The following is a 56,767-nucleotide window of genomic DNA, read 5'->3' as shown; positions in this document are numbered from 1 at the left end:
GACGGTCGGACAGCGGCGGTGAAGTCCAGTGGCCGCCCGAGGGGTCGGGGTTCAGGTTGATGCCGACGAAGCCGTATTCCTTCACGCACTTTTCCAACTCCGCCACTGAAGTGCGCGGATCGACGCCGGGCGATTGCGGCAGCATTGCGGCGCCCGCATAGTGATCAGGAAACAGCTCCTTGATGCGGAAGCAAAGCTCGTTGCAGATCGCCGACCAGGTCGCCGAGACATTGAAGTCGCCGATATGGTGGGCCATGAAACTGGCGCGCGGAGAGAAAATCACCATGTCGATGCCGCGCTGCTTCATCAAGCTCAACTGGTTGCTTTCGATGGTCTCGCGCAGTTCGTCGTCGCTGATTTTCAGCTCGGAAACGGACGGCATGGATGCGGGATCCTTGATGCCGGCGATCTGCCGTTGACGCCATTGCTCCAGGGCCTTGGGGGCCGTGGTGTAGTGGCCGTGACAATCGATGATCATGAAACTCTCCTGTGTGCAAACACCGGACCCGCATTTTTCTGCGCAGCCCGGACAATACTAGAAACGATGGTTGATGCCGACCGTGAATGCGGTCTGGTGCGGCGCGCCGGCGGCGTTGAGCGTCGACACCACGGTCTTGCGGTACTTGTTGTAGTCGATTTCGGTGTACAGCTTGGTGCGCTTGGACAGGTAGTAATCCAGACCGATGATGGTCATGTCCTTGCGCATTGCCTTGTCGGTCGACACGGCGGTGCGATAGAAGCCGCCGGTCAGCTTGAGGTTGTTGCTGAGGGAATACGCGATGCCGCCGAAGGTGTTGCGCGTGACGGTGTCGAGCGCGGTAGTTTGCATGTTCAGCGTGTCCTTCATGTAACCGCCGGAAATCTTCCAATCGCCGGATTTCCAGGCCGCGCCGATCAGATAATAATCCTCGTCGCGATAGGTGGTGCCGACCAGCACGTTGCGGCGATTGAAGGAACCGCCGAGCACCAGGTCGCCGACGTAATACTGCAGGCCGAAGCCATGCGCCGAGCCGTTGGCGAAACTGCCGGCGTTTTCACCGAAGGAGTTTTCCAACTCCAGTTTGAAGGGGCCGAACATGCCGGTGTACTTGACGTCGTTGCTGAAGCGCGTGCCGCTGGAAGCCTGGGTCAGCGGTATCAGCGAAGTGTAGTTGAAGCCGTACGGATCGTATTCCAGGATGAAGTCATGCGAAATGGTGTATTGGCGACCGAGGTCGATGGCCCCGAGCGCACCTTTCAAGCCGACGAAGGATTGCCGGTTGAACAGCGTGTTGGTGGTGTTGTCGAAGCTGCCGGTGGCCAGGTTGAAACCGTTCTCGAGCAGGAAGTGCGCTTCCATGCCGCTACCGAGATCTTCGGTGCCGGCGATGTCAATTTTGTTGGAGCTGTTCCAACCGTTCGAGCCCATGAACAACTTGCTGCCGCCGGTGGCATTGGCGTTGGTCTGGTAGCGCACGCCGCCGTCGACGGTGCCGAAAATGGTGACATTGGTCTGAGCTTGCGCTTCAGCCATCGTGCCCAATAATGGAGCGAAAATGGCGACTGCAGCGACGGTGCCGGCAAATTTTTTCATGAGATCTCCCTCCCGAATGGATATGACATTCGGTGTATTGTTGATGGTGTAGTTTCGTGCAGCGAAGGACGGCGTTTTCTTGCAGCGCCCGGCATCGTTGCCTGCCGGGCGCCGGGTGGTCATCTGCTTGCGGTGACTGTTTTGTGGATGGCGATATCCGGTTCGACATAACCAGCGTCCAGTTCCGCCGTCATTCGACTGCGATCCAGTGCGTTTTCCCAACCTGCCACGACTACCGTGGCGACAGCGTTGCCGGTGATGTTGACGAACACGAAGGCCGACGACAGCAGACGATGCACGCCGAGGATCAGGGCAATCGACGCCACCGGGATGGCATTGGTCGCCGCCAGCGTCGCCGCCAGCACGGCAATCGCCGATCCGGCCACGCCCGCCCCGCCCTTTGAGGTCACCAGCAGCACCGCCAGCAACGCGACCTGCTGCTCCCAGCCCAGTGCGGTGTTGGTGGCTTGCGCCAGGAACACCGCAACCGCGGCGAAATACAGACAGGTGCCGTCATGGTTGAAGGAATAGCCTCCCGGCAGCACCAGGCCGACCACCGACTTTTCGCAGCCCAGTTGCTCGAGCTTCTTGAGCAATTGCGGGAACACGCTTTCCGATGAGCTGGTGCCCAGCACCAGCAACAGTTCAGCGCGGATGTAGCGCATCAGCTTGAACAGGTTGAAGCCGCTGAAGTACGTCACCGGGAACAGCACCAGCATGAAGAACAGGCCGCAGGTCAGGTAAAACTCCAGCACCAGCTTGCCCAGCGACACCAGCGAGCCGACGCCGAACTTGCTGACGGTGAAGGCAATCGCGCCGAACGCCGCAATCGGTGAAATCTTCATGGCCAGGCCGATGATCCAGAACATGCCCGACGCAAAGCTGTCGATCACATTCATCATCGGCTTGGCGCGCTCGCCCGCCGCCGCCATGCCAAAGCCGAACAGCACCGAGAAGAACAGAATCTGCAGCACGTCGCCGTTGGCGAAACCGGAAACCATGGTTTTCGGGATCAGGTTCAGCAGGAAGGTGCTGGTCGAGACGAACTGGTGTGCCTGCGTGATGTAGGAATTGGCCGCATTGGTGTCAAGCGACTGCACGTCGATGTTCATGCCCACGCCAGGCTGCAGGACGTTGATCGTAACCAGGCCGATCACCAGCGCCACCGATGTGACCACTTCGAAATAGATCAGCGCCTTGATCGCGACGCGGCCCACCTTCTTCATGTCGCCGGCGTTGGCGATGCCGCTCACGACGGAACAGAAAATGATCGGGCCGACCACCATCTGGATCAGGCGGATGAAGGCGTCGCCCAGCGGCTGCATGGTCTTGCCGATGTCGGGCCAGTAGTGACCGACGACGACGCCGATGATGATGCCGAAAAACACCTGGAAGGATACGTCCTCGTAAAACCGGCGCTTTCGTTTTGGTCCCTGGACGGGTATGTCTTTCATGTCCACGGTTGTCCTCTCCTCAATGGGTAAATCAGTTTTTCACTGTGTCGCTCTTGGGCGGCGACTTCAGATTGCATTCTTAAAAAACGCTCAGTGCGCTTCGTCGCCGAGAAACTCGAGACAGTCGGCGAAGATCTCGTCAACGCCCAGCTTGCGCGGCAGCAATTGCTGCTCTTCGCAACAGGCAAGGATCATTTCCAGCGGCCCGCGCAAGGCGTCGATGCCATCCGGCAAGCGCTTCAGCAAGGCACCCGGATCTGCCGGATTGATCGCTGCAGCCTTGCCTTGCCTGAACAGTTTATACACCGACTTGACGCTGTCCGGATGTGCTTCGGCGACGGCGCGATGCATCACCGCGACATGATTGACCGGCACGAAACCGTGCTTGTCGTACCAGATTTTATCGGCTGCGACGGGGTCCGGGATCAAGGGCACGATGCCCTCGATGCTGGGCAGGTCGTTGCCGAAAATGGCGGCATCGATTTCGCCGTCAAGCAGCATTTGCAACATTTCCTTGCCTGCCTGCGCACGCGTGGCGAAGGACGGATCCTGGTATTCCTGCAGATGGCCGCCTTCGAAGGTGATCCACTCGATCTTCGTGGTCGGCACGCCGTAGGTGCCCTCAAGAATCGCGCGCACCCACATGCCGGTAGTCTGCGTATAGGCACGCACGCCGACCTTGGCGCCGGCCAGATCGCCGACCGTCATCGGACGCCGATGCGCGTTGTAGACGATGCAACCCTGCTGCAGCCGTGCCGCCAGCACGGTTGGCAAGATCACCAGCGGCTTGCCGTAGGCCTTGGCCTGCAAATATGTGGCGATGGCCATTTCGCTGACGTCATAGGCCTGGCTGCGCGCCATCGGTGCGAATGCGCGATGGATGGGCTCGATATCGAGACAGTCCAGGCGCACGTCCGGCGCCGTGATCTCGCCGCTCATCAACTTGGCGGTGTGCGGATATTTCTTGATGGCGGTGTTCAGGTGCAATACGCCGTTGTCGATCTTCATGCTGCCGATCCCATCCTGGTCAGTTCCGGATAAATGGAGCGCGCGGTGTCGCCGAAGATCCAGGCCAGGTCTTGCGCCGACAGCATGGACAAACCGGCTTTGGCCTCGGCCAGCAGCGACTCCAGCGAACCTTCCGCCGACGGGAAATTGGAACCCCAGGCGATGCGCTTGGCGCCGAACGCCTGCACCACGCGCGGGAAGAAATCCTGCGGCGTCGAGGCACCTCGCCCCGCTTCGGCGATGGTGCGGTTGGTGAGTTTCAGATAGACGCCGGGATGGGCCGCCAGTGCGAACAGCGAGTCCGCCGACGCATACGGCGCACCGCCGGCCAGATCGGGACGCGCCAGGTGATCGAGCAGCACGCGGATCTTCGGGAACAGGCCGAGCATGCGTTGCAACGCGGGAATACCGGCCGCCGTCATCTGCAGGCAGATGGAAATATTGCTGGCCTGAGCATATTCCCACACCGGATAAGAACGTTCGTCGTCGAGCCAGGAAGCTTGTCCTGGCATGGTAGTGCCGGTCAAAAACAGACGCAGGCCGCTCATGCCCTGCGCGATCCAGTACTTGAATTTGTCGAGCGCGTCAGGCGCCAGCACGTCAATCGAAAACACGCCGCAAAAACGATCCGGATGCGCCTTGACGGCGTCGACCACGTAGCTGTTGTCATTGCCGTAGGCAGTCGACGCCTGCACCACCATCGCGTGGGCGATGCCGGCAGCATCCATTGCCGTGAGCAGGCTTTCGTAGTCGGCAGGACGATGCGCCGACCAGTCCGACTGGCGGCCGCCGACTGGCGCCAGCGGGTAGCGGTCATGGTCTGGCGAGATGGCGTGGGTATGTGTATCGACGATGTCGTACATTGTTAAGCTCCGATATGCGTTTCACGTTGGTAGATCGAGAAAGTGAACGAAGTGTATTGAAATCGAGCGGATTTATCTAATTTTAAACAGGCAACAAGACATAAATTTAAATTAAGCTTTATCATTTAAATTTAGCTCTTTGCGGAAGGAGAAGGTGACATGTCCGACGATACCGTGCGCTTGCGGCGATTGCTTTTTTTTGATGCGGTGTGCCGTGAAGGCGGCATCGGCCACGCCGCCGAGGCGGTCGGCCTGACCCAGCCTGCGGTCAGTCTGGCCATCAAGAAGCTGGAAGAAAGTTTCGGTGCGGTATTGTTCGAGCGCGGCTACGGCGGCAGCGACCTGACGCTGGAAGGCACGCTGCTGCATCGGCGCGTGCGCCGGATGCTGGACCAGATCGAAGCCGCTGTGGCCACCGTGCTGAACGGCGCCAAGACGCGCAGCCACGACGCCGCCGCCGTCTGCCGTCACCTGACCGATGCGCAGATCCGCTGCCATATCGCCATCGCCCAACTCGGCTCCGCCGTCGACGCCGCCCGCAAGCTCGGCATTTCGCAACCGGCCGTGCATCGCGCCGCGCGCGAGCTGGAAGAAACCGTGGGCGTGACCTTGTACCGACGGCGCGTACACAGCGTCTCGGCCAACGCCACCGGCACCGAGTTCGCGCGTCGCCTTAGCCTCGCACTCCATGAAATCAGCCAGGCCGCGGTCGATCTGGCGTCGGCGCGCGGCGTCGCCGGCGGTCAGGTGTCGGTAGGTGTACTGCCCCTGCTGCCGCAGCGCTTGCTGGCGCGCACTATCGGCCGGCTGCAGGAAGAATACCCGGACGTCGCGGTGACTATTCGCGAAGGTGCACATTCACGCCTGATGAACGATCTGCGCTTCGGCGAGCTCGACATCATCGTCGGCGCGCTGCGCGAACCGCGGCTCGAAGGCAGCGTGGTCGAATCCGAATTGTTCACCGATCCCTACGCGGTAGTGGTGCGGCGCGGACACGCCCTGGCCGGCAAGAAGACCATCACGCGCAAGGACCTGACCGCCTACGGCTGGGTGGTGCCGCAAAAGGACATGCCGCGCCGCACGGTGGTGGAACAAATGCTGGAGACGCTGCCGCAACGGCCGCGCGTGGTGGTGGAAACCAGTTCGCTGGCCATGATGATCGCCATGCTGGAAGAGAACGACTGCATCTCGCTGCTGTCGCGATCGCACATCCTGTACGGCAATTACCGCAACGACGTGGTGGCGCTGAACATCGCGCCGCCGCAGGCCGAGCGCACAGTCGGCTTCACTACCCGCGCCGATTGGCTGGCAACACGCGTGCAGCAAGCTTTCATTGAACATCTGCGCGAACAGTCGCGCATCGATCATTAAGCGCGGCTGAGCATACAGACGCGACAAAGCCCGCACGGAGCGGGCTTTGTCGGGCGCCGGCAATGTTGCCGCCGGCGGTGCTTCTACAGCAGGTACTTCTACAGCTACAGGTACATTTACAGCTACAACCGTCTTCAACATCAATTGCAACTTCAACTTTCGACTGCAACTACAGCTTCAACTACAGGGACCTCTACTACAACAGCAACTACTCGGAGATTAAGCGGCGTTGCGTTCCAGGCGATGCACATTGTCGCCGTTGATTTCGATCTTGCGCGGCTTCAGCGCTTCGGGCACTTCACGCACCAGTTCGATGCTCAGCAAACCGTTTTCCAGTTGGGCGCCGACCACCTTGATATGGTTGGCGAGCTGGAAGCGCTGTTCAAAATCACGCGCCGCGATGCCGCGATGCAGGAAGTTGACGGCCTGGTCTTCCTTCTGTTTGCGACCGACCACTTTCAGTGTGTCGTTTTCGGCTTCGATGTCGATTTCAGCGCTGCTGAAACCGGCCACGGCCATGGTAATCCGGTATTTGTCTTCGGCAACCAGCTCGATGTTGTAAGGCGGGTAGCTCGGTTGCGAATCCGCGCGCTGCGCGTTGTCGAACAGTTGAGCCAGGCGATCGAAGCCGATTGCGGAACGGTAGAGTGGGGAAAAATCGTGAGTACGCATAATAATATCCTTGTAAGAAAAAGCGATAAATGAGCGCGAACCTCCATTGAGCATTCGCTGGGCCGGCGGGTGGTTTGTACTACTGATTTCCCGCTGCCTTGCTACCGATATACGTGCATACTTTTTCTTTTCAAGAGATTTTTTTGATGGCCTTGATTATTTTTTTGGCGTCCAATTTTCCTCTTGATTTTCAAGGGCGATTTTTCAAGTCCGAAGTTCAACGACCGTCGTTTTTCATCGCGGCAACAACCGTACGCAAGACGCCTTGGGCGCGCGCATCACGCACGCTGGTATGCAGCATTACCTGGGCAAGCGGCAAGGACGGCAGCTTCAAGCTCTTGCCGACGTCGATCGCGCCGGCCGGCTTGACGCGATACAACAAGGCAGTGACCGCCAGGCCCGCCGTGACCGCAGCGGAGACGGCGTGCACACCGCCGCCGACGAACACTTCGATCCACGGGATGCCGGCGTCTTCCAGACGTCGCACCGCCAGTTCGCGAATACCGCAGCTGGGAGAAAACGTCGCCAGCCGGAGCGGCTCACCGGCGCGCGGCTGCCATTGCGGCGCGGCGAACCAGCCCATGCGTTCTTCCTGAATCAGTTCGCCGTCGCTGCGCTCGCCATCGCGGCGCACGATGACGGCTTCCAGCTCACCCCGGTCATACATGGCGAGCAGATCGCGGGAGGCGCCGATGCGCACTTCGACCACCACGCCCGGATCGAAAGCATTGATCTGCGCCAGCATGGCCGGCAAACCGTCGCCGGCGACGTGATCGCTGATACCCAGGCTTAACCGCACCGTCGACGTCTCCATGCGCCCCAGCGCCCTCTCGTGCGCCGTCAGCAAATTGCGCGCGGCGTCGAGGAAACCGAGTCCGTCCGCAGACAGGCGCACCTGCCGCGGCGTGCGTTCCAGCAGGCGACGACCAAGGCGATCCTCGAGCCGCTTGAGTTTGAGACTGATAGCGGACTGCGTGGTGTACAGCGCCTCGGCCGCACGCGTAAAACTTTGCATATCGGCAACTAAAACGAAGGCCTGGACGGCGTCAAGGTCAAGCGGGCGTTGGGTCGGTTCCATTTTTTGGACTGATTGAGATTGCTTATGGATGGGCATCAATCATTTCAAATGAATATCATTGAAATATACATAGATGCATTTTAAAAATGATACACCTGATCTAAGATGCCTGCATACCCACCGTGATTCATCACTTTTGCAAGGAGAACACCATGCCTTTTGCCCGAGTCGTCATCCGCCGCGGCGAGACCCGCGAATACCGCCAGGCCATCCTCGACAATCTCTACGAGGCAATGATCGAAACCTTCAACGTGCCGGAAGACGACAAGTTCATGGTGATCGATGAATACGATCCGGAGAACTTCGTCTTCAGCAAGACCTACATGAACATCGCCCGCAGCGACAAGCTCGTGATCATCCAGCTGACCGTAAACAACACGCGCACCATCGATCAGAAGAAGGCGCTATACGTGCGCATCGTCGAGCGCCTGAATCTGCAACCCGGCATCCGCCCGGAAGACATCCTCATCAACCTGGTCGAAGTGAACAAGGAGAACTGGTCGTTCGGCCACGGGCTCGCGCAGTACGCGTTGTAAGCTGCACGTCGATCCCGATCCCGACCCCGGCCCTGGATAGCTGATAGCATGGCAAGCCTGATCAACTTGCCTTGCCATCCTTTCCCCCATGCCGACAACCAGCAGCAAGCCCACAACTTCCCGCAGCATCCTGCGTCGCATTGCCGTCGTGCTGGCGCTGGTCAGCGCCGGTTGCGCCGCGGCGAGCAAGTATTACGACCCTGAAAAACCCAATCGCACGCCGTCCGGCTTCCGCAATACGTATCCGCAGGAACCGCGCGCGTCACTGCTGAAATGGCAGTGGGAACGCCTCACGCAAGGCTTGCCGAAAGCGCCGGCCAACAACTACAACTTCCCCATGGCCACGCCCGAGATCGCGTGGCTGCAAGCCAACAAGAGCGTCACCAGCGTGACCTGGATCAGCCATGCGACGGCGCTGCTGCAGATCAACGGCATGAACGTCATCACCGATCCGATCTTCTCCGAGCGCGCCTCGCCGTTCAGCTTCATCGGTCCCAAACGCAAGGTGCCGCTCAACATTGCGCCGGAACAATTGCCGCATATCGACGTGGTGGTGATTTCACACAATCACTACGACCATCTCGACCAGGTCAGCGTGGAAAAACTCAATAGCCAGGCCGGCGGGCCGCCGTTGTTCCTGGTGCCGCTCGGTGTGAAGGAATGGATGGCCGGCGTCGGCATCACCAACGTGCGCGAAATGGACTGGTGGGACAAGACCAGCGCCGGCAAGCTCGACATCAGCTTCGTGCCGGCACAGCACTGGTCGGCGCGCAGCCTGACCGACCGCTCCGAGACGCTGTGGGGCGGCTGGGTGATCAAGACTGCTGAAGGCGCTCCACGTCCGTTCTCGCTGTTCTTTGCGGGCGATACCGGCTATTCAAAAGACTTCCAGGACATCGGCCGCAAGTTTGGCAGCTTCGACTTCGCGCTGATCCCCATCGGTGCCTACGCGCCGCGCTGGTTCATGCAGGGCCAGCACGTGGATCCGGAACAGGCCGTGCAGATCCACAAGGACGTCCATGCGAAGCGCTCGATCGGGATCCATTGGGGGACCTTCGAACTGGCCGACGAGCCGCTCGACGAACCGCCGCAGTTGCTGGCCGAGGCGGTGAAGAAAGCCGGATTGCCGGCAAAGGAATTTACCGTGCTCAAACACGGTGAGACGATAAAACTGGATTGATTTGATCTGCGCGTAAAAAAATCGCAGGGAAATTTCTTTCCCTGCGATTCTTTGGACAACTCGTTCAGCGCTGCAACTTAATCGACAATGAACAGCTTCGCGCCCGTCGACGTGGATGACCGATGCGCTTCCGCATTGTCGGCCACCTGATAGCTCATGCCGGCCTTGAGCAGGAAGGTGCGACCGTCGTCCAGCTCGGTGTGCAACTCCCCTTCCAGACACAGCAGCACATGGCCTTTCTTGCACCAGTGATCAGCCAGGTAGCCCGGCGTGTACTCGACCATGCGCACCCGGATCGGGCCGAACTGGCGCGTGCGCCAGGTGGCCATGCCCGTGTCGCCCTTGTGCTCGGTACACTCGACAGTGTTCCAGTCGGTGGTGCCGAACGGCAGGTTGCCGATTTCCATTACAGCTTGGCGGCAATCAGCTTGCCGAGGCGCTCAATGCCGGCGCGGATTTTTTCCGGTGGCACGGTGACGAAGCTCAGGCGCAGCGTGTTGTGTTGCGGCTCGTTGGCGTAGAACGGTGCGCCCGGCACGAAGGCGACGTGCTGCTCCACCGCTTCCTTGAGCAGGGCGCCGCTGTCGATGTGCTTCGGCAGCGTCACCCAGATGAACATGCCGCCTTCCGGTTTGGTCCAGCTGGTGCCGGCCGGGAAGTAAGTCTGCAGCGCGTCGAGCATGGCCTGGCATTGATCCGCGTACAGCTTGCGGATGGTCGGAATGTGCGTTTGCAGGAAGCCGTCCTTGACCGCTTCGTACACCACCATCTGGGTCAGCTGCGCGGTGTGCAGGTCGGCCGCTTGCTTGGCCTGTTCCATCTTCAGGATCAGCGGCGTCGGCGCGACCACGTAGCCGAGACGGATGCCCGGTGTCAGCACCTTCGAGAACGAACCCATGTAAATCACGCCGGCCGGATTCATGTTGAGCATCTTCGGCAGCGGATCGTTGCGATAGCTCAGGGCGCCGTACGGATCATCTTCGATCAGCGGCAAGCCCAGGCGGGCGCAGGCTTCCACCAGCGCGAAGCGGCGCTCCAGCGGCAGCGTGCGTCCGGTCGGGTTCTGGAAGTTCGGCAGCGAGTACAGCAGGCGCGCCCCCTTGCCCAGTTCTTCGACGGCCTCGGGAATCAGGCCCTGCTCGTCGCTCGGCACCGAGATGAAGTTCGGACCGTAGATCGAGAACGCCTGCAGCGCGCCCAGATAGCTCGGTGTCTCCACCATCACGTTGCTGCCTTCGTCAATCAGCACTTTGCCCAGCAGGTCCAGGCCTTGTTGCGAGCCGGACACCATCAGCACTTGTTCCGGCAGGATACGGGCGCCGTCGGTGGACAGAGAATTGGCCACCCATTCACGCAGCGGGCCGTAACCGTCGGTCGGACCGTATTGCAGCGCGATCTTGCCCTGGTTGGTCAGGACGGTGTCAAACGCCGCCTTCATGCGCTCGACCGGGAAGGTCGCCGGCGACGGCAGACCGCCTGCGAACGAGGTGATTTCCGGACGCATGGTGATCTTCAGGATTTCGCGGATCGCCGAGCTTTGCAGCTGCTGCGAACGTTTGGAGAAATTCCACTGAAGCGGATTGGGGTTTTCGATTTTCATGATGCCTGCCAAAAATAGGGTCGTGTTACGTGCCGGGACCGGTCATCCGCCGGGCCGGCAACAAAGTGGTCTGGTTGGTTGACTTAGGCGATCTCGGCGATCAGCTCGATCTCAACGCAGGCGCCCATCGGAATCTGCGCCACGCCGAAGGCCGAACGTGCATGCTTGCCCTGCTCGCCGAACAATTCGCCGATCAGTTCGGAAGCGCCGTTGGTCACCAGATGTTGTTCAGTGAAATCGCCGGTCGAGTTGACCAGGCTCATCAGCTTGACGATGCGCTTGACCCGTGTGAGGTCGCCGCCGCAAGCCGCTTGCAATGTCGCCAGCAAATCAATCGCCACCGCGCGGGCCGCCAGCTTGCCCTGTTCCGTCGTCGTGTCCTTGCCGAGCTGACCAACCCATACCTTGCCGTCCTTCTTGGCCAGGTGGCCGGACAGGAATACGGTATTGCCGGTTTGCGCGTACATGACGTAGGCGGCGGCTGGTGCGGCCACGGCTGGCAATTCGATATTCAGGGCTTTGAGTTTTTCGTAGACGGACATGCGGTGCTCCTGTTTGCTGTGGCCGGCTTGCCGTCGTCAATGTATTGACGCCCGGCAAGGCAGCACGTTTCGAAATGAAAACAAAATGTAGTCCGCCATTATCGCAAATATCGCAGAGTTGTGACGGACAACCTCACTAAAACCGTTGTCTGGATTGAATTAGCGCCGGTTCAGTTGCGGCTCGATGACGGGCGCCCGCCGGATCGCCATGCGCCGTCCAATTGCCACAACGGCAATAACCGCTGTCGCAAACAACAGATGGCTCGCATCCAGGGTTTCGCCGACGATCACCGCTGCGCCTACCAGCGTCATGAACGGCTGCAGTAATTGCACCTGGCCGACTCGCGCAATGCCACCCAGGGCCAGGCCCTTGTACCAGAAGAAAAAACCAATGAACATCGAGAAAAACGAGACGTAGGCGAACGACATCCAGGCCTGCGGCGATGCGTCCACGCCATAGTGGGCGCCAAGCCAGATCGTTGCGGGCAGCAACACCGGCATCGACAGCACCAGCGCCCAGCAGATCACCTGCTGGCCGCCCATGCTCTGCGACAGGCGACCGCCCTCGGCATAGCCCATGGCCGCAGCCACCACCGCCGCGAACAGCGCGAAGTCGGCGGTATGGAAACTGCCGCCGCCCTGGCGCAACGCAAAAGCGATCACGATGACGCTGCCGATCAGGGCCGCAATCCAGAAGCCGGTCGAAGGACGCTCGCCAAAACGCAGCGCACCGAACAAGGCAGTCGCCAGCGGCAACAAGCCCACCACCACCGCACCGTGCGAGGCTGGTACGTAGTGCATGGCGATCGAGGAGAACAAGGGAAAGCCGACCACCACGCCCAGCGACGTAATCAGCAATCCACGCAATTGTTGCCAGGTCGGAAGCGGCGCCCTCAGATGCCACAGCATGCCGACCGCGCAGACCGCCGCCACCACTGCGCGGCCGAACGCGACGAAGGCCGGATTCAGCTCGGCCACGGCGACACGGGTAAACGGCAGCGTCAGGCTGAATATCGCCACACCGACAAAACCCAGCCACATCCCTTTTGATTCGTTGTTCATCAGTTTCCTTTTATATTTTTTTATATTTATTTTTTAAATTACAGCCAGATCGCCACAGCGGAATAAATGGTCAACAGCACCATCACCGTGCTGAACACGGTGCGCCATAGCGGTTGCGTCAGGTAGCGCCGCAACATCGCGCCGGCGCCGGCCCACACGCCGACGCACGGCAGATTGATGACGCCGAACACCAGGCAATAGATGGCGATGGCCAGCCACACCGGCTGCACCAGCGGCAGGAACGCGGACGCGCCCGTGATGGCCATCACCCAGGCCTTGGGATTGGCGAACTGGAACAGCGCCGCGCCCATGAACGACATCGGCCGCACATGCGCGCTGTCTTCCTGGCTGAAGCGCATGTTGCGCAGTTTCCATGCAAGGTACAGCAGATAGCCGGAGCCGGCGATCTTCAGCAGCACGTGAATGGCCGGCACGGCGATCACCAGGCTGCCGATGCCGGCAGCGCAGATCGCCAGCAGCACGACAAAACCGAAGGTGATGCCGAGCATGTGCGGAATCGAACGCAGGAAGCCGAACCACACGCCCGACGACGTCAGCATGATGTTGTTCGGACCCGGCGTGATCGACGTCACGAAGGCGAACGAGGCCAGCGGCAACAAGGCTTCCATCAATGTCCTCCCTGGCGGATAGTCATGTGCGAAAGCCGCGCAAGCCGGGCAAATCCACGCTGCAACAAGCCGCGCGCCGCAAAGCAACGCACCTTGAACCACAAGCCTGCGCCCGGCTTGCTGCGGTTTTCCATGAAGATTTCACTGGCGATGACGGCCTCGACCACGATGGTGCGATCGGGGTGCACGATCAGCGCGTCGCCGGCGTGCAGCCAGAAATCTTCAGGGCGACCTTCCTGGGTAACCCAGACATAGCCGCGCCGCACCAGCAGCAAACGGCTGCGTTCGAACTTGCCCGACGCCAGCGCGCCGGCGCCCAGGTGCAGATGATGATGTTCGCGTGTCAGTGCAGTCATGCCACCCTCCTCTGTTGGCTGAGGTCGGAATTGATGTCAGTCAGTTGCGCATCCTGATCGGGGCGCGACAGAATCTGCGCGAACATGTCGTGGTCGACGTTGCCGCCCGACAGCGTCAGTCCGATGCGTTGTCCCTGCAAGCGATGGCGGATCTGCATCGCTGCCGCCAACGCCGCGGCGCCCGCGCCTTCGGCGACATTGTGGGTGGCGGTGAAATACAACTTCATCGCGGCGGCCACTTCATCGTCGCTGACGGCGATCACTTCATCGACTTCATTCAGGATCACTTCCAGCGATGCCTCGTCCGGCACGCGACAGGCCATGCCGTCGGCAATCACGGTGGTCACCGGCGATTCGATCTTGCTGCGGCCGTCGAAGGACAGCTTGTAAGCCAGCGCATGCGCCGACACCACACCGATGATGCGGGTGCGCACATTGAGCGCGCGCCGCGCCGCAGCCGCAGCGCATACGCCCGAGCCTTGACCGATCGGCACGAACAATACGTCGAGGTCGGGTTGTGCGCGCAGCAACTCCATCCAGTAGGTCGCCACGCCGCTGACGAGGTCGCGGTGGAAGGATGGAATCATGTGCAGTTGATGTTGCTGCGCCAGCATGGCGGCGTGCTCGCGGCTTTCCTGGAACTCCCGGCCGAACTCCACCAGCTCAACGCCCAGCGCGCGCATGGCGGCATTCTTTTCACGGCTGTTGCCTTGCGGGACCACGATGGTGGCCGGGATGCCATAGCGGCGTGCGGCGAAACCGACCGACTGGCCGTGATTGCCGCGCGTGGCGGAAATCACGCCGCGCACCTGTTGCTGGCGCGGACGCTGCGCCAGGTTCTGCAGGTAGACCAGACCGCCGCGGATCTTGAAGGCGCCGGTCGGCGTATGGTTCTCATGCTTGACCCAGGCCTCGGCGCCGAGCGCTTCGCTCAGCAGCGGCCACGCATATTGCGGCGTCGCCGGCATCGCGGCATATACGGCCTGGGCGGCTTGCTCGATCTCGGCATGCGTTGGCAACAAATGGGTCATGAAAGTCTCCTTTGGGTGATTCTGTTTCTGGTCAATTGAACAAGAGCCGGGGCCCGATCGATTTTCACGATTGACGCCGCTCTTGACATGGGTCTATCCTAATCGACATCGCCAGTACAGTACCAGTACACTTAACCAAATAACTGCTTACATTGTCACGGTAAAATGACCAATACAGCCCGTATCAAAAATCTGCCACCAGCCGCGGTGCCGACTACCCTGCCCCTGCTGTCGCGCGAGAGCGGCGATTCGCTGGTCGACCAGATCGTGCGCACGGTGCAGTCGCGCATCGACGACAAACTGTTGCGCACCGGTGCCCGGATGCCGTCCATTCGCCAGTTTGCCGACCTGCACAGCGTGTCGCGCTTCACCGTTGTTGAGGCCTACGATCGCCTGGTGGCCCAGGGCTTTCTGGAATCGCGGCGCGGTTCCGGCTTTTTCGTACGCGAGCGCTCGCCGGTTGCCAATCCGTCAATGACCGGTACAGTTGTGTCGGCTGCAGGCCACAATCCCGGCAGCGACGCTGCATCGCTGCCACAACAGCTCGATGTGGTCTGGCTGGTACGCAACATGTTCCGTCAGATGCCGGCGCAAAAAATGCCCGGTGGCGGCCTGCTGCCGCCCGATTGGCTGGATGGCGACCTGATCGCCAACGGCCTGCGCGCAGTGGGCCGGCAAAACCAGTCGCTGCTGCTCAGCTACGGCACGCCGCAAGGCTTCCTGCCGCTGCGCCAGCAATTGCAGCTGAAGCTGGCCGAGCTGGAAATCTCCGCGGCGCCCGAACAGATCCTCATGACCTCCGGCGTGACGCAGGGACTGGACATCGTGGCACGCCATTTCCTGCGTCCCGGCGACGTGATCTTCGTCGACGATCCGGCCTGGTTCCTGATGTTCGGTTCGTTTGCAGCGATGGGCGCCAAGGTGGTCGGCATCCCGCGCCTGGCTGACGGTCCCGATATCGCCAAGCTGGCGGAACTGGCGGCGCTGCACAAGCCGCGCCTGTACGTGATCAATTCGGTGCTGCACAACCCAACCTCGACCTCGCTGTCGGCGGCCAAGGCGTTTCAGATCCTGCGCATCGCCGAGGAACACGACTTCACCATCGTCGAGGACGACATCTATTGCGACATGCATGCCGGTAACACCGGTGCGGGCGCAGGCGGCCAGGCGGCCACGCGCATCGCGGCGCTGGACCAGCTGCACCGGGTGATTTATCTGGGGGGATTTTCCAAGACCTTGTCGGCCAACCTGCGCGTCGGCTTCATCGCCACTTCGCCGGACCTGGCGCGCCATCTGGCTGACCGCAAGATGCTGTCGACCCTGACCACCACTGAAATCGGCGAGCGCGTGGTCTACAAGATTCTCTCGGAAGGCCATTACCGCAAACACACCGAACGGCTGCGCAATCGCCTCAATGGCGTGCGCGACAAGGTGGTGCGGCAACTGGAAAGAGTCGGTCTCGGAACCGGCACGGCGACCTCGAACGGCATGTTCGTGTGGGCCGATGCCGGCCGCGACACCAGCGTGCTGACCGAGAAAGCCATGGCGCAGGGATTCCTGCTGGCGCCGGGCAGCCTGTTCTCGCCGAATCAGCTGCCGTCGACCAAGATGCGCATCAATGTCGCCAGTATGACGGACCCGGCGATCTGGCGTTTTCTGGATGAAGAACTGGGACGTTGAAACTTCCGCTACCTGATCAGTTCAGGTAGCGGAACAAGCCGGCAACAAACCGGCAACAAGCGTCAGGCCAAATGAATCCGCGCAACTTCCACGTTGGACGCGTTGTAAAACGCATAGTCCGTGGTGCCGGGGAAGTAGACATAGTGGTCCGATCCGTTGGCCGCAATCTGCAAGCTCTCGTTACTGCTCATTTTGACCGTCAGAATGTGCGACGTGGCGCCGCTGGCCATGCCCATCTTGATGACATCGTCAGCGGTGATCACGATATTGGTGCCGCTGCCGCTGGTCATGTCCAGGGTAGTGATGCCGGTGACCTTGTTGGAGAAATTGGCCAGAGTGATGGAACTGCCCAGGTCGGCGAAGTGCAAGGTCGTCGTGCCGGCGCCGCCGCTGATGGTGGAGATGTTTGACTGCCCCGTCGTCTGGTTGACCATGTCGCTCTGCGCACCGAGCGAGCTATGCGAACCGGCGCTGACGTTGATCGTATTGAGGCCGGTGCCGACCGTCACGCTGTTGGTCCCGCCATCCACCACATTGAAGACATCGGTGCCGCTCGCCGCCCCACCGCCGCTGAGCGTGTTGGTGGTGGCCGTTCCTTTGGCCGTCAGGATATTGGCGCCGGCGTCGCCGGTCAGCGTGCTGTTGAGGAAGGCGCTGCCGGTCAGGTTTTCAATGTTGGTGTAAGTGTCGCCGTTGGCATCTCCGCCGGTGCCCGCATGCGTGCCGAGATTAGCGATGATGGCGCCGTTGGCGTTGGAGAACTCGTAGCTGACGGTATCGCTGGTGCCGCCGGCGCCGTCGAACTTGTTGGCGACGCTGTCGGCATAGAACGTGTCGTTGAAGCTGCTGCCGACCACGTTCTGGATATTGCTGTAGGTGTCACCGGTGGAGAACGAGACACCGGCACCGGCTGCCGCATCCACGCCCGCCGAACCCGTGTGATGGAACAGATCGACCACTACGGCATTGCCCGAACGCGCATAGTTGACGGTATCGCCGTTGGTGCCGTGACTGCTGCCCTCGAAGGCATTGGCGGCGGAACTGGCGAAAAACACGTCGTCGAAATTGCTGCCGATCAGGTTACTGATGCCGGTGAATTTGTCGCCCGCGGCGAAGCCACCGGTCGTGTTCGCGCCGGTCGTGTTCGACAGGTCCACGGTAACGCCTGCGGTCGAGGCCAGGTAGCTCACGGTGTCGACGCCGCCGGCGCCGCCGTCAAAGATGTTGTTCTGGTTGTTGGCGACGAAAGTATCGTTGAAGCTGCTGCCGATGAGATTGTCGATGAGGCTGAGCTTGTCGCCTGCCGCGTCGCCGCCGCTGGTGCCGGTGCCGTCGGTGAAGTTCAGGTCGACGGTGACGCCGGAGGCCGAGCCTGCATAGCTGGCATAGGTATTGGCGTGATTGCCCGCCGTACCGGCCAGCGTGTCGCCGCCGCCGCCGCCAGTCAGGATGGTCTTGCCGGTGCCGGCGCCGGTCAGCGTATCGGCTGAGCTGCTGCCGATGACGTTCTCGATACTGGTATAAACATCGCCGTCTGCGAAAAACCCTGAACCAATCCCGGTGTTCAGATTGACCGTCACACCGCCATTCGAACTGACGTAGCTCACCGTATCGAATCCGGCGCCGCCGTTCAGATTGTTGGCCTGACCATTGACGATGAAAATATCGTCATTGTCGCTACCGATCAGATTGTCGATGAAACTGAGTTTGTCTCCCGCCGCGTCGCCGCCGCTGGTGCCGGTGCCGTCGGTGAAATTCAGATTGACGGTCACCGCCGTGGATCCGGCGTAGCTGGCATAGGTATTGGCACGATTCGACGCTACACCGGCCAGGGTGTCGCCACCGCCGGCGCCGGTCAGCACAGTCGCCCCCGTGGTGGCGCCCGTCAGCGTATCTGCGCCGCTGCCGCCGATGACGTTCTCGATACTGATGTAGGTATCACCCTGTGCATTGCCGCCGGAACCGGCGCCGCCACCCACACTCAGATTGACGGTGACGGGTGAACTCGAACCGGTGTAGCTGACCGTATCCGAACCCAATCCGCCGTTGAACGTATTGGCAGAAGCATTGCCCACAAAGGTGTCGTTATACTGCGTGCCGATGACATTCTCGATGCTGACGTACACGTCGTTGGCGGCGAAGCCGCCGGTGCCGACGTTGGTATTCAGATTCACGGTCACGCCGTTGCCGTCGTTGGCGGAGGCGTAGCTGACCGTATCTGAACCGGCCCCACCGTCGAACCTGTTGGCCACGGCGCTGGCGACAAAGGTATCGTCGCCAGCGCCACCGGTGGCATCCTGGATGTTGAGATACGTATCGCCCGCGGCCAGACTGCCTGCGCCACCGCTGCCGGTGTTGTCGAACAGGTTAATGGTTTCGGCAACGGTCGAATTCGAATAGTCGACGCGGTTGTGGGTGCCGCCACCGCCGTCGAATTTATTGGCTGCCGCGCTGGCGACAAAGATGTCGTCGGCCGCACCGCCGATGACGTCCTGGATGTTGGTATAGGTATCGAGATCGGCCAGGCCGCCCGTCCCCGTGCTGTTGTACAGGTCGACCTTCACTGCCGCCGTCGAATTGGAATAGTCGACCTGGTTGTGGGTGCCGCCGCCGCCGTCGAATTTATTGGCTGCCGCGCTGGCGACAAAGATGTCGTCGGCCAGACCGCCGGTGACGTCCTGGATGTTGGTGTAGGTATCGAGGTCGGCCAGCCCGCCGGTACCGGTACCGTTGAACAGGTTGACCGTCACCGCAGCTGCCGAAGTCGCGTAACTTACGCGATTGTGGGTACCGCCGCCGCCATCGAATTTATTGGCTGCCGCGCTGGCGACAAAGGTGTCGTCGGCCGCGCCGCCAGTGACGTCCTGGATATTGGTATAGGTGTCGAGATCAGCCAGTCCGCCCGCGCCCGTACCGGCCACCAGATCGACCGTCACGGCCGCCGTGGAATTGGAATAATTGACCCGGTTATGGGTGCCGCCGCCGCCATCGAATTTATTGGCTGCCGCGCTGGCGACAAAGGTATCGTCGGCCGCGCCGCCGATGACGTCCTGGATGTTGGTATAGGTATCGAGATCGGCCAGCCCGCCTGAGCCCGAGCCGTTGAACAGGTCGACGTTTACCGCTGCCGTCGAATTTGAGTAGTCGACCTGATTGTGAGTGCCGCCGCCGCCATCGAATTTATTGGCCGCCAGACTGGCCACGAAGATATCGTTGTCCGAACCACCGGTGACGTCCTGGATATTGGTATAGGTGTCAAGATCGGCCAGCCCGCCCGTACCGGTACCGTTGAACAGGTTGACCGTCACCGCCGCCGTCGAATTGGAATAATTGACCCGGTTATGGGTGCCGCCGCCGCCGTCGAATTTATTGGCTGCCGCGCTGGCGACAAAGGTGTCGTCGGCCGCGCCGCCGGTGACGTCCTGGATGTTGGTATAGGTATCGAGATCGGCCAGGCCGCCCGTCCCCGTGCTGTTGTACAGGTCGACCTTCACTGCCGCCGTCGAATTGGAATAGTCGACCTGGTTGTGGGTGCCGCCGCCGCCGTCGAATTTATTGGCTGCCGCGCTGGCGACAAAGATGTCGTCGGCCAGACCGCCGGTGACGTCCTGGATGTTGGTGTAGGTATCGAGGTCGGCCAGCCCGCCGGTACCGGTACCGTTGAACAGGTTGACCGTCACCGCCGCTGCCGAAGTCGCGTAACTTACGCGATTGTGGGTACCGCCGCCGCCATCGAATTTATTGGCTGCCGCGCTGGCGACAAAGGTGTCGTCGGCCGCGCCGCCAGTGACGTCCTGGATATTGGTATAGGTGTCGAGATCAGCCAGTCCGCCCGCGCCCGTGCCGGCCACCAGATCGACCGTCACGGCCGCCGTGGAATTGGAATAATTGACCCGGTTATGGGTGCCGCCGCCGCCATCGAATTTATTGGCTGCCGCGCTGGCGACAAAGGTATCGTCGGCCGCGCCGCCGATGACGTCCTGGATGTTGGTATAGGTATCGAGATCGGCCAGCCCGCCTGAGCCCGAGCCGTTGAACAGGTCGACGTTTACCGCTGCCGTCGAATTTGAGTAGTCGACCTGGTTATGAGTGCCGCCGCCGCCATCGAATTTGTTGGCCGCCAGGCTGGCGACGAAAATGTCGTCGCCGGAGCCGCCCGTCACGTCCTGGATGTTGACGTAGGTATCGCCATTGGCCAGGCTGCCGGCGCCGCCGCTGCCGTTGCCGGTGAACAGGTTGACGGTTTCCGCCACGGTCGAATTGGCGTAGCTGACGCGATTATGGGAGGCGGAAGTACTGATGCCGCCGTCGAAATTGTTGGCCGCCGCGTTCGCCACGAACGTGTCGTCGAACGAACTGCCGGTCAAGTCCTGGATATTGCTCAGCTTATCGCCGGCGGCAAAGCCGCCCGACGTACCAACGCCGTCCGTGCGGCTCAGATCGACCGTAACGCCGGCGATGGACGAGGCGTAGCTGACGCGGTTATGCGACGTCGCCGAGCTGACGCCGCCGTCAAGGGTATTGGCGTCGGCGCTGGCGACGAACAAATCGTCGGACGAGGAACCGACCACGTTCTCGATATTGGCGTAGGTGTCGCCGATGGCATAGCCGTTGGCGCCGATCCCGGTGACCAGGTTGACGGTGACGCCTGCCGTGGAATACACATAGCTGACCGTATCCGAACCCTGCAAGCCGTCGAACACATTGGCCACCGACGAAGCGATGAAGGTGTCGTCATTGGTCGAGCCGATGACGTTCTGAATGTTTGCATAGGTGTCTCCGGCGGCGAAACCGTTGCTGCCGGCGTTGTTCACGAGGTCGACCACCACGCCGATGCTGTCGCTCGCCTTGGCATAACTGACCGTATTGGTGCCGCCGCCGCCGTCGAACCTGTTGGCGTCGCCGTTGGCGATGAACATGTCGTCGCCAGCGCTGCCGATGATGTTCTGGATCCGGGTATAGGCATCTCCGGTAGCGTAGCCGCCATTACCTCCGCCCAGCACCAGGTCAATCGTCACGCCCACATTGGAAGCGGCGTAGCTGACCGTATTGGAACCGGCGCCGCCATCGAAATTGTTGGCCACATTGCTGGCAACGAAGGTGTCGTTGCCGGAGCTGCCGGTCAGGTCCTGGATGTTGATCAGCTTGTCACCAGCCGCGTAGCCGCCGGAAGTGCCTGTGCCGTCGGTGTAGTTCAGGTCCACCGTCACGGCGGCATTGGAATTCTCATAGCTGACGCGGTTGTGAGCGGATTGAAGACCGCCATCCAGCGTGTTGGCGTCAGCGCTAGCGATGAAGATGTCGTCGTAAGTGCTACCGATCAGGTTCTGGATGTTGATGTACGAGTCGCCGTTGGCGTAGGTGCTGCCGGTGCCGGTGCCGATGGTGTTGGTCAGGTCGACCGTTACACCGCCCACCGACTTTTCGTAGCTCACGGTGTTGACGCCGCCGCCGCCATCGAAGCGGTTGTTGTCGGCGCTGGCGATGAACAGATCGTTGAAATTGCTGCCGATGACATTTTGAATATGCAGCAGCGTGTCGCCTTGGGCATAGCCGCCGCTGGCGCTGCCGTCGAACAGACTGACGGTGACGCCGGCATCCGACGACGCATAGCTGACCGTGTCCGAGCCGCCCGAGCCGCCATCGAAATGGTTGGCGCCCGCGCCCGAAATGAAGATGTCGCCCGACGAACTGCCGACGATGTTCTGGATATTGACGTAGGTGTTGTTGTCCGCGTAACCACCGCTGCCGGTCATCGTGACCATGTTGGCGATGATGCCGCCGGTCGATGCGCCGTAGTTGACGGTATCCGAACCGCCGCTGCCGCCATTGAAGACGCGACTGTCGATGCCGGCGACGAAGACGTCGTTGAAGGCGCTGCCGATCACGTTTTGGATGTGGCTGTAGGTGTCGCCCTCGGCATCGCCGCCGACGCCGCGTCCGCTGACGAAGTTGACTGACACGCCCACCGCCGAATTGGCGTAGCTGACCGTATCCTGGCCGCCGCTGCCGCCGTCGAAACTATTCGCATCGCTGTTGCCGACGAAGGTGTCGTTGAAGGCGCTGCCGATGACATTCTGAATGTGGACGTAGGTGTCGCCCTGCGCCGAACCACCGCTGCCGGCGCCGGTGCTCAGGTTGACCGTCACGCCGGCCGCCGAACTGGCGTAGGTAACCGTGTCCGAACCACCGCTGCCGCCGTCAAAACGATTGGCCAGCGTATTGGCGATGAACATGTCGTTGTAGGCGCTGCCGGTCGCGTTCTGGATATGGACGTAAGTGTCGCCTTCGGCGTAGCCGTTGCTGCCCAGGCCGGTGATCAGGTTGACCGTCACACCCGCAGTCGAATTGGCATAGGACACCGTATCGACGCCGCCGCTGCCGCCGTCAAGACGATTGACCTTGTCGTTGGCGACAAAGGTATCGTTGTAGGCGCTGCCGATCAGATTCTGGATGTTGCTCAGCACGTCGCCCTGGGCATCGCCGCCGGTGCCCAGGCCGGTGACGAGATCAATTGTCACGCCCGCAGCGGAATTCTTGTAGCCCGCCGTGTTGATGCCCTGCGTACCGCCGGTCAGCACGTCGGCGCCGGCGCCGCCTTCGAAGTAGGTATTGCCGCTGCCGCCGATGATGGTGTCGGCGCCGGCTCCGCCGTAGAGCAAGTCGTTGGCATTGCTGCCATAGATGGTGACGCCGCCGTCGCCGGCATGGATTTCATGTGGCACGCCTTGCGCCGGCAACACCCATACACTCTTGCCTGTGGCCGGATCGAGATAGGTCAGGTCGGTGTAGGAGCTGGCGTCCTTGATCACCACCACACGCGAATCGAGCAAGTGCGTCAGACCGTCGGTGGTCAGCACCGACACGTCGAAATTGATGGTCGCCGTCGGCGCCGTCGGCTGGGTCGGATCGGCTGCGGTAGTGGTGTACTGCACCTGCAGGTCGAAACTCTTTTCGCCGGCGGCCGGCGTAATCTGATAACTGCCGCCGCCCAGATTGGTGGCGTTGAGAATCGTCATGTTCGACGGCACACCGGTGATCAGCACCGATTTCACGGTCCCGTCGCCGGTGACGTTGACCTTGAAGATCTTGATGAAGTCGCTCTGCGTGGTGCTGCCGGTGGCGTAAATGGTGTGCACATCGTTGCCGGCATTGATCACCTGCGTCGCAAACTGCACCGAGTTGGAACCGTCGGTGGCCGAGGCGGGAGAACCGCCGCTGCCGAACAGCACGCTGCCGACCTGGGTCGTGGTGGTCAGGTTGAGCAGGTTGAGCGTCATGGCCGGCGTCTGCGGCCCCACCACGATCGGCGTCAGCACCGAACCCGGACGTTCCGATATCTCGGGGGACAATTGCTTGATCAGCGAATCGGCGCCGGTCGTGACCGGCGGCGCGGGCGGCACCGGGATCGACGGCAACACCAGGTTTTGCAGACCGTTGCTGGTCAGCGAACCGGCATTGTCCTGGATGATCTTGGCCAACTGGCTGGTGGCGGCGGGATTGACCTGGGCTGAATTGTTGTTGGAGTTGAAGTGGTTGTCCGGCGCGCTGCCTTCGGCCTGGCTGTTCACCGGATCGGAATTGAGAATCTGCGACTGGTCGTTGTTGCGCAGCGGGATTTTACCGACCAGGTCGAGCATGCGCCCGGTGTCCTGTGAAGTATCGGCGAACACGATCTTCGACTTCTCGTCCATCGCCCCCATGGCGCCGCCGGCCAGTACGACCTTGCTGCCGTCCGCCAGCTGCAGGACCATGTCGACGTCGACTACCTGTACGTGCTTGACCGCACCGCGCGGCACGTTGAGATGGAAGCTGCCGTTCTGGTCGGGCATGGCCACGCTCGCGGAGCCGGTGATGGCCTGCGCGGCATTGGCTGCATTCGACGGATTTGCCGAATTTGCCGGATTTACTTTTGCTGGAGCTGCTTTCGCCATGTCAAACCTCGCTGAGGAAGTCAATCACATTAGTCATGGCAGCGCGCGATGGCTTCGCCGCACTGCCCTTTTTTCGTTCATTTTCTACTGCTGCAAAATCGCCGCGCTCGGGCCGTCTGCGACCACCTTGCCGTCATTGAGCACGATGATGCGATCCATGCGCCTGAGCAAGGCGGTGCTGTGCGTTGCCACCACCAGCGTGCGTTGCGCTGAATACGCGATCAGTTTTTCGATGATCCTGGTTTCGGTCGACAGATCGATGCCGGTAGTCGGTTCGTCCAGCAACATCACGGTCGGCATGCCCGCCACCACGCGTGCCAAGGCGACCATCTGGCGCTGTCCGCCGGACAGGTTGCCGGGCGCCTTGAGCATCTGGTCCAGGCGCAGTTCACCGCGCGCGATCAGGTCGCCCACGCCGGAGACCGCCAGCGCCGCTTCATATTCGTTGCTGTCGATGCGATCGCCGACAAAAATGTTGGCCGCCAGGCTGCCGTCGAACAGAAACGGTTCTTGCGGCTTGTAACCGATGCAGCGCATGCGCACCGGCGCCGCATAAGCCGCCACCGCCACGCCGTCGATCAGCACCTGGCCTTTGCCTGCGTCGACCTTGTGCAAGCCCGCCAGCGCGCGCATCAACGTGGTCTTGCCGGAACCGGAACGGCCGACGATGCCGACCTTTTCACCCGGCTGGATCGCCAGCGAGACGTTGTCGAGCGCCGGCTTTTCATTCTTGTCGAGATGCAGCGTCAGGTTGACCACCTGAATCAGTCCGCGCATGTCCTGGCGCAGCACGTCGGCGATCACCTGCTCCGGCCCGGTGTCGTCGAACATTTCCTCAAATGCTGCGCGGGCGCGCTTGAACATTTCCATGCGTCCCAGCACCATGGTGACCGATGACAGCATCGAAGTGGCGCGGCTGATCAGCAGCGACGTGGCGATCAGCGCGCCGACCGTGAGCGCGTTGTCTTCCACCAGGTACACGCCGATCACCAGCGTGCCCACCGAGATCAGCGTGTAACCGACGGTCGACAAGGCGTAGCCGGCGTTCATCCAGAACCGGCTCTTGGCCTGGCTTACCGCATTGTCGGCGGCATCCGACAAGAAGGCCTTGACCAGGCGATCCTGTAATGGTGAAGTCTTGAGCGTCTCCATGCCGAACACCAGGCTGGCCAGCTTGTCGATCTTGCCGATGCCGGAGGTCATGGCGGCGTTGCCGTAGTCGGTCGCCGGAATCTTGCACAGCAGTTGCGAGGTCACCAGCAGGCCACCGCCGACCAGGATCACCCACACGAGGTGACCGCCGAGCAGACCCACCGCCACCACGTACATCAACAGGAACGGCAGGTCGATCAACATCAGCATGTAGTTCGACGACAGCAGGTCGCGTGCGCTGCTGAGGTCGCGGTACTTGGCCAGCACCACGCCGACCGGTGCATTGACTTTGGACTCCAGCAGGCGGCGCACCGAGCGATTGTCGAACTCGATGTCGAAGCGCCCCGCCAACTGCTCAATGTAATACATGCGGATGATGCGCAGCACCAGTTCCAGCACGATGAACAAGGCCATGCCCAGCGTCAGCGCCCACAGCGTTTCGGTAATGTGGTTGCCGATCACCTTGTCGTACACCAGCCGCGAATACAACGGCATGAACAACCCGAAGACATTGATCAGCACACCGGCCACGACGATCTCGACGAAGCGGCTGCCATAGGCGCGCATCAGCGTCAGGTACACCGGGTCCTTGCGCAGGGATCGCAAATCGGCTTGCGGCTGGTCGACGGAAATCTGATCGCTTTGGTTCATGGGTCCGTTCACGCTTCAGGCGGTGGCTGGGGTCAACGACCTCAGCCGGCGTCCTTGTTCATTGTCGCCAGTTCGCGAATCGCTTCGCGCATTTCGAGGCGCAAGTCCTTGACCATGGTCTGGCGGCCGCTGCGCATTTCGTCGATGACGGTTTGGGTATTGATGTTCTGACGCATCAGCGCTTCCGTGATCGAGGTCAGCGAGGTCGGGATGGCGGTGAGGTTCTTGACGCGATCGTTCATCATCGCCATGTGCTTGGCCAGGTCGATCTGCAGCTGGCGTGACGACAGGGCGTCGCGCGTCATGTTGCTGGAGTTCTCGCCGATGGCCTTGCCAAGTTCGCCCAAACGCTCGGACACGGCCGAGTGGATTTCGCCCTGATGCTGGATGGCGCCGAGTTCGTCGGCAATACGGATGGAAATCTGGTTGAGCAGCGTCGGCATCTGCGCGATGTGCTGCGCCGTTTTTTCGGTCATGTTGGCGGCTTCCGACTGCTGCGCCTGCAATGAGGTCAACGCGGACTGCAGCGACATCTGGCCGCTCTCCATGGTGGAAACGACCTTCGGCAACATGTCGAAACTGCGCAGCGCGATATCGCCGTTGACCGACAGGCGCTCTTCCAGCAGCGACAAGCTCTGCGTCAGGTCGCGCGCAGATGTCATCTTCTGGTTGATGATCTGGCCGACGTTGCGGATTTCTTCCAATGTCTGCTGGCCGACTTCGTGCATGCGCGGTCCGAAGGACACCAGCTGGCGCAGGTTCTTCGATTCATCCATGCTGGCATGGAACAGCTCGACGATATTCTGCAGACGGTCGTTCATGCCCTCGAGCTTGATGCCGGCCTGCATTGAGGCTTCCGAGCTGGCGCGTGCAGCCATGATGGATTCGCGCTGCAGCACCATCAGATCCTGCAGGAATTCGGCCAGGAATTGCTCCGACACACCCTGACGGGCGCTGGCGTTGGCGCCGGGGCCGGTCATGTCGTGGATGACGTGCTGGACCATTTCGCTGATGCACTCGCGCGCACGCGAAACGAGTTTTTTGTTGGCGGCGCGCAATGGCGTGAGCGTCAGGCCCAATGCCAGCGAACCGATCAGGCCGAACATCGAGGCGGAGAACGCCGTACCCATGCTGGCCAGTGGTTTTTGCAGATCGGACACCAGATGCATGAACGACGCATCCATGTCGCCGCCCTGGGTCGCCTTGCCGAAACCGTCGATCAGCGCCGCAGTGCCGACCAGCGTTTCGAGCAGGCCGATGAAGGTGCCCAGCAGACCGAGCGCGATCATGAATCCGGTCAGGAAATGCGGGAATTCAGTCTTGGCTTCGAGGTGGGCGGTCAGGTCCGACAGCGATCCCTCGATGGTTTCCTGTTCGATACGCGAAGTCAGGCGGCCTTTGGTGTTGGCGACGCTGACCAACACCTTGGCGATCTCGCTGCCCTGGAACTCGGGCGCCTTGACCAGCTCTTCCATCGATTCGCCGCCATTGACGCGCGAGTAGAACAAACCAAGCTTGTCGTATTCCCAGTTCACGCGCCACATGTTGTAGACGATCAGCGCGACGCCGAACACGGCCACGCCGATGATGAACAGGTTCAGGAAGGGGTTGATGCGGATCGCGTGCAGGACGAAGTCCCTGAACAGGAAACCGCCGAGCAGCAGGAACAGCGACGGTATCGCGGCGAGTGCATAGAAGTTGCGCAGGTTTTTCATACGTTCAGGTTCCGAAAGTAAAAACAAGATAAGAAAAATTCAGTATTCATCGCGGCTCCGTGACTTAACGCGGTTCCCGGAGCGCGGTCTGGCCGAAACGGCTCAGCGGCGACATCAGGTATTGCCATACGGTGCGGCGGCCGACGATCATGTCGGCGGTAGCAGTCATGCCCGGCATCAGCGGCAGGCCGGTATCGAGTTTGGGGTCACGCGTGACTTCGATCTTGACGCGGTAGAAGCGCTCACCGCGTTCTTCCGGCACGGTGTCGGCGCTGACCTCGGTGACCACACCCTTCATCGCGCCATACACGCCATAGTCATAGGCGGAAACCTTCACGCGCGCCGGCGCGCCGGTCATCAACTGGGCGCGATCGGTCGGCGCCACCTTGGCTTCGATCACCAGCTTGTCGTCGGTCGGCGTCATTTCAATGATGGCGTCGCCCGGTTTGACCACGCCGCCGACGGTGTTCATGAGGACGCGATTGACGATGCCGTCCATCGGCGCGCGCACTTCCGAACGCGACACGCGGTCGTTGCGCGATTTGATTTCTTCCTGCAAGCGCGCCAGTTCGTTTTCGCTGACGGTCAGGTCGCTGCGCGCGTCGGCGCGGAAGCGCGAGGCGGCTTCGCCCATCTTGGCCTGGGCTTCGGCGATGGCGGCGGTCAGGCGCGGGATCATGGCATTGGTAGCGGAGAGGCGGCTCTGCGCATCCTGCGCCTTGGACTGCGCCTGGATGTCTTCCAGCTGCGAGGCGGCGTTGCGCTCGAACATGCCGTGCACCAGCTTGTACTGGCGCTGCGCCAGATCGAATTCGGACACCAGGCTCTTCTGGCGGCTGACGGCTTCGCCGACTTCAGCCTGGCGCTGCGCCGATTGTTCGCGCAGCACGCTGAGCTCCTGCGACAGCTTGGACTGACGCGCGGCGAACGACGCCAGCTCGCTCTGCACTGCCGGATCGTCGCTGCGCAGGTCGGACGACATGGCCACCGACGATGCGCCACCGGCTTCGGCCTTGAGGCGTGCAATGCGTGCGCGCAGGCCGAGGATCTTGACGTTGCCTTCGCCGAGGTCGGCGTTGGCACGCACGTCGGCGATCGAAATCAGGGTCTGCCCCTTCTTCACGGCGGCGCCTTCGCGTACCAGGATGGCGGAGACGATGCCGCCTTCCAGATGCTGGATGATCTGATTATGTTCGGAAGCCACGATGCGACCGGCGCCGCGCACCACCATGTCGATCTGGGCGAACCACGACCACACCAGCAGGCACAGCAGCAGGAAGACGGTGACGAGAATGAACTGGCGCGGGCGCGCGAGTTCACTATGATCGCCCAGTTGTCGATCAAGACGCGGCGCGATGAGACGCATCAGACGACGACTGCTCGCCTGCAGCTGCAACCGCAGGCGCAAATCCCAACGCAAATTGTCGTTGGGCAGCTTGGTCATTTTTGACCCGCCTGGTATTGAATGATCACGCGCGCATTGCTTTCGGCGCTGTTCTCGGACGTGGCAACGCGGCTGACCACCCGCTCCTTGTCGACGCCGGCGTCAATCAGGTGATTGCGCACCGCCACGGTGCGGTAGTAGGCGCGACGGCGCGCTTCGGTGAACTCGGCCGAGCCGATCACGCCGGTGATGACGATCTTGCCCTGCTGCGACTTCACACGCCGTACCCAGTCGCCGATGCTGGCGTCGAGGGTCTTGGCGCCTTCGGCGTTAAGCTCGGTGGTTTCTTTTTCGAAATGCAGCACCACTGCCTTGCTGTCGCCGTCGACCTTGTTGGTGCCCGGAGCAATTTCCTTGGCCTTCTCGACGCGGACCTGGATGTTGTTGTTGCCGCCCGCTGCCGCGGCGTCGCTGCGCAGGCTGCCTGCATCGGCCTGCAACGGCGGCGCGGCCTGGCGCGATTTGAGATCGGCGATCTCGCGCTTGAGTTTGTCGATTTCGCTGCTCTTGTCGCGGCTCTCGCTCTTGAGCCGAGCGGTATCGGCGTCGGCGCCTTGCGGCGCGTCGATCGCATCCGGCTTGACCTTGGTGGAGCCGCTCTGGACCTGCACCTGGCCCTTGGAAACCATTTTGCTGACGCGCATTTCCGCCAGCTTCTGCGAATAGTAGAAGAGCGTCACGACGAACACCACCACCACGAAAATCATGACCAGGACGACGTTGGACAACGCATCCACGAACCCCGGCCAGAAATTCTGTTCCTTGCTTCCCGCATCCATTGCGTCCCCAGCCTTCCCTATTTGCCGTTACGCGACTGGTCATTCAACCGGTCGCGCGATTTGTCGTCGGGCGGCGTCCACGAGCGCCCGGTGTTGCGCAATATCTGGTAACTGATATCGGCTTGTTGAAACAGCAGCAATGCAAAATCCATGCGCGTCTGATAAGCCTGTTGATAAGCATCGAGCACGTCGAGCAGTTGCTTGCTGCCGGCCGACAGCTGTTCGAGGAAGGCATCCGCGACGTTGGCGTTGGTCACATAGGTGTCGCGCGAAATCGTCATGCGCTTCCTGACCGCATCGAGTGTGCGGTAATTGATCTCGACCTGCTCCTTGAGCTTGCGCTCGAGGTCGGAGGCAGTATTGCTCTTTTCCACCAGCTTGGCGCCGATCTGGCTCTGGTAGTAGACGTCCGACCCACCGTTGAGCAGGTTCATGGTCATCACCAGCATCAGGCGGCGATCGGTCACCAGCGTCTGGTCGCCGCCGGCGCCGCGGGTCTTGGCCTGCGTCCACTCGACCGCGAAGGACGGCGAGAATTTGGAACGCGCCGACTTCAGTTCTTCACGCACTGCCTCGGTATCGCTGCGCGCGGCGCGGATGCCGGGGTTGTTTTCATAGACGTCCTGCAAGGCCAGGCGCGATGTCGGCGGCACTTTCGGCATCATGCGTTCGGGCACCTGCACCTGCTGCACGCGCCGGCCAATTAGTTGAATCAGCGTCACCATGGTGCTTTCCAGCGTGCCTTCGCTTTCTGCGACGGTGGATTCAGCCTGCAGCGAGCGGCCGCGTACACGGTCAAAATCGAGTTTACTGGCGCCGCCGCCTTCGACCCGCTTGCGCATGTATTCCAGCAAGTCCGACATGCGCTGAGAGTAACTGCGCGCGAACGACAGCGAAGAGTAAGCGCGCAGGACGTCGTAATAGGCTTTGATGGCGGCGTAATACAGCGACTCGCGCGCGTCGTCGCGGCGCTGGTCGGCGGCGCGCGACATGGCGCGCTGTTTCTGGAAGTCAAAGAAGGAACCGGGCGCGAAAATCGGCTGACGGCCGATCAATGTGGCGTCCCAGCGCTTGTGCTGGTCGGCCTGGACGATGTCGCCGTTGCCATCACGGAACGAGGCCGGCGAAGAATACTCGCGCCCTTTTTGGGTACGCACATCCAGCGTCGGCCCCAGTTGCCCCAGCGACGCCTTGGCGGCATAGTCGGCCTGATCGGCCTGGGCCGAGGTGGCGGCGTAGCTGTAGCTGTTGTTGAGCGCGAGGTCGATGACCTGATCCAGCGTCAGGAAAGGCACCTGTTCATCGCCGACGGTTTCCGAGGTCACATTGGGCAGATCGATCGCGCTGCCGGTGAAGCTGGAATCGGACTGGCGCAACAAGGCCAGGATTTCATCGCTGGATGCAGCGACAGCCTCGGCTTTGACGGCCGCATTGGTCGCCGCCGCACCAGCAGGGGGCTGCGGCGTTGCATCCTCATCACGCGCAGGATTTACTCGCATTTGAGGCGGCATGTCCAGAGCGGTGGGACCGGGTTTTGCCTGCGCGAGCAGGGGCATTCCGGAGTTTAAATTTCCGGAGAGAAATTTTCCACTGGAAAGCGCAGGCAATGTAATGGAGTCCGATGCTGCAAGTACGTCCGAAACGATCGATAAGAACAGCGCACCAACGACTAACGTCTTGTTTCTATATGTCATTATTAGATACAACTGATCAATCCGGAGACTGATCACCCTCCCATCATACGAATGAAATTCAACGAGCCTGCAACCTGACCGACTTCAATCGTCCCCGGAAAATGCCATATCTTTTTATTGTGATTGTTGGTGGGACCTTTATTGTTGCTGCCGCATTATACGTTAGACAACACCAAGAATCTGCTCGCATTATAAAAACACATATTTAATCAACGAGTTACCGTAATTTTCACTTCAATTTCCTTGATTGTCGACAAATGCGTGCATCAATTTGATGATGTCACAGCCCAGCCGGCATTGTCCTGACAAATTATTGTGTGCGTATGACATTGTCAGCAATTGGCGTGCCATCGCCATTTCCCGGGGGAAATTTTCCTGAAAAGCATTGAAATTCGCCCAAGCATCCGCATTCTCCTTAAAATACGCGGTCGTTACATTCAGGCTTTCCCTGAGATGCAATCCGCCACTCCCCGCCACTCCTTTTCAATCATGAGGTAAGTACACATGGCAGCACCCGAGAAGCAAACCCTGGGCTTCCAGGCCGAAGTCAAACAACTGTTGCAGTTGATGATCCATTCCTTGTACTCAAACAAGGAAATCTTCTTGCGCGAACTGATCTCCAACGCCTCCGACGCGTCCGACAAGCTGCGCTTCGAAGCGATCAACAACAGCGCACTGTTCGAGAACGATCCGGAACTGAAAATCAAAGTGAGCTTTGACAAGGCGGCCCGCACGATCACCATCTCCGACAACGGCATCGGCATGAACCGCGAGGAAGCGATCTCCCACCTGGGCACGATCGCCAAGTCCGGCACCAAGGAATTCTTCTCGAAATTGTCGGGCGACCAGCAAAAGGATGCGGCGCTGATCGGCCAGTTCGGCGTCGGCTTCTACTCCGGCTTCATCATCGCCGACCGCATCACGGTCGAAACCCGCCGCGCCGGCACGCCGGCCAATGAAGGCGTACGCTGGGAATCCGAAGGCGCCGGCGAGTTTTCGATCGAAGCCATCGACAAGCCCGGTCGCGGCAGCGACGTCATCCTGCACCTGCGCGAAGGCGAGGACGAGTTCCTGTCGTCGTGGCAGCTGAAGAACATCATTCGCAAATACTCCGACCACATCTCTCTGCCGATCCTGATGCAGAAGGAAGAATGGGACGAAGAGAAGAAGGAAACCGTCGCGAAGGACGAGCTCGAGACCGTCAACCAGGCCAGCGCTCTGTGGACGCGCAGCAAGTCCGACATCACGCCGGAACAATACGAAGAGTTCTACAAGCACATTTCGCACGACTTCGGCGCGCCGCTGGCGTACACGCACAACCGCGTCGAAGGTCGCAGCGAGTACACACAACTGCTGTACATCCCGACCCGTGCGCCGTTCGACATGTGGGATCGCAACAAGCGCGGCGGCATCAAGCTGTACGTCAAGCGCGTGTTCATCATGGACGATGCCGAGCAACTGATGCCGGTGTATCTGCGCTTCGTCAAGGGCGTGATCGATTCGGCCGACCTGCCGCTGAACGTGTCACGTGAAATCCTGCAAGAGTCGCGCGACGTCAAGGCCATCCGCGAAGGCTCGACCAAGCGCGTGCTGAGCCTGCTGGAAGAGCTGGCCAACAGCGATGAGCAGGAACAGAAGGACAAGTACGCCGGCTTCTGGACCGAGTTCGGCCAGGTGCTGAAAGAAGGCATCGGCGAAGACGCCGCCAACAAGGAGCGCATCGCCAAGCTGCTGCGCTTCGCATCGACGCATAACGACTCCGACGCTCAGACCACCTCGTTCGCCGATTACATCGGCCGCATGAAGGAAGGCCAGGACAAGATTTATTACGTCACTGGTGAAAACTTCCACGCGGCGAAGAACAGCCCGCATCTGGAAATCTTCCGCAAAAAAGGCGTGGAAGTCCTGTTGCTGACCGATCGCGTCGACGAATGGATGCTGTCGTTCCTGCAGGATTTCGACGGCAAGGAACTGGCCTCGGTGGCCAAGGGCGGCCTCGATCTCGGGTCGCTGGAAAACGAAGCCGAGAAGAAGCAGCACGAAGAAACCGAAACCCAGTTCAAGGACCTCGTCGAAAAGATGAAGACCTCGCTGGGCGACAAGGCCAAGGACGTGCGCGTGACGTTCCGCCTGACCGATTCACCGGCATGCCTGGTGGCTGACGAGAACGAATTGTCGGGCAACTTGCTGCGCATGCTCAAGGCCGCCGGCCAGGACGCGCCGGAAGCCAAGCCGATCCTGGAAATCAATCCGGAGCATCCGCTGGTGCAGCGCCTGAAGTATGAAGACGCCAAGTTCGACGACTGGTCGCACATCCTGTTCGACCAGGCCTTGCTGGCGGAAGGCGGCGCGTTGACGGATCCGTCCGGTTTCGTCAAACGCCTCAACGACATGTTGCTGGGCATGGCGTCGAAGTAAGTTCTTGCCGATAAGGCAATGAAAAAGCACTAAGCAATGCGGCGGCCTTCAGGTCGCCGCTGTCGTTTACGGCCACCGTTCAAGGGCGGCGATTTCCGGTTGCCACGGCGGGCCATGATCCTATACAGTAAGGCGACATTCCCTCATGGCAAGGAGCCATTCATGAAAAAACGCCCCCTGACCTCGCTGGTTCTCATCGCTGGATTGAGCCTCGGTTCGGCGCATGCCGCCGATGCGCTGACCGGTTGCGCGGCAAAGAAACAGGACGTGCAAAGCCAGCTTGAACAAGCGCACGCACACGGCAACAAGGCGCAGGAAGCCAAGCTCAAGATTGCGCAGAAGAACCTGGAACGCAATTGCACCGATGAAGGCCTGCGCCGTGAACGCGAAGCCGACGTGAAGAAGAAGGAAGACAAGGTCGCGGCGCGCAAGGCCGACCTCGACAAGGCGCAAGCCAAGGGCAAAGAGAAGAAGATCGCCCAGCAGGAAAAGAAACTGAAGGACGCCGAAGCCGAATTGGCGAAGGCCAAAGAAGAGCTGGCGAAGTAACCGTCCCTGCAAACGGCACCGGCAGCTTCGACAACCTCGATAACGCTGCCGATGCCAATGCCGCACCCCGAAGAACATGGAATTCAACTTCATCAATCCGCGCAAGAACGCGCTGGTCTACCTCATCAAGATCCTCTCCGGCTCGCTGATCCTGTGGTACGGATTGCGTGCCTGCGGCTTGCCCGAACCGTACTGGGCAATGATTTCGCTGATCATCGTGACCGAGCCGGATATGATCGTCGCCAAGGCGAATTTCCGTGCGCGCCTGATCAACACCATTTCGGGCGCCATCATCGCCTGCCTGTGCCTGGTGATCTTCGGCGCCACGTTCATATCGATGCTGATTGCCCTGACCACGGCGGTACTGGTGGCCATGCTGTGGCAGAACTATCCGAGCAACTGGCGGCTGGGACCGGCCACGGTGGTGATCCTGATGTCGGCGGCATTTGCCGGTGGCGGTCTCCATGAAGAGCTTCACCTCGCGCTGCTGCGCGTATCCGAAGTGATCGCGGGCAGCACCGTCGCCCTGCTGCAGACGGTGATCTATATCGGCTTCGTCAATCGCCTGCGCCATGGTGACTGAACTGCGCCACTCGCGCATCCTGTTGCGCCCCTGGCGCGCAGGCGACGCCGCAGCCTGTGCGGCGATGACCGCCGACCCGGAGGTGATGCGCTATTTCCCATCCGTTCTGAGTCCGGCCGACAATGCCCTGCTGGTCAGGCGCATCGATGAACACTTCAATGAACACGGCTACGGCTTGTGGGTGCTGGAAATCCCCGGTGAGCTGGAATTCGCCGGCTTCGTCGGCTTGCTGCGCGTGGCGTTCGAGGCGCACTTTACGCCCGCGGTGGAAATCGGCTGGCGCCTGGTCCCTGCCGCATGGGGTAAAGGCTACGCCACCGAGGCCGCGCAGACGGTGCTGCGCCACGCCTTCAATGTGCTTGGCATGAAAGAGATCGTGTCCTTCACCACCGCCGGCAACAAACGCTCGCAGGCGGTCATGCGGCGCCTCGGCATGTACACGCGCGCGGAAGAGAATTTTGAACACCCGCGCCTGCCTACCGGCCATCCGCTCTGCGTACATGTGCTGTACCGGCTGCGGCGCGAACAGTGGCTGCTGCAGGCGGCCTACGACGGCTTTGAACAACCGCTCCCTGTTCGTACCTCAGGTCCACGAGGCCCATGAAAAAACCGCTGGGTCAGGCTTGATGGCCTGAACACAACGGTTCGTGTTGCTAATAATCCTGCTTGGTACGTATCAAGTACGTACTTGGTAAGTATTTAGTGCGTTACGCGCGTCGTACGGCCCGACGACAACAGACGCACACGCTCGCCGACGCGGAACAGCTCATCCGCATCCTGGGTGATCGCACGCAGTTCGCCGTTGTCCAGACGTACGGTGATTTCCAGGCCCGGCTTGTTGGCCAGGCTGGCTTCCGCACGGTTGCCGGCGACGCCGCCGATCAGGGCGCCGACAATGCCTGCCGCCAGCGCGCCGTTGCCGCCGCCGATGGCAGAACCGGCTGCGATACCGCCCAATGCACCGCCGGCGACGGTACCGACGCCGGTGGCGCCCTTGTCGATGGTGACGTTGCGGACGGACTCGACCACGCCCATACGCACCGTCTGTTCACCTTGCGCCTGGCGCGTGTTGTACACGCTGGCGGAATTCGGGGTAACGGCGCAGCCTGCGGCGAGCGTGCTGATGGCGGCGATTAAAAGCAATTTCTTCATACAAGACTCCAACGGAAAATTTGCCCGGTCATTGGGAACAGCGGGCGGCGTTCGTGCTGCATGCCCCATTCTGAACATTTCAGGCACGGCAAACAACTCTTTACATTCTAATACAGACCGCTTCTTGACCGGCTTTCCGCGCTTTCGTTCATTTCTTCAGCGGTTCTCAATATCGGATCCTGAAGCGTCGATAAAGCAAGCTGAGCACGAACAAGGGACCGATCAGCAAGAAGCGCACGTCTTCGAAAAACGACGGCTTCTTGCCTTCGATCTTGTGCCCGATGAACTGCCCTATCCACGCAATCACGAAGATCGCCGCCGATGCCGGCAACACCGCGTGCGGCGGCAAGCCCGCCAGCACCAGCAGCATCGCGCCGGCCATGAGCAGCATGCCCAGCGCGAACGGCGGCGATAAGGTGGAGTAGTACGCCAGCGACGCCAGCACCAGAGCGATCGCCAGCAACGGCGACAGCGCCCAGCACAGGCCGAGCAACGCCAGCACGATGGCCGGCACGCACAGGCAATGGATCAGCTCGTTGGTGCGATGCTGATGGCTTTCGGCGTAACGCGTGAGCAGCACGTCGATGCGGCGATGGGTCGTAGTGTCCATGTCTGCCTCCAGACGGAACGAAGAAAAATCAGCGGCCGCCCGAGACGTCAATGAAGGTGCCGGTCGCATAGGATGCTTCTTCCGACAACAGCCACATGACCGCATTGGCGACTTCTTCGGCGCTGCCGCCGCGTTTCATCGGCACGGCGTCCTTGAGACGGTCGACGCGCCCCGCTTCGCCGCCGCTGGCGTGGATGTCGGTGTAGATCAGGCCCGGACGGATGGCGTTGACGCGGATGCCTTCGGCCGCGACCTCCTTGGCCAGGCCGATGGTGAAGGCGTCGATCGCGCCTTTGGACGCGGCGTAGTCGACGTATTCGCCGGGACCGCCGAGCTTGGCTGCCATCGACGACAGGTTGACGATGGCGCCGCCCTTGCCGCCATGTTTGGTCGACATGCGGCGCACCGCTTCGCGCGCGCACAGCAGGCTGCCGGTGACGTTGGTCAGCAGCACACGGTTGATGCGATCGGCGCTCAGTTCATCGAAGCGGGACTGGTGTTCCAGGATGCCGGCGTTATTGACCAGCGCGGTCAGCGTGCCGAGTTCCTTGTCGACGGTCTGGAACAGATGGAGGATGTCGGCCTCCACCGCCACGTCCGACTTCACCGCAATGGCGCGGCCGCCGGCCTTGACGATGCCGTCCACCACGGCGTCGGCCGCAGCGCTATTCGATACGTAACTGATGGCGACTGCGTAGCCGCGCGCGGCGGCCGATTGTGCAACTGCAGCACCGATGCCGCGGCTGCCGCCGGTGACGATAATGACTGGTTGTCCCATGTGTTTTATCCTTGTATGTGGTCGTGAGGCGCCTTGATGGCGAGAGTAAAACCTTCGCCAAATAGTGTAGCCTTATTCCCCCGGCTCCGTCTCGAGGGCCGGGCCTGAAAAGATTTCAACTCGATTTCAACTTGCCATCGGTTCTCCACCACGAATTCATGACGCGCAAACGCAGTTTCCCCCACGTCACCGACGCCCATACCCGCGTGCTGGTTCTCGGCAGCCTGCCGGGCGACGCCTCGCTGGCGCAGAGCCAGTACTATGCGCATCCGCAAAATAAATTCTGGGAGTTGATGTCGGAAGTGATCAGTGCAGATTTACGCGCGATGGAATACGACCGGCGCCTGCTGACCTTGCTCACCCATGGCGTTGGATTATGGGATGTGATCGCCGAAGCACGCCGCGAAGGCAGCCTTGACAGCAACATTGCCGACCATGCCGGCAACGACCTGACGGGCCTGCTTGACCGGTTGCCGTACTTGACGACGATAGGTTTCAACGGCGGCACCGCCGCGAAACTCGGATTGAAAGTATTGGGAGCGCGTGCGGCGAACTACCGCATCGTACCGCTGCCGTCGAGCAGCCCGGCGCATACGATGGCATATGCGAAGAAGCTGGAGCAGTGGCTTAGCTTGAGGACGTAGACGGATGATCGGCGGAGACGACATCTGCGCGTCGTCTCCTGCGGTCGCATGCCAGCTTACGGTGCGAGCTTGCTGATATCGCCATAGGCGCGATTGAGCCACACCTTCACGCGCTGCCGTTCCAGCATGCCCAGCCCGGCAGTGGCGCGATCAGGGTGATTGAGCGCAGCCCAGAAACTGGCGCTTTGCTGATCGATCTTTTGCATGGTGGTGTCCGGCAGGCGGCGCAGGTGGATCACGCTCGCGCCCAATTGCTCTGCGCGCTCACGCTCGCCCGAAGCATTCAGGATGTCGAAGCGATCGCCGCGGACTTCGTTGAGCACCAGCACCAGCTTGAGTCGCCCGCCGAACTGATCGAGCCACTTGCGCAGCAAGTCAACCGAATCGCGTCCGGTGTCCATGACATGCCACCAGGTCAGCGTCATGTTGTGCTCGGCTGCGAAGTCGAGCACGCCGGAGTCTTCGATCCATGCCGCCAGCGACTGCTGCGTCTGGGCGGCGAGATCGACCAGGATGCGGCCCTGCGGATCCTCCAGCGCACACTCGATCAGAGGATCGAGGCTGTCATGCTGATCCAGCGCGATCGGCGCAGAAAAATCGCCGTAGAAGCGCAGCAGCGCTCCGTGCGACTTGTCGGTGTCGAAACCGCGGAAAGGAATATTCCAGTCGATGAAGTATTGCGCCAGCACCCGGGAAACCAGCGATTTTCCGACGCCGCCTTTTTCACCACCGATGAAGTGAATGTGACTCATTGCTGTGGATCCTTTAAACGAGTAAATGTTGAGCAGAGACGAGAACGTCAACAGCAGGCAATGAGCGTGCCAGCAACGAACCAAATCAGGACTATGACCGGAAGAAAAGGATATCGTAGAACGAGCCGTTGAAGCCGCCGTTCAGAATCAGATATTGCACCGCCCGGCCGAACAGCACGATGCCCCCAAAGACAATGGCGAGCCGGAGGATGAAGAGTATTTTCTTGAGCATGGACGCAAGTGTAGCTGAACCTGCGCGCCGGGCGTCAAGCGCAGGCATCAAAAAGGATTTTCCGGCCTGCGAACCGGTCCGTTGTGCATGGCAAGCCTCCCGGCAAGGTATCATTCGGCAATTCGAATTCGGGCAACGTCATGCTGATCAAACGCAAATCCATCGAGGCGCAAGCCAACACCAAAGCCGGTCCCGGTCCGGACAAGGATAAAGACAGGGCCAAATCCAAGCCGAAAGTCGCCGCGCCGCGCAAGCCGCGTTTTGCGCCGGTCACGCTGTCGGAGCAGGACGGCGTGCGCTACCTGCACTTCGGCACCGAATGGGTGCAAGGCGCCATGCGCATCCGCAAGCCCGACTGGATCGAGCTCGAATACGCGCAACAGATGATGAGCTGGATGCTGTTCAACCAGGCGCCGCAACACATCGTGCAACTGGGCCTGGGCACGGCGGCGCTGACCAAGTTCAGCTACCGCCAGTTTCCAAAGGCGAACGTCACGGCGGTCGAACTGAACCCATCGGTGATCGCGATCTGCCACAGCATGTTCAAGCTGCCGCCCGAAGACGCCCGCCTGTCGCTGCTGGAAATGGACGCCAATGACTTCATCCACGACGAGCAGCGCCACGCCACCATTGACGCGCTGCAAGTCGACCTGTACGACGCCACCGCGCGCGGCCCGATGCTCGACACGCCGGAGTTTTACAAAGCCTGCCGCGACAGCCTCAGCGAAAACGGCGTCATGACGGTCAACCTGTTCGGCGACCATCCCAGCTACGCCAAGAACCTCAAGGCCATGCGCTACGCCTTCGACCAGGTCATCTCGCTGCCGGAAGTCCATGACGGCAACGTCGTCGCGATCGCTTTCCGGAACGCGGTCGAATTCGACTTCCCGGCGCTGTACGAGCGCGCCGAGGAAATCAAGGCCGCCACCAAGCTGCCGGCGAAATCGTGGGTGAACGGGATCAAGAGCAATTTCTGAGCGCCTGCGCGCGCCATCGAGCCTGCAGGTATGCGGCCAGGTTGCTGCGGTGGCGCGGGTTTTCAGAGGGAGATGGATATTTTTTAGATTTTTTCAAAAAGGGGCTTCCAAGTTTGAAAATAATCGGGTTATAATCACGCCTCTTCATCGGGGGGCGTTAGCTCAGTTGGTAGAGCAGCGGACTCTTAATCCGTAGGTCGAGTGTTCGAGTCACTCACGCCCCACCAAAGAATACAAAGGGTTCCAAGCGATTGGAGCCCTTTTCTTTTGCTCCGCAATTTTTGCTCCGCTCCGCAAACCCCAACCCGGATACTCAGACGCTAACGCGAGTGGATTTCCCACGTCGATAGTAAAATCAGTCCAATAACGATACGGGGGACGACACGCATGGGAGATTTTACAAAGGGCCTGCTGAACAGGACACGCATCCTGGGCACCAAAAAAATTGGCTATTGTGTAATCTGCGGAGCGTATGGCAATTTGTCGGCGGACCACGTTCCTCCAAAAGGTTGCGTCGTCATCACCGACTCTGTTTTACGCGAGCTCACCCCTCCAGCCGATCCGAATGCGAAGGTCCCGGGTATTCCAATTCAAGGTGGCGTCAAGTTCCGGACCATTTGCGCGGGCTGCAATAACGGGCTGCTGGGTGCTCAATACGATCCAGAGCTAAAACTCTTCGTCGACCAGATCCGCCAAGCGATTCACGATGCGGCCCAACATGTGTATTTGCCACGGATCGTGAGCGCAACCATCAAACCGCATGGCGTGGCGAAATCTATCGTCGGGCATATGCTGGCAGCGCATTCAGTTGCCGAAACTGCCAAACGAATGGATAAGCTCGGTGCCAACGATTCCTTGCGAGAATATTTCTTGGGTACGGAGGCCGCTTGGCCGCAAGAGTGGAAACTCTATTGCTGGCCATATCTCTTGCGAAGCCAGGTAATCATTCGCCATTTCGCAATCATGGATACATCGCTTCACGACTGCGGAAATAAGGCGACCTATGGTCACACAATCAAATTTCTACCGCTCGGGTTCTGGCTGGTGTACCAACAGCACCCCGAAGTGAAGTTTGATTTATTGGATATCAGCCCGAGCAATGTCGCCATAGATGAGACCTCTGTCGTGACTTTTGATCTCCGGCAAGCGCCCCACCCTGGCTTCCCCGAGCACGTGACGGGAAATAATGTTGCCATGTTCAGCAACGAACAGGCTTCACGGGTGTCTCCTGTAATGCCAAGGAAATAAGGGAGATATGAAATGTGTGGACGCATCACCCAAACCCGTGCAATACGAGAGTACGGCGCCGCCGTCGGCTGGTCCGAGGAAGAAATGCGCGAGCGCGATATTAGCGGATTCCGAGCCGACTATAACTGCACCCCGGCTGCCGAGCATTTGGTGTTCCGAATCCTTGAAGGCGTGCCGACCGCCGAAATGATCGCCTGGCAGTGGTTGTCACCCTGGGCGAAGCGTGAGGGTATGAGGCCGGCGATCAATGCCAAGCGCGAAAAGCTGTTGGGCGGCTACTACCGCCCTCTCATGAAAACAGGTCGCGTGATTGTGCCGGCGTCCGGATGGTATGAATGGACCGGGGAGAAGGGAAAGAAACAGCCTTGGTACATCCGCCCGAAAAACGGGGCGCCGGTTTTCATGGCCGCGCTGACCAACCATTTCCCAGACAAAGAAGACACCGAGGGCGCTGGCTTCGTGATCGTCACTGACGACTCGGCCGGCGGGATGGTCGATATCCACGACCGCAGGCCCGTGGTGCTTTCGCCTGAAGATGCCAAACTCTGGATGGATTTAGACTTCCCATATGAGCAGGCGGAACAAATCGCGCGTGTTTCCGAGTTGCGAGACGATTACTTCGAGTGGTACAAGGTATCGTCGGGCGTGAATCGTTTTGGCAAGCATGAGGAAGACCTGATCGAGCCCCTTCCGCAAGAACCGTAGTGATTTATCCAGCTATACTGGTCTGACAATAACGCTATGGGGAACGGGATGACGTCTACCGAACGAGACAAAGTCTTGGCTGAAATTACGGGCCTTAAAGCGGTGCTCTACTCCCTGTGCGCAGTCCTTCAGCCTGAACAGGCAGCACTATTTCATTCGCTCCTTCAGCGCCAATTGGACGAAATCGAAGCCAATGTGTCACCGTCGACAGACGCTGCAGAGTTCATGCAGAAAACCATTTCTGTGATTCAGGGTTTTTTGGTGTTTGGTAAAAGCAACTAACCATCACGGGAGCGCACATGGCTGAAGAGGAATTCGAGTACAAGGGGAAGCTCGTCATCATCAAAATGATGCAGCCCCTGACCGGCGGATGGCTCTGGCATACGGAAATTGAAGGGGCGCGCTTGGAGTCGCCCCGCCGCTCGCCGATAAAGCATCGCCAAGACGCGTTGCAATATGCAACGATGGAAGCAAAAGAAGCGATCGACGCCGAAAGCTAACCAAATCCGTTACCGGCGCCGCCAACGATTGGCGGATCATCATGGACGAATTCGACAGCCCACTCCTGTAGGCAAGTGGCCGAATCCTCGGAGTCGAGGGCATCGCGCTGCCAGCCGCGCAGCATCATCCCGGTTTCCCTGAAATTGATTACCTGCGGCTGAAAGAGCGGAAAGAAGACGTCCGGCATCTGAACCGCCGGCGGCCCCCACTGGTAAAGGTGCATGACCGGGAAGCTCTGGACCACATAGGCTTGCAGACGGCCGAGTCTTCCCAGGTCGGCGGCAATGTCTCTTTGCCGCTTCTTGCGCCCATTTTCCCGAAGTTGTTTGACCTTTACGTACATGGTGATCCCGACTAGCTTGCGCCTGGCTCGTTTTTCAAACGGGCATGCATCTTTTCGATACCAGCCTGGATGCCACCGCCGACCACAATCGATGCCGGACGTATAGCCTCGATGTCATTCCGGTCCATACGCAGCAGCCCGCGGAGGCGGCTGATTTCCCACAACAACTCCCGGACCTCCGGCGAAGGGCTACTTTTGGCCAGCTCTTTCAGTCTCGACAATGGGATGGGAAAAGGATGCATATCGGCCGCCAACTACTGTACATAAATACAGTGTAACGTAAACTGCGGGAAGAAAATATATCTCTTCCCAGTGCGTCAACGGCTCGAATGTTTCTCACGTTATGAGAATGGCGTTTCCACACGGAAACGCTTTCCTGCTCATCACAAACCCAATAAAGGAACTATCGCCTATGAATCTCAGCCACTTTGGAGAAATTGCTCAAGCCGTGTTTTTCACGTTTATCGCCATCGGCGTGGTCGGCTTCCTCTGGAACAAGGATGTACTCAACGGAAAGGCCGCTTTGTTATTGATTCTCGCGGCCGTCATTTTCAACTGGTTTTCCATCCTCTTCGTGCCGTATCAGGAGCCGCATAGCCTCCGCTCGCTCTTGGACCAAGACCCTTGGTGGTATTCGTCGTGGATTCCTCGAATCTTGACCGCCGCCGCAGTCATCGGCGCAGCATGGACCACGTGGCACGACAGCCGTTACTGATTAAGGCCGGGGCGGCGCGCCGGCACCGGCTGCCCCATCCTTCACGCCAATGAAATCGAGAATACGAAAGGCGCGCGCCACTCCGGCCCCCACGGTTGACTTTGCCACTGGCCAGTTAACTTGTCGTAGTAATTCCATGCCTTCCAGCCCAGCTTAAAGCGCAGGCCGAACCGGGTCACATGCACGTTGAAGTGGCCGTCCTTCGACACTGCAATGAACGTCAGCTGCTCGGCAGTCTCCTCGTATCGAATCACGCGCCACGCCTGCGGAATAAACACGGTGCCGATGGCCCAATACGAAAAGCCATACGCGCTATTCCGATTCAGCCACTTGACTCGATTCCAGTATGTTGACGTGCCGGCAATTGATCCGTCCCGCACCCCTTGATCAAGATCCGCGTCGAACGTGTCGAACCACCTGAGCCAGGCCGGTAGCTTGTAACCGGTCTTCTCCACTCCGCGATCGCTGTACTTGGTATTCACTGCGAACAGTGGTGCCCACCAGTTCACGAGCACAACCGCGACAACGTTGCTAAACACCATGTCTGTCGCCGCAAAAGCGGGAAAGAGCAGCGGCACCGGCAAGATTTCCAAAACCAGCGCTAGGAGAAGTGGTGCTAGCACGATCGCCCACACCGACAGCGGCACTACCTGCAGCGCCTTCAATAAAACATCCATCACATTCCCTTTCTTGAATATTGAATTCGTCCTACTTTGGCCAGGCGTCGACGGTCTTACGATGCCGCGCGCCGCAGTCGCCATACATCTTCAAAACGACGTCCACAGTCCACGCCTGCCAGCGATCAAAGTCCAGCTCAGTTGGCGGCCCTGGGATTGGCGGGCAAGGCTCCGCCAGGTTGCTGTCCAGTGCCGGCCGCTGCGGCGTTGGCGGCGGCGGCGGCGGCTTGTAAATTGCGCAGCCGCCCAGCGTCAGGACGACAATCAACAGGGAGAGGATTTTGTTTTTGAACATTTTTCAGATCCATGGAAATGGCCGACATGGCCGTGGTCAAATCGTTGCGCGCGCTAACATATCCTTGCGCTGCAGCTTTCACTTTTCCTGCCGCCGTCACCAGGTCGGTCAACGCGGCAGCCGAGCCGGCCGCGCGATCGTCAGCCTGTTCACGCTTCAAATCGGCAATATCCGCGTCCTTTCGCCACCCCTGCACAACCCAGCCGCCAGCGGCACCAGCGGCCGCGATCACTGCGACAGCAATGCCGCCGATGAAAAACTGCTTCCAGTTCATGATTTCTCCATATAGGGGATGTACTTCTGCCGGCGCGCCTCGATGTCGCGCGGATAGTCCCGGTTGATCTCGAAAGCGCTCTTGCCATAGCCTTGCCACTTCACGCGGCTTTTAGTGCTGGTGTTCTCGACGTGGCCGTACCATCGATCCGGATCGCATCCAGGCGTCGCACGGCACACCGTTTTATCCTGCACGAGACCGGTCTCGCCGCCGTTATATGCCGCCAGCGTCATTGCGATACGATCCGCGGTAGTCGCCGCCGAGATGCGGCTGTAGATGGCCTTGTCCATCTCGATCAGTGCGGTCAGCTGCATCCGAGGATCAAACCGGTTTTCCCAAGTCCAGCCGCGCAAGCTGGTGTGCTGCGCCTTGAGCTCGGAGAACTTGTCGAAGCGAACGCTACCGTCAGCGCGATAGGCACGGGTGATCTGACCAAAGCCAAAACCGTATTCCCGATCGGTTTTGAGTTCAGCCCGAGGATCCCAGCACTTTGGATGCACCAGTGATTTGCAAGATTCCTTTTCGACCTGCGCGGCAAGGAAGGACGGCTCCGGCGCCGCCTGCCAAGTAGCAACCTGGACCTGAAACAGCAGCGGCAGATAGACGAGCGCCAACTTCGGAATCATGGCCGTGTCCAAAACGCCAGAGAAAGGAACAGCAACCCGACGAAAATGATGATGGCTGCGACGATTGTTGCGCAGGCACGCGAATCCTCCATGGCCTTGTCGACCAGTGCGGTGAAGTCGAGCGGCGACCAGGCAATCCGGCTGATCTGGATGCAAAAGCCGACCAGCACGGCGCCGAACAGCATCCACGATGCGATCGCGGCAGTCTTGGGGAGGTCGAGCACACCCAGGATCAGCATCGCCGGCAGAATCAACAGCAAAGCGGACTTGTCGACCAGCGCCTTAAGGCGCGTTCCAAAAGCGAGAAAATAATTTTTGATACGTTGCATAAAGCCTCCGTTGTTTAAATATGAAATCTGATGCGAAACTCCGACCACAAATATCCCAATGCGAACATCCCCCCCAAAATCCAGAGCAGCGGCTTCGCTACCTTCCCTACAAACTCAAGCACCTTGAACGCCCCCGATGCCGCTTGAAAGGCCGTCACAATCGCCGCCGTGTCGCTGTGCGTCTGTTTGGTCAACTTGGTGTTCTCGTTCATCTCAGCTTGCATTTCGTTCATGCGGCGCTCGCCACGCTGCAGCTGGTCCAATACGTATTTTTCAAACTCTGATGACGCCGGCGGCGCGATCGCTTTCTCGCTGCCGGAGACTTGGTCCCGATCACCCATTCTTTCCCCAATAAAAAAGCCACCCGAAGGGTGGCTTGCGATTCGTGTTTTTGTATCAGACCGGGACGACGTTCTCCGCGCTTGGCCAAGTGATCTGGACTGCGGCAAGGGTGGGGATCGATTGGCAGGCATTAATTTGAGCTTCCAGCTCATCCGCGCGCGCCCGGATCTCCTCGCGCTCGTCGAGTACGGTTTGCGGAACCGGCTCATTGCTAGTTGGGTCCATCAGTCTCTCGATGTACCAACTTGTCTGCGCCAGTATCGAACGCGCGGTCACTTTGATTTGTGCCACCATCGACGCCTTCACCTGCTCTAGTGGACGTTCGATCGCCGTCGATGTGCCATCGCCGTTGTCGGTCACGAAATAGAACTTGTCGTCGGCGCGGACTTGCTGGACCTGTTCTTCAATGCCAATCTCGCTGCGTTCTTCTGGCGTAGCCTGGCGCAGCCAATTTGGAGGGTAGGTTACAGCGTCATCACCTGCCCCGATAACAAATGACTGATCAAAATTGACGATGATCCCATTTGGAAGTTTGAACATTATTTTGCCCTTGCGTATTTAAAAGGATTTTCGGCGAAAGCCATGTAAATAAACGTTCCTCCTGACGCGTTAGTTTCGGCGTCGGTGTTGCGCATTTTAAAGCCGTTGGAAAGCATATCGATTTGGTAGAAACCAGTGCTTTCGGCGTTTGCCAAATTCGGGAACAACGCACTTACCGCAAGATTCATCGGATCTCGGGCCGCATCATGCACAACGTGTGAACCAGTACTATCGACTCTTTTAACCCAAACAATTTTGGGGCGAAAGCCGCAATGTACGAAAGCGCCATTGGCGTTGCCGTTGCCGACGTAAATTCCAAATTTAGAAAAGCCTGGGATCTCCGCCCAAAGATATGCGATGTAACCGAACCCGCCGCCATTAACTGCAGCATTGCTTCCTACATTGAACATCGAAGACGTGTCAGCGCCCGCAAAAAGCGCCGCGTTTGATACAGGCGCATCCGTTCCATCAAGAAGCAGATAGGAGGTTGCCGCGATACCTTTGTGATTGAGGAACCAATCACGCGTTCCGGTGCGTTGCTTAATTACCTTTAGGGCCGGAACAGCAGCCAAACTATGCGCAATACTTCTAGCCGTGTCGTTCCCTGTGTAAGCGACAACATCGAAGCCAGGAATCACCCCCTTTTTCCATTGCCACGCCACGTAAGACGCAGCGTTAGCATTTATCGCCGAGTTCGTCCCAATGCTGAAACCATCGCTATTAAATGCCGAATACATAGTCGCGTCGACACCCTCTGTTGCGCCGGTGTTAGTGGCCGAATATGTTGTCGCACCCCGCACGGAATCGGCGAGGATATTACTAGACGCTATCGAACGCGATTTGGACCAAACCAAGTCAGGCGCGAAGGCTCCTGCGTTGACGACACTTTTTGCAGCGCCTGTGCCTGCATAGACCGTGGCATCGAATAGTTTGTTCGGAGCCAGGATGGACGGCGTCGGCAGGTTCTGCGTGTTCAGTGCTTTGAAGCCTGTAGGCGGCGAATAGGCAAATGGACGCTGTCCGAAGTTCGCATATGCAACTGTATTGTTCGTCGTTGTGTACACCATTACCTGCCAATCGCCTGCTAGCAGTGTCGTGCTTGGGTTCGCTCCAGCGGAAGGGTTACCCGTACCAGCTGTAGCAAGATAAAACACGTTGTTTTTACCCAAATACAACTTCCCGGTATCGGCGTCGTAAGCAATTTGAATAACGTCGATAATCGCAGCAGTTGCCGCAAAATTTCCCAAGTTCGTACCGTTGACAATCATGTATTGATTGTCTGAGTAATACAGCGACGCGCCGGGGTTAGGGTGCGTTATTCCATCCAAATTCTGAGTACCAACGCCCACTGCAAAATCGGCGGCCGCGTTAGAACCGGAACAAGAAAACTCGGCATACCATTTACCGGTCTTCGGCAGCAATTGCGTACTGCCTGTCCGGTATGCACCTGTCGCAGCAAGGTTGCCTTGTGTGCGTGTTCCTGTGCCTTGCAACGGATTCAATGTCGGGTAGTTTCCGCGACCGTTTGCACCGTCGTCGTAGTTAGTCGGCGTATCTGCAAGACTGTCGTTGTTGATTCCAGCAGTCACCGAAATGCTGACAGGCGTCCAATCGTTGTTGTTACCGCTTTTGTCTTTGCCGATAGTTGCGGAAGTCGCGCCACTATTGTCTTCGAATGATTCATAGAACCCATTGTTGCCATAAGTTCCGGCGTAACGTTTGGGATTCCACACGCCTGTAGCAGGATCAGTTTCACCGAAAGACGACGGCGACAAGCCTTGCCCGTCAACAAACACGACTTCTGAAATCAGGCCATCGTAGTAATTTGCGGAACTATTTTGTCCGATCAAATGCAAAAGAGCCGAATTCAGAATAGGGAATGCCGTGGTTCCCGAACCAACAATATTGTTGTTGGCGAAAAGCGTAACCGCAGTGCCGATGGCGCGCAACACGATATGCATCTGCGCACTAGGATCGCGAAACAGAGCCGCTGTCGTGATGTTCAACGACCCGCCGACGTATACGCCGAGCGCATCGGTAGACAAAAACAAAAGGCCGTCGAAATTGGTAGTCGTTGCACCGAATAGTGTCTGCACTCGACCCAGTTCGCCGCGCTTGACCCACATCGAAAGAGTAAAAGTGTTTTGCGTCGTCGGTGCGCCGAAAGTTCGGCTTAGATAAGCCGTGGCCGCAGAACGAAGACGCAACGAACGCGAAACACGATATTGCGAACTGCTGCCGAGAAGCGCCGCATTTGGCGAGCCAGGTACATTCATTTGACGTCAGCCTGAGAGATGATCACGATCTCCGTGGCGGAGAGAACGTAGTACGCCAATAGCGTCCGACCTGTAGTGGCCGTCGGCGTCAATACAGGGACATTGCCATACTGGAATTTATAGTACGAGGCAAAGGCCAAGGTCCGAGCACCTGTCGAATCCTGCTTGATGTCGATTACACCTGACTGTCCGATCTTCACGTTGGTCGGGTTGCCCAGGATCCGGTTGCCACCGATCGCCAAGGTGAAATTGTTTGCTGCATCGAGGTCGACGGCGATCGTAGCTGCATCTACCAGAGCCACAGGTGTGCCGGCCTGCCCTTTTGAGTAACTGTTCACCGCATTGCTGAAGACCGCCGCAGCATTGAATGCGGCTACCTTAACTCCGATCTCCAAGCCAAGGCTGACGCGTGCGCCTGCGGCATCCTGAGCGCCCGTGCCGCCGAGCGAAACTGGCAACGAATAGGTCACTGGGGCATCGCCCATCGCAACTACATTACCGCCCACCTTGTAGCTAATTACTGGAATCAAATCTGTCATTTTTTACACCGTAAGTGGAATATTGGATGAATCGCCATTTGCGAGCCGAAAGGGAAGTTTCCGGTCGCTGGTCAGCGCAATGGCGCTACCCGCCCCGTTCGAAAGAAAGAAGGGGAATGTTCCGGCAGCTCCGCCTGCCTGCTTGTACGACGCCGAGGCGACGTCCCATCGAAATAAAAGGTTCGTGTCATTGGCCAGGTAGAGTCGGTCGACCACGCCGACCAATGGGAATGCTGCAATCGATGCGTACGCTGGTGTGTCTGTTGGAACGAGCACGTTTCCGTCGCCGTCCGGAGCGTGGCCATTGACGGACACCACGGCGCCGAGGCCGTCCAGCCCCTTGCTTAGAAACAATTGCCAATTGACAGGATCGGTTGACGGCCGGTCAGGCGTCATGCCGGTGATAAGCCGGACGTACTGTGATCCGGCATCCAGAGCGGTGTCGTTCTTCTCGTATGCGGTTAAAGCGCTCCACGGTCCGCGGGGGACGACGCCTGCGGGGCCGATCTCTCCGCGCGCAACGAAAATTTCCCAGTTGTCAGGGTCATCAGGCGGCATTCCAGCCGATACCCCGACCGTCAGCCGGCGAAACACGGATCCGTCCTTCGTCGCCAGGTCGTTGCGCTCATAGGAACTGGCCGGGTTCCACGGACCCGTTGGGTTCACGCCTGCGATGTTCTTATGGTGCCAGCCGCCCGTAACGCCGGTGTACACGTAGATGCTGGTACCAACGAGATAGGCATCGCCAACTCCGGGTGCCAGCGGCAGATCGGCGACATCGTTGAGCACGTCCTTAAGCTCGATGCCGGTCCCTACAAGATCGCCGTTCTCGTAAGCATCGCGGAAGGCGCCGAAGGTGTTGAGCAAGGTCGTTGCAGCTTGAAGCAACTCGGGGATTTCGCCTTGTGTCTGCCAAACCCCGAACGCCTGATCCACTGCATCAGCGCCGCGGTAGACCGACGCTAGTGTGATCTGCGTCGCGCTTTGAATTGACTCGACTTCATAGATCGCGAAGTCTGGTCCCAGCAATCCAAAGCCGGCCTTCACGTTTCCGATGAATTGCGTGCCTGTCCCGGTAACTATCTTGCTGCCGCTCTGGACGCTGATCTTCCCTACCTTGTACCAGGTCATATTTCTTTCCAAAAAAAAGCCGCTCGTCGGCGGCTTGGTTCATTGCATCAATAGTTCGTCACGTCCAATAGCAGTCCGCCAAACTGGCGCACACCAAACGGAAAGCTTTGATCATCGACGGCCGCTGAGTTAGCGAATGCCTGGTTCACGGCACCACCGTCGAAATAACCCTGATAGGAGACGATGGTGTGGATAAAATCGAAGTACGCGGCACCAACAACTCCGCGCCAACACCCCAGACCAAGTCCGCGGCAGTTCGGATTCCCCGGCACCGTGTTTTGTCCGGATGGCCACTTCGTCGTCCCCCAGTTAATCGGAGTCAGCATCGCTCCGATCGCAATACGCTTGCCTGGGAACCCGTACCCATAGGTGAACGGGCTGGTGAGGCCGTTGACGGCGCCATTCGAATGAACAGGCACCAAATCCAGCACATTGCCAACAACCTTCAGATATTTCATCTGCGCGTCGAAAACAAGCTGCTGCGCATCGTTAAACACCTGCATGCCCGACTTACTATCCGCCGGCGTGGCCCGGTCGAAGACAAACCAATCCACCCCAGCTGGACCGTTCGGCGTCCAGATAGTGACGGTCCAGCTATTCCCGGAGTTTGACGTCGCTACCACCGCCGCAGACGTGCCACCGCTGACCGCAAACACCGGGCTCACAGCATTGAAAGACACATACGCGACCGGGATGTTGTAGTAGTACGTCCCGTTCGGGTTCGTGTTGGCGGCCACAGTCTGAAATGCAGAATATACGGTGCCCTTCGCCGTCATCTGCAAGTTGCTATAGGTGCCATCGATCTGAACAACGTTCGTGTCGCTGGTGTAGACCTGTACGCCAGCCGGCATCAATACACTCCGTAGGTAAGCCAGCCGCCAACCGGCTGGACATAAATGGAATTGCCAAGCCAGGTGGTGTACTGCGTCTTCGAGACCCACGAAATAACGGTCCCTGAAACGTAGATCACTGGCACAGCGGGCACAAACTGCCCGACGACACCGCTGATGGTCGAGCTGTCACGCTGAAATGAAGCGAAAGGCTGCCCGGAATCGTAGTTTGGCAATGCGATCGATCCACTCTCGCCGGCATTGATCCGGACCAACCCCAGCACACGGCCGACGCGGTCCGTCAGATCAAAAAGGATGTTTTCTGAATCGTCAAAAACCTGAAGTCCTGCGAACATGCGTCAGTCCCAAATGCCCAGGCGGACCTTCAGCTTGCCGGCAGCATTAAACACCTGAATGTTCCGGTTGTTGATCAGCAGCTTCTCGCCCGAAGACGTAGTGCCGTTCAGCTGAATCTCGCCTGTTTTGAAGTTCAGGCGCAGCACCGGCACGCCGTCCGGATTTTTCGCCACGGACTCCAGCCAATCAACGAACTTGCCGGCGGTGATCGTAGCCATGCCGATGACCGCCTCATTGATGATGGCCACGCCGTTCTGGATGACAAATGGCGAGACGATCTGTCCATTAGCCAAGTTGAGAATGGCAAAGCGATCGGCCAGGGCGTACACACTGGTTTGAATGCCCTCTTCGGTCTGTTCAACGCCAGCACCCAGCCCGGCCATGTAGCGCTTCCCGTCGACCGTGACGCCGGTCTTGACTGACCAGTTCGCGGACACGTTGCCGTCGAGATCGACCAGTGCCTGGCTCACCTCTTCAACGAAGGCGGAGGTGTCGCCCAGGGAAGCCGTCAGCTGCGTGGTCTTCTCAGCAAGTGCTGACGTCTCAGTGGCGCGTACGTGGGACTCTTCGACGATCTGGGCCTGTGCCTGCTCGAACTTCGCCCGCAAAAGCTGGCGAACTCGCGCGTCGGACGAATCTGCGGTGTTCAGCGCGATCAGCTGCGACGCGGCCAATGCATCCTGATCACCTTCTGCAGCGCTTTGACGCGCGATCATCTGATTGACGGTGGCTGCGTCTGGCAACGCGTCGAGGAGGTCGCCCACGTTCTCTATCAGGTCAATCTGGCCGGCCAACTGTTGAGTCAGCTGCTCCTTGCTGATTTGGCCGGACAACGCCCCTAGCAATTCGGTAGCGTCGACGCTCACATGCCCATCCACACCGGCACCGGCCGGATAGAAAGGACCTTCGTTTTCGGATCTATCGACTAGGCGCGCCCAGAAGAAGAAAGACTTGCCCGGCGCCAGGCCCATGAGCAAGTGCGTATTCTGTGGATAGGCGAAATCGCCGAGTTTTATCGCCGAATCACGATCGGGTGTCAGGCTGTACCAGATCTCGGTACGCTGCGTATCCGATGCCCCTTGCGCCGGAAACCCCCAGTTCAGGCCAATGCCGAAAGTGAGAGCAGTGGTCATCAGCGTAGTAACCGATGGCGGCGGTGTCGTCTTGCCGTTCAGTTGCGTTTCGGCGGCATACGTGGCGGCAGACCGTACCTCTAGAGGATTGATCGCCCGTACGCGTGCGTTGTACTTGCCGGCATAGATACCCGGGACGTCGACCGTTAACTGGCCAGTCCGCGGGAGAGAAATCCAATTGCCGTCGTCTTTCTTCCATTCGGCCGCGTACGCAATGGCCGACGCGGCTGCAGGCCAAGAGATCGACATGACGCTTGTTGCGATGCCCTGATCGATAACCTCATAGCTGTCGATCGCGACGCTGGCCGGCGGCGGCTGCACGCTCGGCGGAATAACTGTGGTTGGAGGTGCCTCAATGCGCGTACCGTTGTCGATGTAGGCAAACTTGCCTGGCTCATGTTGAATAGCGGTGATTTCATAGGTCAGATCGCCTTTGTCCTTGACGCTCAAAACCCTGAATGTCTGCGCAACCAGATCAACATTGTCGACTGACCAAATGGATTCTGCCGCTGGCGTAACACTCCAATCCGCGGTAACCGTGACGGTGTCGCCCATCACCGACTCGACAACTCTGGTCTCCGGTACCGCGGTCGGCAAAATGCACGTCAGCTTGTCGCCCGCAGCGATGATCGGCGCCTTGTCTATCGTGACGGTCCGTCCTGCTGCAGAGCGAATGCGCCCGCCGTTGCGGCGGCCAGCACGAGCCGGGTCAACCACTCGAATCACCCGGCCTGGCGAGGACCGTAAAAAATCCAGACCAACCGAGAACGTGATCAGTTCTTTTTCCAGTCGCGAGGTCAGGAGCGCCCAGTCACCATGACGATGAGCTTGCCCCTGGGATGTACATCCAACGGGCGCGAGCTCAATCTGCTGCACGCCGTAACGGCGGATACCTTCCCGGTCGATGACGGCCTCAACCTTTTGGCGTCCGCCGTCTGTGTTGTCATTCCAGCTGACCAGAGCCACCGTGTAACGCTTCGACGCCGGACTCCCGGAGCGAGTAAATTTCCCGCCAATTACATTGCCGCCGGTATATGTCCATGCTGAATCGCTCGGCATATCGGCCGAAACGATGATCTTTCCCCCTGCCCAATAGGCAACACCGTGAAAGATCGCCGCAATGTCCTGAATCAGCTTGTACGCCGGCACCCGCGTCTGGAGATACATGTTGCAGGTGAAGCGCGGCTCCAGGCCTCCCTTGCCGTCCGGCACGAAGTCGTCGCAGTACTGCGCGATACGATATAGCTCGTATTTGTCGACTTGCGCGGCGGTGATGCGGCGCCCGAGTCCAAAAATATCGTTGAGCAGGATCTCGTACAAAATCCAGGCTGGATTGTTGGTGTACGCGATCTTGAAAGTGCCATCCCACGGACCAGAATAGGTACGGGTCTCGGCATCGTAGTTCGTCGGTACCCGAACCAGCTTGCCCCGGATTAGGTAGGAGCGCGTTGGGACGTTTTGAAACTGGGACGCATCCAGCTGCAGTCCGATCAGAGCCGCCATCGGGTAGCGGAACTTTGCGTCGATGATCTCGGTAATTGATACGATGTTCGTGCGGTCTGCAACAGCCGTGCTATTGGCATTTGGCGTAAGCCGGCGCACGCGTATTGACCACCCTATTGAGGCCGGTGGCAATGGAATCCTACGGCTGCGCTCATACGTCTGGCTGGTCTTACCGTCGAATGCCTCTTGCAGCACCTGCACGTAGACGCCGTTGTCCGTCGCGACATCAATCGCGTATTCGACTCGGTAACCGTTGATCCCGCTGGTGGCGTCGGATTTACTTAGCCCTTGAACCGACAGCCGCACGCGCGCGGCGGAAAGCTGCGTATTGGTGATGGATCGAACCCATGGGTCGCTTGACTTGAGCTCGACGCCAATGCCGATTTCGCTCTCGACCGAGGGGAAGCCTGCAATCGGATCTTGGGTCTGCGTTCCAGCACGGAAATCGACGGTGACGCCGCCGAAATTGAGGGTGCCATCCGGGTTCTGCAGCGGTGTGCCGTCGAGAAAGATCGATTGCAACCCATTTTTGAGGCCCCAGATTTCGCCCGTGCTGATCAGATCGAGCGTTCTCGCCTTCGTGATGCTATGCAGGCTATCCGGCGATTCTGTGGCACTCCCGCCGCCATCCCCACCCTTGCCCCCGCCGCCGGCGCCAACAATGTCACGAGGACGCACAGCGACGATCATTGCTGATCCTCCGCGTACATGCCGCCCGAAATGATGACGGATCCAGTGAAGGTCTCGCCGAATGCCACCGGTTCAGGATTACCCTGTGCCTCGACGTTGACAGCCCCGTTCATGTTGTATGACGCGCCGTTGTTCGGGCTGTCTTTTGCTCCAAGGCCTGTCTGCTGGGGCGACAACATTTGCAACACGCCTCCGGCGACCATGGAATAGCCGATCGGCGCCAGTACTTGAAACCCCGGGATGAACGAAACCACGATCAACAACGCGCCGATGACGGTTTGCAGTAGTCCCGCCTGTTTGGATCCCTGCAGGATTGGCGCGATGCGGATGTCTCCTGCACCTGGTGGATGATCGAGGGCAACCTCGCCGACATTTACGGTGCCGTGAAAGCAGGCGTACCGAATCCCACGATCGGCACTGCTGAGCAGCTCTTGCTCGAAGCCGGGCACCATCGCGCACAGCGCGCGCATCGCCTCACGAGTAGAGTTGACGGCAAGACGATGAACGCGGCCGAACCGAGCACCCAACTTGCCGTATAGGCGAATTGTTCGGATTTTTTCCATTGTTCAGGACGTAAAAAAAGCCACCCGAAGGTGGCTTGGTGAAATGGTGCCGGCGGCGCCGGTTCTGGAATTACTCAGGAAGCGCGTTGAATCGCACGATACTTCTTGTCTTGAACAGCCAATCGCCTCCATAGACCGCCCGACTGGAAAGCTGGCCATACATGTGATGCATCATCAATTGCCGTTGCGCGTCCACATAGACGGCAGCATGATTGGGATGGTTTTTCGAACGAATCTGCATAAAAATGACGTCACCAACCTGCAAGTCCGACACACCGTCCGGCACCTCGACAAATCCGGCTTTGCGAAAGTTGTCCATATAAAGGTTAGTCGTGCCGTCATTCCACCAGCCGTCTTTGCGCTCGAAATCTGGCAAGATAATTCCTCGTTCGCGCTTGTACCAGCGGCGAATCAGCGAATAGCAATCGTGCACGCCATGCACGAAAGGCAG

Annotated in this window: 55 protein-coding genes and 1 tRNA gene (2 of these 56 only partly in view); 16 read left to right on the top strand and 40 right to left on the bottom strand. The window is 59.5% G+C overall.

Annotated features, from left to right (window positions below):
- The 5 genes from ACIROW_RS14620 to ACIROW_RS14600 form a co-directional block, all read right to left on the bottom strand.
- On the bottom strand, positions 1-478 hold the 5' end (the start) of the coding sequence (locus ACIROW_RS14620; protein WP_402276808.1) for an amidohydrolase family protein. 551 nt of this gene lie to the left of the window's left edge; 478 of the gene's 1,029 nt are visible here — the first part of the coding sequence; the start codon lies at positions 476-478; the stop codon falls past the left edge of the window.
- Between the two features lie 57 nt (positions 479-535).
- Positions 536-1,573 carry a porin gene (locus ACIROW_RS14615; protein ID WP_402276805.1) on the bottom strand — a complete coding sequence of 346 codons (1,038 nt, stop codon included), beginning with the start codon at positions 1,571-1,573 and terminating at the stop codon, positions 536-538.
- 119 nt (positions 1,574-1,692) lie between these two features.
- Positions 1,693-3,027 carry a C4-dicarboxylate transporter DctA gene (gene dctA, locus ACIROW_RS14610; protein WP_402276803.1) on the bottom strand — a complete coding sequence of 445 codons (1,335 nt, stop codon included), beginning with the start codon at positions 3,025-3,027 and terminating at the stop codon, positions 1,693-1,695.
- A 90-nt stretch (positions 3,028-3,117) separates the two neighbouring features.
- Positions 3,118-4,035 carry a hypothetical protein gene (locus ACIROW_RS14605; RefSeq protein ID WP_402276800.1) on the bottom strand — a complete coding sequence of 306 codons (918 nt, stop codon included), beginning with the start codon at positions 4,033-4,035 and terminating at the stop codon, positions 3,118-3,120.
- Positions 4,032-4,898, bottom strand: coding sequence for an amidohydrolase family protein (locus ACIROW_RS14600; protein WP_402276798.1), 867 nt, complete (start codon positions 4,896-4,898; stop codon positions 4,032-4,034). Before ACIROW_RS14600 ends, ACIROW_RS14605 begins: the two co-directional genes overlap by 4 nt.
- Before the next feature lie 159 nt (positions 4,899-5,057).
- On the opposite strand from ACIROW_RS14600, the gene ACIROW_RS14595 reads away from it, so the two are divergent.
- Positions 5,058-6,269, top strand: coding sequence for a LysR substrate-binding domain-containing protein (locus ACIROW_RS14595; protein ID WP_402276795.1), 1,212 nt, complete (start codon positions 5,058-5,060; stop codon positions 6,267-6,269).
- 219 nt (positions 6,270-6,488) lie between these two features.
- Here ACIROW_RS14595 and ACIROW_RS14590 read toward each other — a convergent pair whose 3' ends face one another.
- Positions 6,489-6,941: an Hsp20 family protein gene (locus ACIROW_RS14590; RefSeq protein ID WP_402276792.1), complete on the bottom strand. Its 453-nt coding sequence runs from the start codon at positions 6,939-6,941 to the stop codon at positions 6,489-6,491.
- Positions 6,942-7,158: 217 nt separating this feature from the next.
- Positions 7,159-8,019 carry a LysR family transcriptional regulator gene (locus tag ACIROW_RS14585; protein ID WP_402276789.1) on the bottom strand — a complete coding sequence of 287 codons (861 nt, stop codon included), beginning with the start codon at positions 8,017-8,019 and terminating at the stop codon, positions 7,159-7,161.
- A 152-nt stretch (positions 8,020-8,171) separates the two neighbouring features.
- On the opposite strand from ACIROW_RS14585, the gene ACIROW_RS14580 reads away from it, so the two are divergent.
- Together ACIROW_RS14580 and ACIROW_RS14575 are read left to right on the top strand one after the other, a co-directional pair.
- Entirely contained in the window at positions 8,172-8,555 is a 384-nt protein-coding gene (locus ACIROW_RS14580; protein ID WP_402276787.1) for a tautomerase family protein, read from the top strand.
- Positions 8,556-8,643: 88 nt separating this feature from the next.
- Complete coding sequence (locus ACIROW_RS14575; RefSeq protein ID WP_402276784.1) at positions 8,644-9,735, top strand: MBL fold metallo-hydrolase; 1,092 nt, start codon at positions 8,644-8,646, stop codon at positions 9,733-9,735.
- Positions 9,736-9,812: 77 nt separating this feature from the next.
- Here ACIROW_RS14575 and ACIROW_RS14570 read toward each other — a convergent pair whose 3' ends face one another.
- The 7 genes from ACIROW_RS14570 to ACIROW_RS14540 all read right to left on the bottom strand — a co-directional run bounded on the left by ACIROW_RS14570 (position 9,813) and on the right by ACIROW_RS14540 (position 14,955).
- A complete protein-coding gene (locus ACIROW_RS14570; RefSeq protein WP_402276781.1) occupies positions 9,813-10,142 on the bottom strand; it encodes a DHCW motif cupin fold protein in 330 nt (109 codons plus the stop codon).
- A complete protein-coding gene (locus ACIROW_RS14565; RefSeq protein WP_402276778.1) occupies positions 10,142-11,335 on the bottom strand; it encodes a PLP-dependent aminotransferase family protein in 1,194 nt (397 codons plus the stop codon). Before ACIROW_RS14565 ends, ACIROW_RS14570 begins: the two co-directional genes overlap by 1 nt.
- A gap of 83 nt (positions 11,336-11,418) precedes the next feature.
- Positions 11,419-11,877, bottom strand: a complete 459-nt coding sequence (locus ACIROW_RS14560; protein ID WP_053201751.1) for a RidA family protein — start codon at positions 11,875-11,877, stop codon at positions 11,419-11,421.
- A gap of 159 nt (positions 11,878-12,036) precedes the next feature.
- Complete coding sequence (locus ACIROW_RS14555) at positions 12,037-12,939, bottom strand: DMT family transporter (RefSeq protein ID WP_402276775.1); 903 nt, start codon at positions 12,937-12,939, stop codon at positions 12,037-12,039.
- A gap of 38 nt (positions 12,940-12,977) precedes the next feature.
- The gene (locus ACIROW_RS14550; protein WP_402276772.1) at positions 12,978-13,568 is read right to left on the bottom strand and encodes a LysE family translocator; all 591 of its coding nucleotides are present in this window, start codon (positions 13,566-13,568) and stop codon (positions 12,978-12,980) included.
- Positions 13,568-13,924, bottom strand: a complete 357-nt coding sequence (locus ACIROW_RS14545; protein ID WP_402276769.1) for a DUF2917 domain-containing protein — start codon at positions 13,922-13,924, stop codon at positions 13,568-13,570. The genes ACIROW_RS14550 and ACIROW_RS14545 overlap by 1 nt, the downstream gene beginning before the upstream one ends.
- Positions 13,921-14,955 (bottom strand): threonine dehydratase, encoded by a 1,035-nt coding sequence (locus ACIROW_RS14540; RefSeq protein WP_402276766.1) that lies wholly within the window; start codon positions 14,953-14,955, stop codon positions 13,921-13,923. Before ACIROW_RS14540 ends, ACIROW_RS14545 begins: the two co-directional genes overlap by 4 nt.
- Before the next feature lie 165 nt (positions 14,956-15,120).
- On the opposite strand from ACIROW_RS14540, the gene ACIROW_RS14535 reads away from it, so the two are divergent.
- Entirely contained in the window at positions 15,121-16,635 is a 1,515-nt protein-coding gene (locus tag ACIROW_RS14535; protein WP_402276763.1) for a PLP-dependent aminotransferase family protein, read from the top strand.
- Between the two features lie 62 nt (positions 16,636-16,697).
- On the opposite strand, the gene ACIROW_RS14530 is transcribed toward ACIROW_RS14535, so the two are convergent.
- The 6 genes from ACIROW_RS14530 to ACIROW_RS14505 all read right to left on the bottom strand — a co-directional run bounded on the left by ACIROW_RS14530 (position 16,698) and on the right by ACIROW_RS14505 (position 31,866).
- Positions 16,698-24,569 carry a calcium-binding protein gene (locus ACIROW_RS14530; protein WP_402276760.1) on the bottom strand — a complete coding sequence of 2,624 codons (7,872 nt, stop codon included), beginning with the start codon at positions 24,567-24,569 and terminating at the stop codon, positions 16,698-16,700.
- 84 nt (positions 24,570-24,653) lie between these two features.
- Positions 24,654-26,372: a peptidase domain-containing ABC transporter gene (locus tag ACIROW_RS14525; RefSeq protein WP_402276757.1), complete on the bottom strand. Its 1,719-nt coding sequence runs from the start codon at positions 26,370-26,372 to the stop codon at positions 24,654-24,656.
- A gap of 41 nt (positions 26,373-26,413) precedes the next feature.
- Positions 26,414-28,087: a biopolymer transporter ExbB gene (locus ACIROW_RS14520; RefSeq protein WP_402276754.1), complete on the bottom strand. Its 1,674-nt coding sequence runs from the start codon at positions 28,085-28,087 to the stop codon at positions 26,414-26,416.
- Between the two features lie 64 nt (positions 28,088-28,151).
- A complete protein-coding gene (locus tag ACIROW_RS14515; RefSeq protein WP_402277001.1) occupies positions 28,152-29,453 on the bottom strand; it encodes an HlyD family type I secretion periplasmic adaptor subunit in 1,302 nt (433 codons plus the stop codon).
- A 74-nt stretch (positions 29,454-29,527) separates the two neighbouring features.
- Positions 29,528-30,310, bottom strand: coding sequence for a cell envelope biogenesis protein OmpA (locus ACIROW_RS14510; RefSeq protein ID WP_402276751.1), 783 nt, complete (start codon positions 30,308-30,310; stop codon positions 29,528-29,530).
- A 17-nt stretch (positions 30,311-30,327) separates the two neighbouring features.
- Positions 30,328-31,866, bottom strand: coding sequence for a TolC family protein (locus ACIROW_RS14505; RefSeq protein ID WP_402276748.1), 1,539 nt, complete (start codon positions 31,864-31,866; stop codon positions 30,328-30,330).
- Positions 31,867-32,508: 642 nt separating this feature from the next.
- Here ACIROW_RS14505 and htpG point away from each other — a divergent pair.
- From htpG to ACIROW_RS14485, 4 genes are all read left to right on the top strand, one after another.
- On the top strand, positions 32,509-34,422 hold the full coding sequence (gene htpG, locus ACIROW_RS14500; RefSeq protein WP_402276745.1) for a molecular chaperone HtpG: 1,914 nt from the start codon (positions 32,509-32,511) through the stop codon (positions 34,420-34,422).
- A 162-nt stretch (positions 34,423-34,584) separates the two neighbouring features.
- Entirely contained in the window at positions 34,585-34,971 is a 387-nt protein-coding gene (locus ACIROW_RS14495) for a DUF1090 domain-containing protein (protein WP_402276742.1), read from the top strand.
- A gap of 76 nt (positions 34,972-35,047) precedes the next feature.
- Positions 35,048-35,554, top strand: a complete 507-nt coding sequence (locus tag ACIROW_RS14490) for an FUSC family protein (protein WP_402276739.1) — start codon at positions 35,048-35,050, stop codon at positions 35,552-35,554.
- Complete coding sequence (locus ACIROW_RS14485) at positions 35,544-36,158, top strand: GNAT family N-acetyltransferase (RefSeq protein ID WP_402276736.1); 615 nt, start codon at positions 35,544-35,546, stop codon at positions 36,156-36,158. The genes ACIROW_RS14490 and ACIROW_RS14485 overlap by 11 nt, the downstream gene beginning before the upstream one ends.
- 95 nt (positions 36,159-36,253) lie before the next feature.
- Here ACIROW_RS14485 and ACIROW_RS14480 read toward each other — a convergent pair whose 3' ends face one another.
- From ACIROW_RS14480 to ACIROW_RS14470, 3 genes are all read right to left on the bottom strand, one after another.
- Positions 36,254-36,706 carry a hypothetical protein gene (locus tag ACIROW_RS14480; protein WP_265215479.1) on the bottom strand — a complete coding sequence of 151 codons (453 nt, stop codon included), beginning with the start codon at positions 36,704-36,706 and terminating at the stop codon, positions 36,254-36,256.
- A gap of 166 nt (positions 36,707-36,872) precedes the next feature.
- Positions 36,873-37,316, bottom strand: coding sequence for a DUF962 domain-containing protein (locus ACIROW_RS14475; RefSeq protein WP_402276733.1), 444 nt, complete (start codon positions 37,314-37,316; stop codon positions 36,873-36,875).
- A gap of 28 nt (positions 37,317-37,344) precedes the next feature.
- Complete coding sequence (locus ACIROW_RS14470; RefSeq protein ID WP_402276730.1) at positions 37,345-38,094, bottom strand: SDR family oxidoreductase; 750 nt, start codon at positions 38,092-38,094, stop codon at positions 37,345-37,347.
- A 158-nt stretch (positions 38,095-38,252) separates the two neighbouring features.
- Here ACIROW_RS14470 and ACIROW_RS14465 point away from each other — a divergent pair, with 158 nt between their 5' ends.
- Positions 38,253-38,738 carry a DNA-deoxyinosine glycosylase gene (locus tag ACIROW_RS14465; RefSeq protein ID WP_402276728.1) on the top strand — a complete coding sequence of 162 codons (486 nt, stop codon included), beginning with the start codon at positions 38,253-38,255 and terminating at the stop codon, positions 38,736-38,738.
- 56 nt (positions 38,739-38,794) lie between these two features.
- On the opposite strand, the gene ACIROW_RS14460 is transcribed toward ACIROW_RS14465, so the two are convergent.
- Both ACIROW_RS14460 and ACIROW_RS14455 read right to left on the bottom strand, forming a co-directional pair.
- Positions 38,795-39,490, bottom strand: a complete 696-nt coding sequence (locus ACIROW_RS14460) for a mobilization protein (protein ID WP_402276725.1) — start codon at positions 39,488-39,490, stop codon at positions 38,795-38,797.
- 91 nt (positions 39,491-39,581) lie between these two features.
- A complete protein-coding gene (locus tag ACIROW_RS14455; RefSeq protein WP_402276723.1) occupies positions 39,582-39,770 on the bottom strand; it encodes a hypothetical protein in 189 nt (62 codons plus the stop codon).
- Positions 39,771-39,862: 92 nt separating this feature from the next.
- On the opposite strand from ACIROW_RS14455, the gene ACIROW_RS14450 reads away from it, so the two are divergent.
- The 6 genes from ACIROW_RS14450 (at position 39,863) to ACIROW_RS14425 (ending at position 43,152) form a co-directional block, all read left to right on the top strand.
- Positions 39,863-40,699: a spermidine synthase gene (locus ACIROW_RS14450; protein ID WP_402276720.1), complete on the top strand. Its 837-nt coding sequence runs from the start codon at positions 39,863-39,865 to the stop codon at positions 40,697-40,699.
- Positions 40,700-40,850: 151 nt separating this feature from the next.
- Positions 40,851-40,926 (top strand) — tRNA-Lys (locus ACIROW_RS14445).
- Positions 40,927-41,086: 160 nt separating this feature from the next.
- Positions 41,087-41,947: a hypothetical protein gene (locus ACIROW_RS14440; RefSeq protein WP_402276717.1), complete on the top strand. Its 861-nt coding sequence runs from the start codon at positions 41,087-41,089 to the stop codon at positions 41,945-41,947.
- Positions 41,948-41,959: 12 nt separating this feature from the next.
- The gene (locus ACIROW_RS14435) at positions 41,960-42,652 is read left to right on the top strand and encodes an SOS response-associated peptidase (protein WP_402276714.1); all 693 of its coding nucleotides are present in this window, start codon (positions 41,960-41,962) and stop codon (positions 42,650-42,652) included.
- Between the two features lie 48 nt (positions 42,653-42,700).
- Complete coding sequence (locus ACIROW_RS14430) at positions 42,701-42,934, top strand: hypothetical protein (RefSeq protein ID WP_402276712.1); 234 nt, start codon at positions 42,701-42,703, stop codon at positions 42,932-42,934.
- A gap of 17 nt (positions 42,935-42,951) precedes the next feature.
- Positions 42,952-43,152: a hypothetical protein gene (locus tag ACIROW_RS14425; protein WP_402276710.1), complete on the top strand. Its 201-nt coding sequence runs from the start codon at positions 42,952-42,954 to the stop codon at positions 43,150-43,152.
- Here ACIROW_RS14425 and ACIROW_RS14420 read toward each other — a convergent pair.
- Positions 43,149-43,496, bottom strand: a complete 348-nt coding sequence (locus ACIROW_RS14420) for a hypothetical protein (protein ID WP_402276707.1) — start codon at positions 43,494-43,496, stop codon at positions 43,149-43,151. The two genes, ACIROW_RS14425 and ACIROW_RS14420, sit on opposite strands and share 4 nt — an antisense overlap.
- A gap of 412 nt (positions 43,497-43,908) precedes the next feature.
- On the opposite strand from ACIROW_RS14420, the gene ACIROW_RS14415 reads away from it, so the two are divergent.
- Positions 43,909-44,211, top strand: coding sequence for a hypothetical protein (locus ACIROW_RS14415; protein ID WP_402276704.1), 303 nt, complete (start codon positions 43,909-43,911; stop codon positions 44,209-44,211).
- A 41-nt stretch (positions 44,212-44,252) separates the two neighbouring features.
- Here the strand turns inward: ACIROW_RS14415 and ACIROW_RS14410 are convergent, their stop codons facing one another.
- The 14 genes from ACIROW_RS14410 to ACIROW_RS14345 form a co-directional block, all read right to left on the bottom strand.
- Positions 44,253-44,888, bottom strand: coding sequence for a hypothetical protein (locus tag ACIROW_RS14410; protein WP_402276702.1), 636 nt, complete (start codon positions 44,886-44,888; stop codon positions 44,253-44,255).
- A 137-nt stretch (positions 44,889-45,025) separates the two neighbouring features.
- A complete protein-coding gene (locus ACIROW_RS14405) occupies positions 45,026-45,457 on the bottom strand; it encodes a hypothetical protein (RefSeq protein ID WP_402276699.1) in 432 nt (143 codons plus the stop codon).
- Positions 45,454-46,083 (bottom strand): hypothetical protein, encoded by a 630-nt coding sequence (locus ACIROW_RS14400; protein ID WP_402276697.1) that lies wholly within the window; start codon positions 46,081-46,083, stop codon positions 45,454-45,456. The genes ACIROW_RS14405 and ACIROW_RS14400 overlap by 4 nt, the downstream gene beginning before the upstream one ends.
- On the bottom strand, positions 46,080-46,412 hold the full coding sequence (locus tag ACIROW_RS14395) for a hypothetical protein (protein WP_402276695.1): 333 nt from the start codon (positions 46,410-46,412) through the stop codon (positions 46,080-46,082). Before ACIROW_RS14395 ends, ACIROW_RS14400 begins: the two co-directional genes overlap by 4 nt.
- 14 nt (positions 46,413-46,426) lie before the next feature.
- A complete protein-coding gene (locus ACIROW_RS14390) occupies positions 46,427-46,753 on the bottom strand; it encodes a hypothetical protein (protein ID WP_402276693.1) in 327 nt (108 codons plus the stop codon).
- A 55-nt stretch (positions 46,754-46,808) separates the two neighbouring features.
- Complete coding sequence (locus tag ACIROW_RS14385) at positions 46,809-47,294, bottom strand: hypothetical protein (protein WP_402276690.1); 486 nt, start codon at positions 47,292-47,294, stop codon at positions 46,809-46,811.
- Positions 47,294-49,570: a LamG-like jellyroll fold domain-containing protein gene (locus tag ACIROW_RS14380; RefSeq protein WP_402276688.1), complete on the bottom strand. Its 2,277-nt coding sequence runs from the start codon at positions 49,568-49,570 to the stop codon at positions 47,294-47,296. The genes ACIROW_RS14385 and ACIROW_RS14380 overlap by 1 nt, the downstream gene beginning before the upstream one ends.
- Positions 49,567-50,109 carry a hypothetical protein gene (locus ACIROW_RS14375; RefSeq protein ID WP_402276685.1) on the bottom strand — a complete coding sequence of 181 codons (543 nt, stop codon included), beginning with the start codon at positions 50,107-50,109 and terminating at the stop codon, positions 49,567-49,569. Before ACIROW_RS14375 ends, ACIROW_RS14380 begins: the two co-directional genes overlap by 4 nt.
- Before the next feature lie 3 nt (positions 50,110-50,112).
- A complete protein-coding gene (locus tag ACIROW_RS14370) occupies positions 50,113-51,240 on the bottom strand; it encodes a hypothetical protein (protein ID WP_402276682.1) in 1,128 nt (375 codons plus the stop codon).
- A gap of 47 nt (positions 51,241-51,287) precedes the next feature.
- Positions 51,288-52,091 carry a hypothetical protein gene (locus tag ACIROW_RS14365; protein ID WP_402276680.1) on the bottom strand — a complete coding sequence of 268 codons (804 nt, stop codon included), beginning with the start codon at positions 52,089-52,091 and terminating at the stop codon, positions 51,288-51,290.
- Positions 52,091-52,426, bottom strand: coding sequence for a hypothetical protein (locus ACIROW_RS14360; RefSeq protein WP_402276677.1), 336 nt, complete (start codon positions 52,424-52,426; stop codon positions 52,091-52,093). The genes ACIROW_RS14365 and ACIROW_RS14360 overlap by 1 nt, the downstream gene beginning before the upstream one ends.
- A 3-nt stretch (positions 52,427-52,429) precedes the next feature.
- Complete coding sequence (locus ACIROW_RS14355) at positions 52,430-55,753, bottom strand: host specificity protein J (RefSeq protein ID WP_402276674.1); 3,324 nt, start codon at positions 55,751-55,753, stop codon at positions 52,430-52,432.
- Complete coding sequence (locus tag ACIROW_RS14350) at positions 55,750-56,316, bottom strand: tail assembly protein (protein WP_402276672.1); 567 nt, start codon at positions 56,314-56,316, stop codon at positions 55,750-55,752. The genes ACIROW_RS14355 and ACIROW_RS14350 overlap by 4 nt, the downstream gene beginning before the upstream one ends.
- Before the next feature lie 70 nt (positions 56,317-56,386).
- On the bottom strand, positions 56,387-56,767 hold the 3' portion of the coding sequence (locus tag ACIROW_RS14345; RefSeq protein WP_402276669.1) for a C40 family peptidase. The gene runs 375 nt beyond the window's last position; 381 of the gene's 756 nt are visible here — the last part of the coding sequence; its start codon lies beyond the right edge, outside the window; the stop codon is at positions 56,387-56,389.

Source organism: Herbaspirillum sp. NPDC101397, assembly GCF_044767325.1.
Taxonomy (GTDB): Bacteria; Pseudomonadota; Gammaproteobacteria; order Burkholderiales; family Burkholderiaceae_D; genus Herbaspirillum.
Note: the sequence above shows the minus strand (reverse complement) of the source record. Positions and strands in the feature narration are given on the sequence as shown.

Coding starts and splice junctions, on each gene's coding strand:
- ACIROW_RS14615 (WP_402276805.1), bottom strand. CDS start 1,573: ATGAAAAAATTTGCCGGCACCGTCGCTGCAGTCGCCATTTTCGCTCCA.
- dctA (WP_402276803.1), bottom strand. CDS start 3,027: ATGAAAGACATACCCGTCCAGGGACCAAAACGAAAGCGCCGGTTTTAC.
- ACIROW_RS14605 (WP_402276800.1), bottom strand. CDS start 4,035: ATGAAGATCGACAACGGCGTATTGCACCTGAACACCGCCATCAAGAAA.
- ACIROW_RS14600 (WP_402276798.1), bottom strand. CDS start 4,898: ATGTACGACATCGTCGATACACATACCCACGCCATCTCGCCAGACCAT.
- ACIROW_RS14595 (WP_402276795.1), top strand. CDS start 5,058: ATGTCCGACGATACCGTGCGCTTGCGGCGATTGCTTTTTTTTGATGCG.
- ACIROW_RS14590 (WP_402276792.1), bottom strand. CDS start 6,941: ATGCGTACTCACGATTTTTCCCCACTCTACCGTTCCGCAATCGGCTTC.
- ACIROW_RS14585 (WP_402276789.1), bottom strand. CDS start 8,019: ATGGAACCGACCCAACGCCCGCTTGACCTTGACGCCGTCCAGGCCTTC.
- ACIROW_RS14580 (WP_402276787.1), top strand. CDS start 8,172: ATGCCTTTTGCCCGAGTCGTCATCCGCCGCGGCGAGACCCGCGAATAC.
- ACIROW_RS14575 (WP_402276784.1), top strand. CDS start 8,644: ATGCCGACAACCAGCAGCAAGCCCACAACTTCCCGCAGCATCCTGCGT.
- ACIROW_RS14570 (WP_402276781.1), bottom strand. CDS start 10,142: ATGGAAATCGGCAACCTGCCGTTCGGCACCACCGACTGGAACACTGTC.
- ACIROW_RS14565 (WP_402276778.1), bottom strand. CDS start 11,335: ATGAAAATCGAAAACCCCAATCCGCTTCAGTGGAATTTCTCCAAACGT.
- ACIROW_RS14560 (WP_053201751.1), bottom strand. CDS start 11,877: ATGTCCGTCTACGAAAAACTCAAAGCCCTGAATATCGAATTGCCAGCC.
- ACIROW_RS14555 (WP_402276775.1), bottom strand. CDS start 12,939: ATGAACAACGAATCAAAAGGGATGTGGCTGGGTTTTGTCGGTGTGGCG.
- ACIROW_RS14550 (WP_402276772.1), bottom strand. CDS start 13,568: ATGGAAGCCTTGTTGCCGCTGGCCTCGTTCGCCTTCGTGACGTCGATC.
- ACIROW_RS14545 (WP_402276769.1), bottom strand. CDS start 13,924: ATGACTGCACTGACACGCGAACATCATCATCTGCACCTGGGCGCCGGC.
- ACIROW_RS14540 (WP_402276766.1), bottom strand. CDS start 14,955: ATGACCCATTTGTTGCCAACGCATGCCGAGATCGAGCAAGCCGCCCAG.
- ACIROW_RS14535 (WP_402276763.1), top strand. CDS start 15,121: ATGACCAATACAGCCCGTATCAAAAATCTGCCACCAGCCGCGGTGCCG.
- ACIROW_RS14530 (WP_402276760.1), bottom strand. CDS start 24,569: ATGGCGAAAGCAGCTCCAGCAAAAGTAAATCCGGCAAATTCGGCAAAT.
- ACIROW_RS14525 (WP_402276757.1), bottom strand. CDS start 26,372: ATGAACCAAAGCGATCAGATTTCCGTCGACCAGCCGCAAGCCGATTTG.
- ACIROW_RS14520 (WP_402276754.1), bottom strand. CDS start 28,087: ATGAAAAACCTGCGCAACTTCTATGCACTCGCCGCGATACCGTCGCTG.
- ACIROW_RS14515 (WP_402277001.1), bottom strand. CDS start 29,453: ATGCGTCTCATCGCGCCGCGTCTTGATCGACAACTGGGCGATCATAGT.
- ACIROW_RS14510 (WP_402276751.1), bottom strand. CDS start 30,310: ATGGATGCGGGAAGCAAGGAACAGAATTTCTGGCCGGGGTTCGTGGAT.
- ACIROW_RS14505 (WP_402276748.1), bottom strand. CDS start 31,866: ATGCCCCTGCTCGCGCAGGCAAAACCCGGTCCCACCGCTCTGGACATG.
- htpG (WP_402276745.1), top strand. CDS start 32,509: ATGGCAGCACCCGAGAAGCAAACCCTGGGCTTCCAGGCCGAAGTCAAA.
- ACIROW_RS14495 (WP_402276742.1), top strand. CDS start 34,585: ATGAAAAAACGCCCCCTGACCTCGCTGGTTCTCATCGCTGGATTGAGC.
- ACIROW_RS14490 (WP_402276739.1), top strand. CDS start 35,048: ATGGAATTCAACTTCATCAATCCGCGCAAGAACGCGCTGGTCTACCTC.
- ACIROW_RS14485 (WP_402276736.1), top strand. CDS start 35,544: ATGGTGACTGAACTGCGCCACTCGCGCATCCTGTTGCGCCCCTGGCGC.
- ACIROW_RS14480 (WP_265215479.1), bottom strand. CDS start 36,706: ATGAAGAAATTGCTTTTAATCGCCGCCATCAGCACGCTCGCCGCAGGC.
- ACIROW_RS14475 (WP_402276733.1), bottom strand. CDS start 37,316: ATGGACACTACGACCCATCGCCGCATCGACGTGCTGCTCACGCGTTAC.
- ACIROW_RS14470 (WP_402276730.1), bottom strand. CDS start 38,094: ATGGGACAACCAGTCATTATCGTCACCGGCGGCAGCCGCGGCATCGGT.
- ACIROW_RS14465 (WP_402276728.1), top strand. CDS start 38,253: ATGACGCGCAAACGCAGTTTCCCCCACGTCACCGACGCCCATACCCGC.
- ACIROW_RS14460 (WP_402276725.1), bottom strand. CDS start 39,490: ATGAGTCACATTCACTTCATCGGTGGTGAAAAAGGCGGCGTCGGAAAA.
- ACIROW_RS14455 (WP_402276723.1), bottom strand. CDS start 39,770: ATGCCTGCGCTTGACGCCCGGCGCGCAGGTTCAGCTACACTTGCGTCC.
- ACIROW_RS14450 (WP_402276720.1), top strand. CDS start 39,863: ATGCTGATCAAACGCAAATCCATCGAGGCGCAAGCCAACACCAAAGCC.
- ACIROW_RS14440 (WP_402276717.1), top strand. CDS start 41,087: ATGGGAGATTTTACAAAGGGCCTGCTGAACAGGACACGCATCCTGGGC.
- ACIROW_RS14435 (WP_402276714.1), top strand. CDS start 41,960: ATGTGTGGACGCATCACCCAAACCCGTGCAATACGAGAGTACGGCGCC.
- ACIROW_RS14430 (WP_402276712.1), top strand. CDS start 42,701: ATGACGTCTACCGAACGAGACAAAGTCTTGGCTGAAATTACGGGCCTT.
- ACIROW_RS14425 (WP_402276710.1), top strand. CDS start 42,952: ATGGCTGAAGAGGAATTCGAGTACAAGGGGAAGCTCGTCATCATCAAA.
- ACIROW_RS14420 (WP_402276707.1), bottom strand. CDS start 43,496: ATGTACGTAAAGGTCAAACAACTTCGGGAAAATGGGCGCAAGAAGCGG.
- ACIROW_RS14415 (WP_402276704.1), top strand. CDS start 43,909: ATGAATCTCAGCCACTTTGGAGAAATTGCTCAAGCCGTGTTTTTCACG.
- ACIROW_RS14410 (WP_402276702.1), bottom strand. CDS start 44,888: ATGGATGTTTTATTGAAGGCGCTGCAGGTAGTGCCGCTGTCGGTGTGG.
- ACIROW_RS14405 (WP_402276699.1), bottom strand. CDS start 45,457: ATGAACTGGAAGCAGTTTTTCATCGGCGGCATTGCTGTCGCAGTGATC.
- ACIROW_RS14400 (WP_402276697.1), bottom strand. CDS start 46,083: ATGATTCCGAAGTTGGCGCTCGTCTATCTGCCGCTGCTGTTTCAGGTC.
- ACIROW_RS14395 (WP_402276695.1), bottom strand. CDS start 46,412: ATGCAACGTATCAAAAATTATTTTCTCGCTTTTGGAACGCGCCTTAAG.
- ACIROW_RS14390 (WP_402276693.1), bottom strand. CDS start 46,753: ATGGGTGATCGGGACCAAGTCTCCGGCAGCGAGAAAGCGATCGCGCCG.
- ACIROW_RS14385 (WP_402276690.1), bottom strand. CDS start 47,294: ATGTTCAAACTTCCAAATGGGATCATCGTCAATTTTGATCAGTCATTT.
- ACIROW_RS14380 (WP_402276688.1), bottom strand. CDS start 49,570: ATGAATGTACCTGGCTCGCCAAATGCGGCGCTTCTCGGCAGCAGTTCG.
- ACIROW_RS14375 (WP_402276685.1), bottom strand. CDS start 50,109: ATGACAGATTTGATTCCAGTAATTAGCTACAAGGTGGGCGGTAATGTA.
- ACIROW_RS14370 (WP_402276682.1), bottom strand. CDS start 51,240: ATGACCTGGTACAAGGTAGGGAAGATCAGCGTCCAGAGCGGCAGCAAG.
- ACIROW_RS14365 (WP_402276680.1), bottom strand. CDS start 52,091: ATGCCGGCTGGCGTACAGGTCTACACCAGCGACACGAACGTTGTTCAG.
- ACIROW_RS14360 (WP_402276677.1), bottom strand. CDS start 52,426: ATGTTCGCAGGACTTCAGGTTTTTGACGATTCAGAAAACATCCTTTTT.
- ACIROW_RS14355 (WP_402276674.1), bottom strand. CDS start 55,753: ATGATCGTCGCTGTGCGTCCTCGTGACATTGTTGGCGCCGGCGGCGGG.
- ACIROW_RS14350 (WP_402276672.1), bottom strand. CDS start 56,316: ATGGAAAAAATCCGAACAATTCGCCTATACGGCAAGTTGGGTGCTCGG.